We start from the raw sequence: 57,671 nt of genomic DNA on the forward strand, positions 1-57,671 counted from the left end.
CCACGATCAGAGCCCCTTCGTAGGCGTCCAACGCCGCCGTCAATCTGCGCACACTGGCCATGTCGAGATTGTTCGTCGGCTCGTCGAGCATCAACAGTTGCGGCGCCGGCTCCGCGAGCAGCAAAGCGGCCAGGGTCGCCCGGAAGCGCTCCCCGCCCGAAAGGGTCCCCGCCAGCTGATCCGCCCGCGCACCACGGAACAGGAAGCGTGCGAGCTGTGCCCGGATCCGGTTGTTGGTCGCGGTCGGTGCGAACCGAGCCACGTTCTCCACGACGCTCAGCTCATCGACGAGGACGTCGAGCCGTTGGGGGAGGAAACGCAACGGGACCTCCGTGTACGCCTGGCCCGACACCGGTTCCACCTCACCCGCGATCGTGCGCAGCAGGGTGGTCTTGCCCGAGCCGTTACGACCCACCAGGGCGATCCGTTCGGGTCCCCGCAGCTCGAACTCGCCCGGGAACGGAACTCCGTAGCGCGGTTCCAACTCCGTGAGCCGGAGCACACCCCGACCCGGATGGACCTGGGTGTGGGGGAGCTCGATGCGGATCTCGTCGTCGTCCCGGACCGCTTCCGCCGCTTCGTTGAGTCGCTCCTTGGCCTCCGCGAGCTTCTCGGCGTGCATGATCTGGTGCTTGCCGGCGCTCACCTGGGCGGCCCGTTTGCGTTCGCCCATCACGATCTTGGGCTCGCGCTTGGTGTCGTACATCTTCTGGCCGTACCGCTTGCGGCGGGCCAGTTTGATGTGTGCCGCGCTCAACTCGCGCTTCTGCCGCTGCACATCGGCCTCCGCGACCCGCACCATGCGCTCGGCGGCCTCCTGCTCCCTGGCGAGTGCCTCCTCGTAGTCCGAGAAGTTCCCTCCGTACCAGGCGACTTCGCCGTCGTGGAGGTCGGCGATCTGATCCACCCGCTCCAGGAGTTCCCGGTCGTGACTGACCACCACCATCACCCCGGACCAGGAGTCCACGGCGTCGTACAACCGCCGCCGCGCATGGAGGTCCAGATTGTTCGTGGGTTCGTCGAGCAGCAGTACGCCGGGGCGGGCGAGGGTCAGGGCCGCGAGGCGCAGGAGCACGCCTTCGCCGCCCGACACCTCGCCGAGCGTACGGTCGAGTCCGATGCGGCCGAGGCCGAGCTGGTCGAGCGTCGCACGGGCCCGCTCCTCGATGTCCCAGTCGTCTCCCACGACGGTGAAGTTCTCCTCGCTGGCGTCTCCCGCCTCGATGGCGTGCAGCGCGGTGCGCTTCGCCGCGATTCCCAGCACGTCGTCGATGCGCAGTGTCGTGTCGAGCACCACGTTCTGCGGGAGGTATCCGACCTCGCCCATGGTGCGGACGGTGCCCTCGACGGGCGTGAGCGCCGAGGCGATCAGCTTGAGCAGGGTCGACTTCCCCGAGCCGTTGACCCCGATGAGCCCGGTGCGACCCGGGCCGACCGCGAGGTGGAAGTCGTCGAAGACCACCGTTCCGTCCGGCCAGGCGAAGGAGAGGGAGGAGCAGGTGATGAAGGTGGGGGCGGTAGACATGGGGGCCTCCGGGTTGCTTGGTGTGGACAAGGCAGCAACGGGAGACACCGGGGTACGTGCGAGGCCACGCCGGACGGAAGGAAGAAGGGCCGGGCGGTCGGGACGGCTCGTGGGCCGAGGTCGCACGCGCTGCACACCGGCCGAAACGGCGGTGGCACACGGTGTCTCAGGACCTCAGACGAGCAACGTCCTTCTCCTCACGAGCGGCATTGGGGCGGTCCCACCGTAAGAAGGGCGGGGCAGTGCTGTCAACGCAATAACGCGGTCGACGACAGGGTGTGTGCAGCAGCAAGGGCAGCGAGCGAGCGGGCAGGGCGTCGCAGACCGGACAGGATGTGACGGGATGTGTCCGATGCGTCCTAGCGGCCGTTCCGTAGCAGTTCGGACAGCCCGTGGTCGAGATTGAGGTATCGGTGCTCCCGTCCCCAGGGCACCGCACCGTGCGCCCTCCGCAGGAATCGGCGGAGCTCACCCGTGCGCAGATGGACGACGGCGACCCCTTGTGGCGCGTGGAACTCCACAGCGGTCAAGTCGTAGCCGTAGGGCCGTACGCGCACGTCACCGACTCCGCTCGGTGCGCTCACCCCCGCGGCCAGCAGTTCGCGCCCGAAGGCCCAGGTGATCTCGGAGTCCTCCAGGGTGGCGGGGGCGGGAAAGTCCATGCGGACGGCGAAGGGGTCTCTGGAGTCATAACGCAGCGTCACCGGGACGGTCTCCATGCGGGGCGCTGAAGCAACCAGACGCGCCTGTAGGGACTGCTCGATGACGGTGACGGTCGACAAGAAGATGCTCCTTCGCACCCGGCTTTCCACGGGGCCGGCGTGTGTTCTACCGGCACAGGTGAAGACGAGGAAATCGGCTGTCGCGTGCATCGCGGGGCTGCGTGAGTTGTGTCACCGGCTCTTCGACCGGCGTGCCGGGCGCATCCGGGCGGGGTCCTGCCCCGCGTTCGCGGTCGCACTCCGCTGTAGCCCGGTGGTCAGTCGCCGCCGCAGCGGCCCGAATGATCGCAGTACGGTGGGTTTTCACTCGCTCCGCAGCCACAGAGAGTCACCCTGGTCTCCTCACGGTCGCCCTCCTCCGAGTGGACGACCAGATCGCCGCGAACGACCAGTTCCCCCGCGTCGGTGGGGGTCACCCGGGTGGGGCGGTCGGGTTCCTCCTCCGTTCCGTCCGCGTACCGGTAGCGCAGGGCCCCGGAAGGGCAGCGGCGCACCACCTCGGCGACCTGGTCCGCAGGCTCGTCGTCGGGGGAGATCCAGGGCCGCCGTTCGAGGTCGAAGACCCGCGGAAGGCCGCGGACGCACTCCGCCGCATGGAGACAGCGCCGGGGCGCGAACGTCACGGTGATCTCCCGGCCGGTGTACTCCTTGCGCTCGGCCATGCATCCAGCCTAGGAACGTCGGCCGGTGCCCGCACCCGGGAGCGCTCGGCTGTCCTGGGTACGTGTGCCGGGCCCGCTCTCGGGAGGGCTCAAGGTGGTGGCCGGCCGGCTGGATCGCGCCCTGGACGGGTCGGGGCGGCTGGGCTAGCTTCCAGCGCCATGACCTCCATGGGGAAGACGAGACGGACGGTGGCGGTGGGGCTGGGTGTGGCTGCCCTGGCCGCCTGTCTGCTGACGCCGGCGCAGGCGGTACCCGTCGGCAGCGACCACGAGAGCACACGCGCTAAGGACCACCGGACCGCGGGCGCGACGATCTGGAACCTCAAGGCCACCGGCACCGACGTACGGTTCCGCGGGCTCGCCGCGGTCAGTCGCACCACGGCCTGGGTCGCCGGCTCCAAGGGCACCGTACTGCGCACTGCGGACGGCGGTCGGACCTGGCGGAACGTCTCACCGCCGGAAGCCGAAGGGCTGGAGTTCCGCGACGTCGAGGCGTTCGACCGGCGCAGGGCGGTCGTCCTCGCCATCGGGGAGGGCGAGGCGTCCCGCATCCTGCACACCACCGACGGTGGAACGACCTGGACCGAATCCTTCCGCAACCCCGACCCGCGGGCCTTCTACGACTGCATGACCTTCTTCGACGCCCGCCACGGACTCGCCATGAGCGACCCGGTGGACGGCGCGTTCCGCATCCTCTCCACCCGCGACGGCGGACGCTCCTGGCACCTGCTCCCCAGCACCGGAATGCCTCCTGCGCAACAGGGCGAAGCGGGCTTCGCAGCGAGCGGCCAGTGCCTGGTCAGTTCCGGCCCCAGGGACGTGTGGCTGGCGACCGGAGGCGGGGCGACGGCGCGCGTCCTCCACTCCGCCGATCGCGGCCTGAACTGGTCGGTCGCCGAAAGCGGAATCCCCGCCGGTGATCCGGCCCGGGGAGTGTTCGCCCTCGCCTTCGACGGCCGTGGCCAGGGCCTTGCGGTCGGTGGCGACTACCGCACCGGCCAGCCGTCCCCGCAGGCTGCCGCGGTGAGCCGGGACGGCGGACGCAGCTGGCGGCCGTCGACGACCCCGCCGCCCGCCTACCGCTCCGGTGTGACCTGGCTGCCCCACAGCTCGGTCGCGGCGCTCGCCGTCGGACCGACCGGTACCGACCTGACCGTGGACGGCGGCCGGAGTTGGCACACCGTGGACACCGGCTCGTACGACACCGTCGACTGCACCGCCGACACCGGGTGCTGGGCATCGGGCGAGAAGGGCAGGGTGGCGCGGCTGGAACCGTGACGGCCAAGGACAGGGCGCGGGCGGCTGCGTTGCGATCGAGCGGCATGGCTGTCAGTGACGTGTGCTTCCATGCCGCTCATGGACGAGTCCCCCGGTATGTGGATCACTGCGGTTCCGGCCTTCGGCCCGGAGGACGTCGGTGTGCTGCTCGCGTTCGACGTGGGGTCGGAGGACCCGGGAGAATGCATGGTCGCCGTGCTGCTCAACCGGGGCCACGAAGGCGAGGAGGGAGTGTTCTACCTGCTGCCGGCCGATCTGTCCGCGCGGTACGAGCGCACCGGCGACCGACTGGCGGTCAGTCTCACGGCCTCCCGGCAGGTGCTCACGCACGATCTGGCCGATCATCCGGGCGGGTTGGGCAACCGGCTGGATGACCTTCCTCGTGACGCCGTCGACGACGATCGCGTCATCCTGGTGCGACGGGAGATCGTGACCGACTTCGTCCCGGCCGAACAGGACGGTGACAAGCAGGCGGTGCTCCTCGTCCACCACGAGGCGCTCCACCACGAGGGGCTCCAGCACGAGGGGCTCCAGCACGAGGGACAGCCCGAGCGACGGCCGGTGCTTGAAGAAGTGCTCGCCCAGTTCGACGAGGGAGAAGCCGGTATCGCCGTCCTGAACGCCGACTGATGGCAGACCCCGGGGAAGGCATCGGGAGGGTCCGCTGTGCACGCACCACTTACGCTGAGGCGCACCATGAAGATCATTGACGTGCCCGCCGAGTGGCCCGCCGACGAGAGCACCGCCCGCGCGGTCCAGGACGAACTGCGGGATCGACTCGTCCTGGACGAACCGGGACCACCGCCGGGCGTCGGACGCGTCACCGGTGTGGATGTGGCGTACGACGACGAACTCGACCTCGTTGCCGCTGCGGCCGTCGTCCTCGACGCACGCACCCTCGCCGTCGTCGAACAGAGCACCGCCGTGGGCAGGGTCGCCTTCCCCTATGTACCGGGGCTCCTGGCCTTTCGGGAGATCCCCGCCGTGCTCGGCGCGCTGGCCGCACTGACCGGCGATCCGGGACTCCTCGTGTGCGACGGCTACGGACGCGCCCACCCACGGAGGTTCGGTCTCGCGAGCCATCTGGGCGTGGTGACAGGGCTGCCCAGCATCGGCGTCGCCAAGAACCCCTTCGTCTTCACCCATCCCGAACCAGGACCCGGGCGCGGTGACACGGCGTCGCTGATCGCGGACGACGGGGAAGAGGTCGGCCGGGTCCTACGCACCCAAGATGGGGTGAAGCCCGTGTACGTATCGGTCGGACACCGGATCTCCCTGGACCATGCCTGTGCCCACACCCTCCGCTTGGCGTCCCGCTTCCGGCAGCCGGAAACCACGCGCCGAGCCGATCGGCTCTGCCGTGACGCCCTCGCAGAGGCCGCCACCGTCGTTCGTACGCAATCCCCTGGAAGCGCCTGAGCGCGGCACGCGCCCCAGCCACTCAGCAGCGGGCGGCCACCCGAAAGCGGATGCCCGCTGCCCGGAGCCGCTCCAACAACGCGTCCCCCATGGCCACCGCGGGTGTCAACTGCCCCGAGCGCCCCGGCAACGGATCGAAGGCGAGGGACAATGCGGACTCCGCGAAGATCTTCGCTGTTTCGTCGTAGCCCGGATCCCCGCCCGAGACCTCCGTATAGACCTTCCGCCCACCTCCCTCGCCCACGAAGCGCACCGAGAACCAACTCCTGGCCCGACGCTCCTCGGTGGGACCCTCACCCGGTTTGACCAGGGTGGAGAACCACCGCCGCGCCACGGGGATGTGGGCGAGCCCCAGCAGGGTGCCGGCCGCGGCCACCCCGCCCAGCGCCACCGGGAGCGAGGTCACCGACGCGTAGTGTCGGTAGCGGAAGTCCGGACCGTAGCGGGGGAGCGCCCGGGCCGAGCGCGCGATGATCTGAGGATCGATCATCGGCAGGGGCAACGCCCAGGTGCCCGTCTCCCGGCTGAACCGAAAACTTCCGATCGGTGACCGGGCCCGCCGACCCACCAGTCGCGGTTCGTGCAACCTGCGCTCCCGCGCCGCCCGGGACGACTGCCTGCCGCGCCCCAGGACGTTGAGCGCCGACGAGAGGGTGCCGCCGGAGAACGCGGCCCGGGCACGAACGAACCCGTCGACCTTCAACGGCACGCCTTCGGGAAGCTCCCGCACGGTGAAGTAGACGCCCAGGTCGTGGGGCACCGAGTCAAATCCGCACGCATGGACCAGACGGGCGCCCGTCTCCCGGGCCCGTGCGTCGTGGCGTACGAACATCCGATCCACGAACTCCGGCTCGCCGGTGAGGTCGAGGTAGTCCGTGCCGGCGTCGGCACAGGCGGCGACCAACCCTTCCCCGTGCCAGAGGTAGGGGCCCACCGTCGTGGCCACCACCCGTGCGGAAGTGGCCAGTTCGCGCATGGCCCCGGCGTCGTCGGCCGCCGCCACGACGAGGGGGAGCTCCGCAAGCTCGGGATGTCGGGCAGAGAGGGAATCACGCAGTCGTTCCAGCTTCTGGCGGTCGCGGCCGGCCAGGGCCCAGCGGCATCCCTCGGGCGCGTGCCGAGCCAGATACCGGGCGGTGAGTTCGCCGACGAAACCGGTCGCTCCGAAGAGCACGATGTCATGGGGACGCTCTGTGCCGCCGGTCCCGTTCTGGCCGTTCACTGGTTCCTCCGCCCTCGCGCCGCTGTCCACGGCAGCCGAGGCTAGCGTGTGCGGGTGCACCGGCAGAAGTCGGGTTTGCCACCGCGATCCGGGCCTGGTCGAGTCCGGCGAAGAATCGCGGTCAGCGCGCGGGCGGGAACCTTGTAACGAGTGGAACGCGTTCTTACCATCACTGGTGTCACATCAGTCATGTCATATCCACCACCTGTCATATCTACTGCTGGGAGCCCGATGCCGGCCACGCCCGAGCCGACCCGTACGGCAGCACACCACCACGGACCGCTCACGGGTGTGCGCGTCGTCGAACTCGCGGGCATCGGTCCCGGTCCGTTCGCGGCCATGCTGCTGGCCGACCTCGGAGCCGACGTCGTCCGCGTCGACCGTCCCGGCGGCTCGGGGCTCGCCATCGACCCCGAGTACGACCTCGCCAATCGCAACAAGCGCTCCGTGCTCATCGATCTGAAGACCGAGCAGGGCGTGGGGCACGTCCTCGATCTGGCCGAGCGCGCGGACGTCCTGATCGAGGGGTATCGCCCCGGGGTCGCCGAACGGCTCGGCATCGGACCCGTCGAATGCCTCGCCCGCAACCCCCGCCTGGTCTACGGCCGGATGACGGGATGGGGCCAGGAGGGACCCCTCGCCGAACGGGCCGGCCATGACCTCGCGTACATCGCCGTCACCGGCGCCCTCGGCATGATCGGCGAGCCCGACGAACCACCCGCCATCCCCGCCAACCTCCTCGGGGACTACGCGGGCGGCTCGCTCTACCTGGTGATCGGCGTGCTGGCAGCGCTCCAACACGCCCGTACGCCAACGGGCCGCGGACAAGTCGTCGACGCCGCGATCGTCGACGGCGCGAGCCACCTCTCCACCATGGTGCACGCCATGATGGCCGCCGGCGGCTGGCAGGACCGCCGCGGCAGCAATCTGCTGGACGGCGGCTGTCCCTTCTACGGCACCTACGAGACGGCCGACGGCGGGTACATGGCGGTCGCCCCGTTGGAGCAGCAGTTCTACCGCGAGTTCATCCGGCTGCTCGGCATCGAGGGCGAAGCCCCCGCCCGCAAGGACTTCGCCCGCTGGGGCGAGTTGCGCGAGGCCATCGCCGTCCAGTTCAAGACGCGCACCCGCGACCAGTGGACGCTGGTGTTCGAAGGCACCGACGCCTGCGTGGCCCCGGTCCTCTCCCTCGGGGAAGCGCCCGAGCACCCGCACCTCGCCGCCCGCGGCACGTTCGTCGACCGCTTCGGTGTCACCCAGCCGGCGCCCGCCCCCCGCTTCTCCGAGACGCCGACCGCAGTGCGCACCGCACCCGCCCTGCCCGGTGCCGATACGGAGGCGATCGCCCGGGACTGGGGCGTCCCCGGCCTCCGCACGCACGAGGCTCCGAGCTAGTCGGCCGGCGCACGCCCCGCGATCCGTACTCCCGAAAGGCTGTTGACGTGAGCACCGAAGCGTATGTGTACGACGCGATCCGCACTCCTCGCGGACGCGGGAAGGCCGACGGAGCGCTCCACGGCACCAAACCGATCGACCTCGTCGTGGGACTGATCAGAGAGGTTCGCCGCCGCCACCCCTCCCTCGACCCCGCCGCGATCGACGACATCGTGCTCGGCGTGGTCGGCCCGGTCGGTGACCAGGGCTCCGACATCGCCCGGATCGCCGCCATCGCCGCCGGGCTCCCCGACACGGTTGCCGGAGTGCAGGAGAACCGCTTCTGTGCCTCGGGTCTGGAAGCGGTCAACATGGCGGCGATGAAGGTCCGCTCCGGTTGGGAGGACCTGGTGCTCGCCGGCGGGGTGGAGTCCATGTCCCGGGTGCCGATGGCATCGGACGGCGGTGCCTGGTTCGCCGACCCGATGACCAATCACACGGTCGGGTTCGTCCCCCAGGGCATCGGAGCCGACCTCATCGCCACCATCGAGGGGTTCTCCCGCCGCGACGTCGACGAGTACGCCGCGCTCTCCCAGGAACGCGCTGCCGCCGCATGGAAGGACGGCCGCTTCGACCGGTCGGTCGTCCCCGTCCGCGACCGCAACGGACTCGTGGTGCTCGACCGCGACGAACACCTGCGCCCCGGCACCACCGCCGACTCGCTCGCCGCACTCAAACCGGCCTTCGCCGGCATCGGCGACCTCGGTGGATTCGATGCGGTGGCCCTACAGAAGTACCACTGGGTCGAACGGATCGACCATGTGCACCACGCGGGCAACTCCTCCGGCATCGTCGACGGCGCCGCCCTGGTGGCGATCGGCTCCCGCGCCGTCGGCGAACGGTACGGACTCACCCCACGGGCCCGGATCGTGTCCGCCGCGGTCTCCGGCTCCGAGCCGACCATCATGCTCACCGGCCCGGCTCCCGCGACCCGCAAGGCGCTCGCCAAAGCCGGTCTGACCATCGGGGACATGGACCTCATCGAGATCAACGAGGCGTTCGCCGGGGTCGTCCTGCGCTTCGCACGCGATCTGGACCTCCCCCTGGACCGGATCAACGTCAACGGCGGCGCCATCGCCCTGGGACATCCGCTGGGTGCGACCGGAGCGATGATCCTCGGCACCCTCGTCGACGAACTGGAACGCCAGGACAAGCGGTACGGGCTGGTCACCCTGTGCGTCGGCGGCGGCATGGGCGTCGCGACCGTGGTGGAACGCGTCCAAGGCCCTTGAGTCAGGCCAGACACGCCCCAGGTGAACCCGTCAGCCGCGGTCGGTCCATCGCACGCGCCGATGCCCACCGCCCGGCCCCGCCGCCAGTCGTCCAGCCCCCAGGATTCCAAGGACCCGCCATGACCGAAAGCGCCGAGAGCACCCAGAGCACCCAGAGCACGTTCAGCAGCACGCAGAACACTCCCGTGATCCGTTGGGAACAGGACGGCACCGGTGTCGTCACCCTCGTCCTCGACGATCCCCATCAGTCCGCCAACACGATGAACCAAGCGTTCCGGGAATCGCTCTCCGCCGTCGCCGACCGGGCCGAAGCCGAGCGCGACTCGATCCGGGGAATCATCGTCACCTCCGCCAAGAAGACCTTCTTCGCCGGCGGCGACCTGAACGACCTGCTACGAGCAGGCCCCGATGACGCACAACAGATCTTCGACGCGGGCATGGCCGTCAAACACGCACTGCGCAGGATCGAGACCCTCGGCAAACCCGTCGTGGCGGCCATCAACGGAGCAGCGCTCGGCGGCGGCTACGAAATCGCCCTCGCCTGTCACCACCGCATTGCGCTCGACGCTCCCGGCGCCCGCATCGGATTGCCCGAAGTCACCCTGGGGCTACTCCCCGGCGGTGGCGGCATCACCCGGACCGTACGCCTCTTCGGCATCGCCGACGCCCTGCTGAAACTGCTGCTCCAAGGCACCCAGTACACCCCCGCACGCGCCCTGGAGAACGGCTTGGTGCACGAGGTCGTCGCCACGCCCGACGACCTGATGGCCAGGGCCCACGCCTTCATCGACTCCCACCCCGAGTCCCAACAGCCCTGGGACGTCAAGGGCTACAAGATCCCCGGTGGCACCCCCTCCAACCCGCGCTTCGCCGCGGACCTCCCGGCGTACCCGGCGAACCTCAAGAAGCAGACCGGAGGCGCACCCTTCCCCGCCCCGCGGAACATCCTCGCTGCGGCCGTCGAAGGCTCCCAGGTCGGGTTCGAGACCGCACAGACCATCGAGGCGCGCTACTTCACCGAACTCGTCGTGGGACAGACGGCGAAGAACATGATCCAGGCCCTGTTCTTCGACCTCCAGGCGGTGAACTCCGGTGCGAGCCGGCCGCCGGGCATCGAGCCCCGCCCGGTCCGCAAGGTCGCGGTCCTCGGGGCGGGCATGATGGGGGCGGGCATCGCCTACTCCTGCGCCCGGGCCGGGATCGACGTCGTCCTCAAGGACGTGTCGCTCGACAGTGCACGCAACGGCAAGGCGTACGCGGAGCGGTTGTTGGCGAAGGCGCTCTCCCGGGGCCGCACCACGGAAGCCAAGCGGGACGCGCTACTCGCCCGCATCACCCCCACCGCCGACCCGGCCGACCTCGCGGGCTGCGACGCGGTGATCGAGGCCGTCTTCGAGGACACCGCGCTCAAGCACAAGGTGTTCCAGGAGATCCAGGGCATCGTCGCCCCCGACGCCCTGCTCTGCTCCAACACCTCGACCCTGCCCATCACCCTCCTCGCCCAAGGAGTGGAGCGTCCCGCGGACTTCACGGGCCTCCACTTCTTCTCACCCGTCGACAAGATGCCGCTCGTGGAGATCATCAGGGGGGAGCACACGGGTGATCCGGCCCTGGCACGCGCCTTCGACCTCGTACGCCAACTCGGGAAGACGCCGATCGTCGTCCAGGATTCACGGGGGTTCTTCACCTCACGGGTGATCGGCCGGTTCATCAATGAGGGCGTGGCCATGGTCGGGGAGGGCGTGGACCCCGCATCCGTGGAACAGGCGGCGGCCCAGGCCGGCTATCCGGCCAAGGTCCTCTCCCTGATGGACGAACTGACGCTGACACTGGCCCGCAGGATCCGCCAGGAGTCCCGACGGGCGGTCGAGGAGTCGGGCGGCAGATGGATCGCGCACCCCGCCGACGAGGTCATCGACCGGATGGTCGACGAGTTCGACCGCCCGGGGCGCAGCGGGGGAGCGGGCTTCTACGAGTACGAGAACGGGCAGCGCACCCGCCTCTGGCCCGGTCTGCGCACCCACTTCACCCGTGCCGGCGGAGTGGAAGTGCCCTTCGAGGACATGCAGGAGCGCATGCTCTTCGCCGAAGCGCTGGACTCGGTGCGCTGTCTGGAGGAGGGCGTCCTGACGTCCGTGGCCGACGCGAACATCGGTTCCATCATGGGAATCGGCTTCCCGGCATGGACGGGCGGCGTGCTCCAGTACATCAACGGCTACACCGGTGGCCTGCCCGGCTTCCTGGCCCGCTCCCGGGAGCTGGCGGCTCGCTACGGCACGCGCTTCGAGCCGCCCGCACTGCTGGTGACGAAGTCCGAGCGGGGCGAGACGTTCACCGACCGGCACTGATCGGCGGTCGTGTCGGGGCGGGGGCCACGGTGTTCCGCACTCGCACCCGCGCCCGGCTAGGAGCGGGGCGTGTCCGAGCGGGTCGAGGCGTCGGAGGGGGACGGCGCCCGATCCGAAGGGGCCGCCGCGGTGAACGCGGTCCGCAGTTCTTCCTGGAGGGATCGTTGGAACGCGGTGACCAGGGCCTGGACCACCATGGGCTGGAGGTGTGCGGACAGGGACCGCACGGCCGCAGCCCGGTCCGGGGCCGGTCCCTGCGCGTGGTGGTCGTCCTCGGGTCCGACCACCTCCTCGTGGAAGAGTCGGGTCAGTTCGTGGGCGGCGGACCTGGTGTGCTCGGCCAGTATCGTGCGGGCGGCCAGGATCGTCTCGCGGGCGATGGGGAGCTCCAGCAGTTGCGCTCCGAGCCGCAGTAGCCCCTTGTCGACACGGAAGGTCTCCGAATCGCCTTCCTCGCGGCGCACTGCTCCCATGGCGGTCAGCCGGTCGACGTCCTGTTCGGTGAGCGATCTGCCCACCCGGCCCGTCAACTCGGCGCGGGAGATCCGCTCGGCCGCATCGGGCGTCCAGGAGGCGACCAGCGCACGGTGGATCGCCAACTCCTGTGCATTGATGTCGTCGGGCAGCCGTTCCACATAGCGTTCGATGGCGGAGAGCGTCATCCCCTGCTGCTGGAGTTCATCGATGAGCGCGAGTCGCGAGAGGTGCTCGGAACCGTAGCGGCCGACGCGACGCGGGCCGATGTCCGGCGGCGGAAGGAGTCCGCGGGTGCTGTAGAACCGAATGGTCCGCACCGTGACCCCGGCGCGCGCGGCCAGTTCGTCGACGGTGAGCGCCGGTTCCACGACCTCCGTACCGATCGCCATCTCCCCTCCTCGCTCCCGCTTCCGCCTGATCGCCCTGCCGTGCACCTGATGTGGTGCACCTGATCACCGTGCGGTGCATCAGTATCTCTGCCCCCCTGTCGTCGGGAAACCCTTTCGATGGCGGTCCCCGGTGTCATGGTCGGTCGCCTCTGGACGGGGCGCGAACCCATCGGGGGACCATCGGTGGTGGCTGTGTTCGCCCCCGGCCGTGGCCGGGGGCGCGTGGTCCCGTGGAACCTCACTCCGGTCAGTAGACCGACACGCCGTAGACACTCAGCGCTTCGGTCACCGGCTGGTGGAGCGCGGAGCCGCTGGTGCCCCGGCAGCCGGAGCTCCCCGAGTGGATGCCGAGAGCGGTCGAGCCGGAGAAGTGCGCGCCTCCGCTGTCGCCGCCGGCGGAGCAGGCCGTCGTCCGCACCAGACCGTAGACGGGTCCGTCGCTGTAGTTCACGGTGACGTTCACCGCGGTGACGGAGCCGCTGGTCAGCTGGGTCGTCGAACCGCTCTTCTGGATGGCCTGCCCGACGATGGCGTCGGCGGCCGATGTGATGTCCTGGAAGGAGCCGTTGTACAGGTTGACGGTTCCCTCGGCCTGGGAGTTGTCGGTGTAGCGGATGATCCCGTAGTCGTTGGTCGGGTAGCTGGTGCCCTCGCGGGTGCCCACTTCCGGGCCGCCGTTGCTGGTGGACCAGCTGGCGGCGATGTTGGTGCAGTGGCCGGCGGTCAGGAAGGAGCGCACCCCGTCCTTGACCACGTTGAAGGCTGCCGAGCAGCGGTAGCCCGAGGACCAGATGGCGTCCCCGCCGGCCAGTTCCTTGCTGAAGACACCGGGTACCCGCTTGATCCGGACGGCGTCGTCCAGACCGCTCGCCACCGTGTTGAGCAGGGTGAGAGAACGCTCGGATACGGATTCGTCCGCCTCGACGGCGACCTGGTTCGTCGAGGGGTCGATGCCCCATGAGGTGCCGCTGATCTTCGCCCGCTCCTCCAGGACCGCCATGGCGGCTTCCAGTTGGGCCGTGCTGCGCTTGACGACCTGGGCGCGTGCGCCCGTCCTGCGCACCTGCTCGGCCGCTGCCTCGTCGGTGACGGTGACCACCAGTTCGCCGGTCTTCGTGTCGAGGTAGGAGCCGGCGGAGTGTTCGCCCAGGGAGCTTTCCAGCCGGGAGTCGAGGGCGTACTGACCGGTCGAAGCGGTGACTCCGGGGGACGGTTCTGGCTCTGCGGCGGACGCGGAGGCGCCGAACCCGATCGCGGGGACCGTGAGCAGGACGGACAGACAGATGCGCGCGCTGAGCGTGCGTCTCATGGAGGGGTCTCCTTGTGCTGATGTCCCATGAGGTGGGACTGACTGCCCGGCAGTCTGTCCTGAATATTCTGTTTTTGGGTGAATTTAGGTTCGTGTCCTGATCGGATGATGGGACGGTCTGGCCCTCGGGATGACTCGCCATCAGGTGGTGCGGATGGTGCTGCGCTGACCTTCGGGGCGTCTGTGCCCCTGCTGTGCGGAGGTGGTGTGGGCTGGCCGCAATCGCCACCAAGAAGGGGCCGTCGTCGAGGTGGGGTGAAGTTGGCTGGCTCGCCCCTTGATGAAGTGCGCGTTTTCTGCTGATAACCCCATGGGGGTTATGGTGGGGTTATCACTACAGGGAGGGTGTGCGATGCCAAAGATCAACGTCTATCTGCCCGACGAACTGGCCGAAGCGGTGAAGGAGGCGGGTGTGCCCGTGTCAGCCGTGTGCCAACGGGCCCTGGAGCTGGCCGTGCGACGGGTGACCGCCATCCGGGAGACGGTCCTGGCGGATCTCGACGGGGAACCGACCGGAGCGCTGACGAACTTCACCGCCAGGACCCGAGCCGTGCTCGAACTGGCCGTGGGGCGGGCGCGGGAAGCGGGCGCGCCGAGGATGGGCACCGAGCACCTGTTGGGTGCGCTGTTGGACGAGGGCACCAATCTGGCCCTCCACGTGCTGCGCGCCATGGAGATCGAGCCGGACCAGGTCGGGCGGGACCTGACCCGTCGCCAGCCCGGCAGGGGAGTGGCCCAGGAGCCGGATGGCGATCCGCGCCGGTTCGACGGGCCCGCCGCCAACGCCCTGGAGCTGGCGGTCACCGAAGCGACCTCCCTCGGCCACAACTACGTCGGATGTGAGCATCTGCTGCTCGGCCTGGCCGGGGAGCCCGAAGGAGTCGCGGGGCAGGTTCTCCGGGCCCTGGGCGCGGACCCCAAGCTCGTCCGTCGCGCCGTCACCGCAGCACTGGCGGGCTACGTCCATCTGCGGGCCGAGAGCGGGCAGGGACAACCGGCCGCTCCTGCCGGTGTACAAGAGGCGCTCGCCGAAGCGGTCCGGCGTGAGCTCGAACCGCTGAACCGGCGCATCGCACGGCTGGAAGAGCGCCTTGAGCTGAACGCCGAAGGCTGACGGCCGTGTTCGGTCGCGGGCGTGAGGTGATATCCGCCGAAGAACGCTGCTCCCGCTCGCGGCTCCTCCTGCTCTGGCGGCACGTGTGCGTGCTGGTCGTGCTGATCCTCATCGTCTCGGGCGGTCTGTGGTGAACCCTGGCCCGAAGCGGTGCAGGATCCGCATGATCGGATCACCGGGGCACGCCCGCAGGCCAGGGCAGGAGCGGCGGGCGTACTGCTTCCGGGTGAACGTGGCCCGCTGTTGGGGACACGGGCCGGGCGCTGTTCCACCATCCGGCCGTCCGGATGGGACGTTGTGGTGGAGCCGCGGGGCAGGGCGACCAACTGCCCCTGCGGCAAAGCGGTTCCCGAGCGAGTCGAACGGGTAGGCGAGGACCATGAACGAGAATCTGCTCCCGTTCGACATCGGGCCGCTCAATCCCAGTGGCTATCAGATTCTGGTCGGCCTGATCTCCTTTGCCATCGTCTATGTGCTGCTCGCCCGGTGGGTGTTGCCCCGGGCCGCGGACGTCATCAGCAGGCGGGAGCAGGCGACTAGCGGTGTGGCAGCCGTGGCGGAGCAAGTGCGCGCCGAGGCGGAGCAGGTCCGCGCGGAGCGGGACGCCATCTTGGCCGAGGCGCGCCACGAGGCCGCCCGCACGCGGCAGAAGGCGCATGAAGACGGCCTCCAGTTGATCGACGCCGCCCGTGCCGAGGGGCAGCGTGAGCGGGCCCGCATCCTGGCTGAGGGTGCCGTGGAGATCGAGGCCGCACGAGCGGTCGCCGAAGCGGAGCTGCGGGCCGATGTGAACCTCTGGGGCCTCGCCATGGCCGAGCGGATCGTGGGGGAAGCGCTGGTGATCGGCCCGGTGGACGGCGAAGGCCGACCGCCCCGCGCCAGCGCCGACTGACCCCGAAGCTGACTGACCCCGGAACCGACCGACCCCGAGAGCGCCCGGCGGGCCGGGCGCTCAGCGCGTCCGAAGGTTCACCATCAACGTGTCGTGGTGGCGTCGGACCGCTTCCAGGGCTGCCGGTGCGTCCGCGGCCTCGATCGCCGCCATGATCGGCTCGTGGAGTGCGATGAGCCGCTCGGCCTCTCCGGGCGCCAGCCAGGGCGGCATTCCCTGGGCCCTGATCCACGGCTCGTACTCGTAGCGGATCACCGCCGTGTGCACCGACTCGTAGATGGACGCCAGGAACGGGTTGCCCGAGTGCCGCACGATCGTCGCGTGGAAGACGGTGTCCGCGGCGATCCAGGCCGAGACGTTCCCCGCGCTCTCCCGGAGCCGCTCGAACGCCGTGCGCACATCGTCGAGTCCGTCGCGATCGTCCGAGTCCACCCGGGGCGAACGACTGCGCAGCGCGCTGATCGCCTCCTGGACGCCCACGGTCTCCAACCACAACCGCAGTTGGGCGAGATGGGGGATCGACTGCCGGTCGAGATCGAGCATCAGTCCCACCGTCGCGGTCATCACCCGGTCGGGCCGATGCACCACGTAGGCGCCCGAACCGGGACGGATCTCGACCAGCCCCATCAGCGAGAGGGTGCGCAGGGCCTGACTGACCGTGGGGCGACTGGTGCCGAACCGAACGGCCAACTCGCGTTCGGCGGGTAGCCGCGTGTCCTCCGCGAGGTCCTCGCTGATGATGAACTCGCGGATCTGATCGGCCACTCGATCGGACAGGGGGCGCACGGCCAGAGGGCGTACGGGCCGGAGATTCACGGCTGGATCGGCGCGCTCGGCGCGCGAGGTGCCGTCCCGCCTCCCGCTTTTCGCCCGCCCGGTGTTCTTCCCCTCGGTCGTACCGGGCGGCGTGGTGTCGCCGTGCTCCATGGACCCCTCCGACTCATCGGGCGTGTTCCACCGCCGGGTGGTTCCCGACGATGCTCCTGTGGTGCCGTCTGCCGTGGCGTCCGCGGGTCGCCGGGTGCCCCGCGGGGAGACCGGGCGTACGAGCGACGCTTGATCGTCCAAGAGGGCGACGGCGCCCGCGCTGTCCGACGGTACGCCCGCGTCCGCAGCTGCCTCCCGGTGGTCCGGCCGGGGGGCGCGGTTTTCTGACACGGTGCTGCCTCCTTCGGGGCACGGGCTCCCATGGCCCGGTGGCCAGGCCACTTTGCCACATCGCGACTTCCTCCCTCGACGTGACCGATTGGGCATGGACCCATCTGCACCTCGGGCCTATATTGGCTAATTGGCTAAGCCAAAGCCTTTTCCCCTGCTGAGGAGTCCCATGGAACTGCGCGTCGCCCTCGACCACTGCCCCACCGAACTGCTCATCGGGGGCGCCTGGCGCCCTTCGTCCGACGGGCGCCGCATCGAGGTCCACGATCCCGCCGCGGCCATGCCGATCGCCCATGTCGCATCCGGCACCGCCGATGACGCCGTTGCCGCGGTCGCCGCGGCGGAGGAGGCCCTGCCAGGATGGGCCGCCACCCCTGCCCGTCAGCGCTCGGTGGTGCTGCGTCGCGCCTATGAGCTGATGACCGAGCGGTCGGAGTTCTTCGCCACCCTGATCAGCGCCGAGAACGGCAAGGCCCTGCCCGACGCCCGGGCAGAGGTCGCCTACGCCGCGGAGTTCTTCCGCTGGTACTCCGAGGAAGCGGTGCGCCTGGCGGGCACCGTCCAGCACGCCCCGGCCGGCGGCTACCGGATCCTCGTCGACCGTGCGCCCATCGGCGTCGCCGTGCTCGTCACCCCCTGGAACTACCCGGCGGCGATGGCGACCCGCAAGATCGGTCCGGCGCTGGCCGCCGGTTGCTCGGTTGTCCTCAAGCCCGCCAGTGACACCCCGCTGACCGCGCTGGCCATCGGTGCCCTCATGGCCGAGGCCGGAGCACCCGACGGAGTCGTCAACGTGCTCCCCGCGGACCGCTCCGGAGCCGTCGTCACCGCCATGCTGGACCACCCGGCCGTACGGAAGCTCTCCTTCACCGGCTCCACCGAGGTCGGTCGACGGCTTCTGCACGGCGCGGCCGACCGGGTCCTGAGCACCTCCATGGAACTCGGTGGCAACGCCCCCTTCCTGGTCCTGGAGGACGCCGACCTCGACGCCGCGGTCCAGGGCGCCATGCTCGCCAAGATGCGCAACGGCGGCGAAGCCTGCACGGCGGCCAACCGCTTCTACGTCCATGAGTCCGTGGCCGAGGAGTTCGGCATCCGCCTCGCCGCCGCCATGGGCTCCCTGCGCATGGGACCGGGGCTGGAGAAGGACACCGAGGTCGGACCGCTGGTGAACGCCGAAGCACAGGCCAAGGTCGCCGAACTCGTCGACGACGCCGTGGCGCGCGGCGCCAGGGTGCGCACCGGCGGACGCATCCCGGACCGCATCGGCTACTACTACGAGCCCACCGTCCTCGACCAGGTGGCGCCCGGCTCCGACATCCTCGCCGAGGAGATCTTCGGCCCGGTGGCACCGCTCGTCAGGTTCAGCGACGAGGCCGAGGCCGTCCAGCTCGCCAACGCCACGGAGTACGGTCTCGTGTCCTATGTCTACACCCGTGACCTGCGCCGCGGACTGGCCGTCTCGGGCGCGCTGGAGACAGGAATGGTCGGCCTCAACCGCGGCATCGTCTCCGACCCGGCCGCCCCCTTCGGCGGCGTCAAGCAGAGCGGGCTGGGCCGCGAGGGCGGACACGAGGGAATCCTCGAATACACCGAGACCAAGTACATCGCCACTGACTGGTAGTCGCCCGCGTCGCGAGCGCACCACCGGAAGGGGCAGGCCCATCATGGGGGGTGGGCCTGCCCCTTCGGCATGTCCCCGACCCATGGATGACAGGCCCCCGCCGGACCGCTCCACGAGCCATGCGCACACCGTCACGCCGAGCGGGTGGGGAGCCGAAGCGACAGCGGTCGTGAGGGCAGCCCGAAGTGCTCCACGACGAGCCGCACGGTATGGCCGCCATCGGCGTTGAACCCGGGGTCGCCGTCGTACCTCGATCGGTCCCGGCCGACGACCCCCGCCGCCAGCAGTGGTCCGACGAGCAGATCGGGCACGGCTCCGCCACGGCATGACTCACGGCGGTCGCCCATGTTGAAGTAGGTCATCTCGAAACCGCCGCGGCTGTGGACGAACTGGAACGGGTGCTCGGAGCAGTGCGGAACCATGAGGTTCTGCCCGCGCTCGCAGGTGCACGCGGGCGTCGACGCGAGGAACACGGATTCGATCCCGCCCGCTATCTCCGTGCCGCCCGCTATCTCCGTGCCGTCCGTGCCGTCCGTGCCGTCCGTGCGCCGGTAGTCCGTGACGTTGCGCGCCACCTCGTACACCGACGCCGCACGCGGGACGGCCCGCGCGTCGTGCGTCACCCATGACCAACCGGAGGACCCGCCGCTGGCAACGGGCGGAAGTCCGGCATCGGTGAAGACGGCGGACAGGGCGGGCGAGGGCATCCCCCGGCAGAAGGTGACGAACGTGTCCGGCGACAACCCGATCACCGTGCCGCTCCCCTTCAGTGAAAGCGGCGGCGAGGGCAGCTCGAAATGGTCGACGATCACCTTCACCAGGCGTTCCTCGTCGTCGTCGAGGTGGTCGAAGCAGTCGTGCTCGTCTCGGCCCGCGTGTCCGTCGAGTACGGCGGCTCCTTCCTCCCCCTCGTCCTCTTCGTAACCGCACCCGGAGTTGGGGCCGATGAGATGCGCGGCGAGCAATTCGGGGGACAGATAGTCCGGGTCGTCCCCCACCCGCTGGTGGATGTCTTCGAAGCTGAAGAAGAGGACCGGGCGGCCGTCCTGATAGAACTCGAAGGACGGTGGGTGCGCCTTCGCGCTGCACGGCTCGGTCACGAACACGACCAACTCAGTGCTCGCGGTGCACATGCTCAGGTAGTTGACGAGGTCGGAGTTCTGAGCCTCCCAGTTGAGCATGTCGTGCACCGCCCACGCGCAGCCGTTGGCCTCCCCGGACGCAAGCGGCTCCCGTTGCTGATCGCGCAGGCATCGGGTCAGTGCATCGACGGATAACCCCCGGGCGAACACGATGTTCACCTCATGGCCCTCGAAAGGGCCCTGGAACCATGTGGTCATACGAACACCCTAGGTACGGGCACTGACATTCGATCGCGAGCGCAGTGACCGTGTGAGCGTTCCTGCCGCGAGTGCGCGGACGTTCGATGTGACCGGACCGGGTGGTGCGCCCCGGTCCGGTCACGTGGAGAGGCCGCCGCGTGCGCGCCCTCGCAGGACAGGGGAGCGCTGGTACGCACACGGCGGCCGGTTCATAGGGGGTGAGACACCCCGGTGTCGCTAGTCGGTGCTAGTCGGTGCTAGCTGGGTTAGCTGGTGTTAGTCGGTCGTCTCGTCACGCATACCGGCGGCCCGCGCCTCCACCTCGTACAGGGCGGCGTAGTCCTGCTCGGCGAAGCCGTGGCCGATCGCGGTCTGGATCAGCTGGTGGACCATGCTGCTCACCGGCAGCGGGACTTCCAGCTGACGCGCGGCGCCGAGTCCGAGGTCGAAGTCCTTGCGGAGCATCTTGTTGTTGAAGGTGGGCGTGTAGTCGCGGTCGACCAGGGCCCGGCCCTTGTGCTTGATGAAGGTGGACCCGAGCACCGAGCCGTTGATGAAGTCCACGAACGCGGCCTTGGGCACGCCGCCCTTCTCGGCGAGCGTGGTGACCTCCACCAGCGCCTGGGTGATCATGCCGAGCATCAGGTTGTGACAGATCTTCACCAACCGGCTCTGCTCGCCCGGTCCGGCGTGGACCACGGTGGGGGCGATCATCTCCAGGTAGGGCGCCACCCGGTCGTAGGTCTCCCGCGGTCCGGAGGCCACGATCGCGCCCCGGCCGTCGGCGACCATCGCCGGGTTTCCGCTGATGGGAGAGGCCAGGAAGGCGACGCCCGCGGCCTCGGCCGCGGCGCGGACCTCGGCCGACGCCTCGGCGGAGACGGTCGAGCAGTCGACGATGATCTGCGGCAGCTTCTTCGCGCGCAGCAGACCGCCCTCACCGGTGGTGACGGCGATCAGGTCCGCGCTCGCGGAGACCATGACGAAGACGATGTCCACGTCGGACAGGTCGGTGATGGAGTCGACCGCCGTGGCGCCCTTCTCCACCAGGGGGGCGGTCTTCGACGCCGTACGGTTCCATACGGAGACGTCCGAGCCGCCGTCCAGCAGCGCGCCGGCCATCACCGTCCCCATGCGTCCGGTGCCGAGCCAACCGAGCCGCTCACCGCGGGTTCCGCTCATGGTCAATACCCTTTCGATCTTTGACTGCAAGGAGTAGTGCTCCTGCAAGAAACTGTGCTCAATATGTTTCATATGTGAGCGAAATTCATGAAGCTCATGGGCAACCCAGGGCCGCGGCTGCGGTCCGGGCGATCCGCTCCCCCGAGCGGAACCGCCCCGTACCTCCGTCGCGTCCGGACTGCCGTCGAGATCAGTACTTGTTGGCGATGAAGAGCTCGTCGGCCGGGAAACGGGTGAGGACCTCCACGCCGGACGCGGTGACCACCACCTCTTCCTCGATGCGCGCCGCGGACACGCCGTCAGCCGCCGGGCAGTAGGTCTCCAAGGCGAAGACCATGCCCTCCTCGATGAGCATCGGGTTCTCCAGCGAGGTCAGCCGGCTGATGATGGGCCGCTCGTGGAGCGCCAGACCCAGACCGTGGCCGAAGAGCAGACCGAAGGCCGTCTTCTCGTCCTGGACACCGATCTCCTCCGCGGTCGGCCACAGCCGGGCCACATCGGCGGTGGACACACCGGGCTTGATCGCCTGGATGGCGATGTCCATCCACTCGCGGGCACGGGAGTAGGCGTCGTGCTGCACCTGGGTCGCCCGACCGACGTTGAACGTGCGGTAGTAGCACGTCCGGTAGCCGTTGTACGAGTGCATGATGTCGAAGAACGCCTGGTCACCCGGGCGGATGATGCGGTCCGAGAAGTTGTGCGGGTGCGGGTTGCAACGCTCTCCCGAGACCGCGTTGATGGACTCGACGTCGTCGGAACCCATCTCGTACAGCCGCTTGTTGGCGAGCGCCACAATCTCGTTCTCGCGCACACCGGGCTTCAGTGCCTCGGTGATGTCGTGGTACGCGCCGTCCACCATGGCCGCGGCCATCGACAGCAGGGTGATCTCGTCCCGGTTCTTGATCTGACGGGCGTCCAGCATCACCTGCTGGCCGTCCCGGACGTCGACGCCCTGCCGGGTGAGCTCCGAGTGCAACGGTATGTCGAGGATATCCACACCGATGGGCATCCCGCCGACACCCGCGGCGGCGAGCCGGTCCTTGATCTCGGTGATGGCCTTGGCCATCAGGCCCGCGTCCGGCGGGACCGCACCACGCATGGTCGTCCAGGACGACAGACAGTTCTCGGGCTTCATCCACGGCGCGTACATCCGGTTGTGCACCGCCGCCGAGCCGAAGTCCCACAGGATCAGCTCACCGGTACGGGTGTAGATGGCGTAGCGCGACAGCTTCTCGCGGGTCCACTCGCCGATCGAGATGCCGGTCAGGTAGCGGATGTTGTTGTTGTCGAACACCAACACCGCGCCCAACTCGCTCTCCTCCAGCGCCTGCTGGATGCGGGAGATGCGATAGGAACGCAGCCGCTCGAAGTTGACGCGCTCCTCGAAGTCGACCATGCCGTGGCCGGGTGCGGGGGCTATGGGCAGCGCCGGGATGGGGAGGGAACCGCTCATGAAAGGTCTCCGATGCTCAGAGGGGGGAACAGCGCTCGCGTGACCGAACGGACCCTTGGGTGGTGGCTTCACAGTCCTGTCTGTCGCGCGGACGACACCACTGTGAAGCCACTGCCCTAGGCGTCCGTGGCCAGCGCGCGCCGCTGGGCGGTGCGATCCGCCTGTCGGGCCGGGTTGGCCACCAGCGTCGAGGCCAGCAGCCGTTGGGTGTAGGAGTGGGAAGGGGTGCGGTAGACCTGGTCGGCCGGGCCCGACTCGACCATCTGGCCCAGGTAGAGCACTCCGATGTCATCGCTGATGTGCCGCACGACCTCCAGGTCGTGCGCGATGAACAGATAGCTGACGGACAGCTCGCGCTGGAGCTCCATCAGCAGGTTGATCACCTGGCTCTGGGTGCTGACGTCCAGTGCGCTCACCGGCTCGTCACAGACGATCAACCGGGGCCGGGGGGCCAGCGCCCGCGCGATGGCGACGCGCTGGCGCTGACCGCCCGAGAGCTCGTGGGGATAGCGATCGGCGTGGTAACCGGAGAGCCCCACTCGGTCCAGTGCGTGCTCGACCTCCCGGTCCCGTTCCAGTCCGGAGAGCGGACGGTGCCGAGTGAGGGCCTGACCGATCGTGGTGGCGATGGTCTGCCGGGGGTTGAGCGACGACATGGGGTCCTGGAAGACCACCTGGACGTCCCGGTTGAACGACAGCGGGGTGCGCCTGCCGAAGGTGGCCATGTCCTGACCGTCGAAGACGATCCGACCGCCCGAGACCGGAGCCAGCCGCAGGATCGCCCGGCCGATGCTGCTCTTGCCGGAACCGGACTCGCCCACCAGCCCGAGCGTGCGACCGCTCTCGATGGCGAAGCTGACGTCCCGCACGGCGGTGAGCGTCTTCGCCCGCCCGGTCATACCGCGCCCCAACTGGTAGCGCACGGTGAGGTTCTCCACCGACAGCAGGGGCGCCTTGCCCTCCGGGGTGGGCTGTTCCTGGATTTCGGGTTCGGGTGTGATGTCGATGCTCATCGGGCACCTGCCAGTTCGAGTTCGGTCACCCTCAGGCAGCGCACCCCGTCCGCGTCGGCCGGCACCGAGCCGGTCCGGCACTTGTCCGTGGCGTACGGACAACGCGGATGGAAGCGGCAACCCTGCGGCCAGGCCCAGGCCGGGGGAACCCGGCCGGGGATGGTGGCCAGCGGCTCACCGTCCGTGTCGCTGTGCGGCACGGCGGCGAGGAGGGCTTCCGTGTACGGATGTTTCGGCTCGGCGAACGCGTCCTCGACGGTGCGCTGTTCGACGATCTGTCCCGCGTACATCACCGCGACCCGGTCGCAGCTGTCCGCGACGACCCCGAGGTCATGGGTGATGATCAGCAGCGACATCTGGAGCCGCTCCCGCAGGGACGCCAACAGGTCGAGCACCTGGGCCTGGATGGTGACGTCCAGGGCGGTGGTCGGTTCGTCGGCGATCAGCAGTTCGGGATCGCAGGCGAGTGCACCGGCGATGACGACCCGCTGGGCCATGCCGCCCGAGAACTGGTGCGGATAGTCCTTCAACCGCTCCTGCGGGTTGGGCACGCCCACCAGGGCGAGGAGTTCCGCCGCCCGCTCGGTGGCCTCGTCCTTGCTGAGGCCGGAGTGTGCCCGGATGGCGTCGGTGAGCTGGCGGCCCACCGTGTGGACGGGGGAGAGCGCGGAGCCGGGGTCCTGGAACACCATGCCGATGCGCTTGCCGCGGACTTGGCGGAGCCGTTCGCCCGACAGCCCGGCGAGTTCGGTGTTCTCCAGCCGGATGGAGCCACCTGCGACGGTGACGCCCTTCGGCAGCAGTCCGAGGATCGTCGACGCCGTGATCGACTTGCCACAGCCGGACTCACCGACCAGACCGAAGGTCTCACCGCGCTTGATGTGGAACGAGACGTCCGACACCAACTGGGCGCCGTTGCGGTCGGTGACGGTCAGCCCGTCCACCCGCAGCAGTGCGTCGTCGGGGGCCTCGACGGGCGTCGAGACGATCGGCAGCGTCGCCTTCTTCCCCGAACCGGCACGCGGCGCGGACCGCGGCGAACCCGCGTCCCTGAGCCCGTCGCCGAGGAGGTTGAAGACGAGCACGCTCAGGGTGATCGCGGCTCCCGGCAGGATCGCCAGCAGCGGATGCTCCGACACGTGCTGTCGCGACGCGTCCAACATCGCACCCCAGCTGACCTGCGTGGCATCGATGCCGACGCCGAGGAAGCTCAGCGTCGCCTCGATCAGCAGGGCCGTACCGAGCGCGATGGACGCCTGGACGATGATGGGCGGCGACACATTGGGCAGCACCTGTCGGAGCATGATGCCCGACGACCGCAACCCGAGGACGCGCGCAGCGTCCACGTACAGCTTCTCGCGTTCCGCGAGGACCACGGCCCGGGTGATCCGCATGAAGCTCACGGCGAAGATCAGTCCGACGGCGAGCATCGCGTTGCCGAGGCCGCTGCCGAGGACGGCGACCAGGGCGAGGGCGAGCAGCAGGGCCGGGATCGACTGCATCACATCGGCGATCCGCATGCCGATCCGGTCCCACCAGCCGCCGCGGTAGCCCACGAAGACTCCGAGGCCGACGCCGAGCACCAGACCGATCGCGACGCTCTCCGCGGAGGCGAGCAGCGCGGTCCGGGTGCCGTAGATGATCCGCGACAGGGTGTCGCGGCCCAGGTCGTCGGTGCCCAGCCAGTGATCGGCGCTGGGGCCCTGCAACTTGTTCTGCACATTGGGCGCCGCCGGGTCGTACGGGGCGATCCAGGGCGCCGCGAGTGCCACGATGACCTGGAGCAGCAGCATGGCGATGCAGAACAGGGTGACGGGCTGCCGCAGCATCCGGCGCAGCGTGCGGGCCTTGACCCGGGGGGCTGCCGCCTCGCCCGCCGCGTCGCCCGCAACGGGGACGTCGGTGGGATCGGTCTGTTCGGTGAGGACGGCGGTGGACTGGAGGGTCCCCTCGCGCGGGTTGTCGGTCATTGGGGCCTCACCTTCGGGTTGATCACGCCGTACAGCAGGTCCGCGCCCAGGTTGACCAGCAGCACGATGACCGCGACCAGGACGATGGAGCCCTGGAGCACCGGGTAGTCGGCGCGTACGACGCTGTCGATGAGCATGGTTCCGAGGCCGGGGACCGCGAAGATCCGTTCGATGACGAAGCTCGCGGCGACCAGGACGGACATCTGGATGGCGATCACGGCCAGCACCGGGACCATGGCGTTCTTGATCGCGTACCGCAGGACGATCTTCCGCTTGCGGATGCCGCGGGCCAGGAGCGTGGTGACGTACGGCGACTCCAGCGCGTCGATCATGGCGCTGCGGGTCTGTCGGGCGATCACCGCGGCGGTGTGGGAGCCGAGCGCGAGCGCAGGCAGGATCATTCCGGTCGCCCAGGCCCCGGGGTCCTCGGTGATCGGTGTGTAGCCGACCACCGGCAACCAGCCGAGGTTGACCGCGAACACCAACACCAGCAGCAGTCCCAGCCAGAAGCTGGGGACGGCGAGCCCGAGGGCCACCACGGTCGTCAGCAGCCGGTCCGCGACGGTGCCCGGGCGCAGCGCGCCCAGGACCCCGAGCGGCACGCCGGCCAGCAGGGCGATCGCCATGCCGGCGATGGCGAGGGAGAGCGTGATGCCGATGCCGGTGGAGATCGACTCGGAGACCGGGACGCTGGTGTACAGCGAGTTCCCGAGGTCTCCGGTCACGGCTCCACCGAGCCAGTCGATGTACTGCTCGAAGATGGGCCTGCTCAAGCCCATCTGGTCTCTGAGGGCGTCCTTGTCGGCGGCGGGCGCGCCTTCACCCAGGATCTGCGCCACCGGGTCGGTGGGCGTCAGATGCACCAGGGTGAAGACGAAGGCCGACACCAGCAGCAGGGTGGGCAGCGCGGAGAGCAGCCGCTGGAGGACGAATTTGGTCATCCGTCCGCGCCTTGCGCTGATCGTGCGTCGGCGAAGACGCGCTCGCGCACCCGACGGACCGCCGCACCGGCCTCGCCGCGGTCCAGGTCGGTCATCCGGCCGCCGCGCTTGCGGACCGTTCCACCCACGATGACGGTGTCGACGTCGGAGGGGTTGGTCTGGAGCACGATGTGGGCGGCCGGGTCGCCGAGCGCCATGCCGTACGGCTCGGTGTTGACCAGGACGACATCGGCGAACCGCCCGGGGGCGAGGACGCCGAGCTCATCGCCGAGGCCGATGGCGCGCGCCGCGTTGACCGTGGCGAACTCCAACATCTGCCGCGGGTCGACGGTCGGGCTGCCGGAGCGGCGCTCCAGCGGCCAGCGGCCGGCCTCGCGCTCGATGGACGCGTCCACGTTGCGCATCAGCAGGAACGTGAGCCGCATCGTGGCGAAGAGGTCGATGGAGACCCGCGAGTTGGTGTCGATGCCCAGGCTCGGGGAGGCGCCCGCCCGGTAGGCGCGGTTGAGGACGGTCATCGAACGCCCGCCGCCGAACTCGCCTTCGGGGGTGAAGGAGATGCCGCCGCCGCAGGACGCGAGGAGTTCGAGCTCCCCGTCGTCCGCCGCGTTGGCGTGCGCCGGGAGGATGTCCTCGTCGAGGAGGCCGGCCTCGTGCAGGGCGCGGATCTGGCCGGGCGGGTTCTGGTGGACGCTCATCCGCATCCCCAGCTCGCGGGCGAGACCGATCTCCTTGCTGATCCGGTCCATGCTGCCGAACTCGATGGACGACAGCGCCATGCCGACCCGCAGCAACTCGTCGTCCGCGGTCTCCTCGTGGAGTTCGCGGATGTGGTTGAGGCGCCAGGCGTGGTCCTCCGGCGGGGCGCCGAAGCTGCCGAGCATTCCGTACGCCCACAGGGTGCGCTGACCCGTGGTGCGGTGGGCGCGCACTCCGGCCTCAGCTGCCTCGGGGGACATCACGTTGTGACAGAAGTCCAGGACGCCGGTGACGCCCGCGTCCAGCATCTGCACCGAGCCGGCGAGGGTCGCGTCGTAGATGTCCTCGGCGACGAAGTGCTCACGGAGGTAGAAGACCTGCGACTGGTAGTCGTCGAAGGTCCAGCCGCTGGAGTGCAGCCCCTTCAGCGGGGTCTGCCAGGCGTGCATATGGGTGTCGATGAGGCCGGGGATGGCGATCATCCCGCGGGCGTCGATCTCCTGGGCGTCCGCGTCGACCAGATCGGTGCCGATGGCGGCGATCCGGTCGCCGACGATGAGGATGTCACCGGGGGTGAGATCGCCGAGCTCCGGGTCCATCGTGAGAACGGTGGCGTTCTTGATGAGGAGTCGGGACTCAGTGGAGCGGTTGGTGTCAGGCACGGCTGACTCCCTGTGGTTCGGGGGCGGCGATGGCGATGTCGGCGAAGGGCTTGGCGGTGTGGACCACGCGCCCGCCGACGAGGGTGAGGACGGACTCGATGCGCGGGATGACCTCTTCGTCGACCGTGAAGTAGTCGTCACTGAGGACGGCGAGGTCGGCGAGCAGCCCGGGTTCGAGGCGACCGCGGTCGTTCTCCTCGAAGCTGAACCAGGCACCGGACGCGGTGTAGCCGCGGAGGGCCTCCTCACGGGTTAGCAGGTGCTGCGGGGCGAGCGTGTCGTTCCCGGTGACGGTGCGACCGTTGAGGAACCACGCGAGGGTGGCGAACGGGTTGTAGGAGGCGACGCGCATGGCGTCGGATCCGAGACCGAGCGGAATGCCGCGTTCGATCAGGGTGCGCATCGGCGGCGCCTCGGAGACGGTCTCCGCACCCCAGGCGGTGATGGCCTCGTCGCCCTGGAAGCGGAACAGGCCCTGGGCGAGGACTCCGGCGCCCAGTGCTTCGATGCGGTCCACGTCGACCGGCTTGAGCGGCTCGGCGTGGACGAGGGCCCAGCGCAGACCGCTGATGTCGTGCTCGGCGTGCACCTGCTCCCAGGCGGTGAGCACGGCGTCGATGGTCTCGTGGTGGTGTGCGTGGGTGTGCACGGTCCAACGGTTGCTGGCGAGGTCGGAGAACATGCCGCGCAGTTGCTCCCGCACCTCGTCGTCGATGACGACGGGGTGGGCGATCTTGTCGACGGTCCGGTAGAGGGCGACCTCTCCGGAGCCGATGACGCGCAACATGCCGTCGCCGACGTCCAGCGGGGTGAACCGCAGGTATCCGGCGAGGTCCTCCAGCTCGGTGCCGGCCCGCTCGGCGTGCACGGCAAGACGGGTGCGGACGGTGAGCTGTCCGCGCCGCCAGGTCTCCCGGATCGCGGGGTAGGCGGCTGGTCCGCTGTTGAAGCCGCCGCCGTCGATGGCGCCGGTGATCGCGAGTCGGTTGAGCTCGCGGGACATCTCGGCGGTGGAGGCGATCTGCTCCTCCATGGTGGGGCTCGGCATCCGCCGGTAGAACCACTCCATCAGCGGGGTGCCGTTGACCTTGCCGGTCAGTTCGCCGTCGGCGTCGGTCTCGAAGGAGGCGGTCTTGAAGCCCTCTTCGCCGAGCTGGCGCACGAGGGCGTGGTCCACGCCCAACTCATTCATGGCCGCGGTGTTCAGGACCGCCCAGTCGTACAGGAACTGCACGTAGACCGGGTTGTCGGGCGCGGCTGCGTCCAGCTCCTGGCGGCTCGGTCCCCGGTTCTCGGGGAACTGCGCCGGGTGCCAGCCGCCGATCACCCTGATCCAGCTGCCGGCAGGTCGCTCGGCGGCGCGGCGGGTGATGGCCGCGAGGCCGCTCTCCAGGGACAGCTCGTCTTCCCAGCGGACCTCGTCCCGCCAGGTGCGGCCGGCGCGGACGACGTGTACGTGGGAGTCGATCAGGCCGGGAATGACCCGGCGCCCCGCCAGGTCCACCACGGTGGTGTCGGGTCCTGCCAGGTCCTCGATCTCCCGGCTGGTGCCGAGGGCGGAGACCCGGTCGCCGGTGATGGCGACCGCGTCGACCTCGGCGTACTGCGCGTCCGTTGACATGGTCGTCACACGGCCGTTGAGAAGGACCAGATCGGGACGTGCGGTCGGGGGCTGGACAGTGCTCATGGGTGGGTTTCTCCATCCGGGACGTACGGTACGGAAGGGGCCGGGGTGGCCGGCAGGGATGAGCGGGGATCAGCCCTTGGGTTGGGCTTCCCGGTAGCGGAACACCGCGACGTCGTTGGTCGTGGACTTGATGTTGTCGACCTTCTTCGGGTTGTAGGCCCAGAAGCCGGTGTAGTCGAAGTAGCCGCAGCCCAGCGCCTCGTCATTGGCGATCTTGGACAGCTTCTGCCAGGCCGCGTCCCGCGCCTCGGGCGTGGTGGCCTTCAAGCCCTCGGCCGCCGCGGCGTCGATCTCCGGGTAGGCCACCTTCAGCGGGTTGCCCGGGGCGTCGATGGCGAACTTGCGGTTGTAGTAGTCGTACGCGCCGGAACGGGAGCCGTCGGACAGGATCGCGGCCGGGTACTTGCCGTTCTGGTACGTGCTCAGGAACTGCGGGAAGTTCGGCAGTTCGAGCTTGACGTTCACGCCGATCTTGGACATCTGGCTGCGGAACAGCTCGGCGATGGTCCGCTGGGTGTCGTAGCTGATGAGCGTGAACTCGCGGGGGCCGCCGGCCTCCTTGATGAGCTCCTTGGCCTTGTCGAGGTCGTAGGGGTAGCCCTTGAGGGTCGGGTTGTATCCCGGCTGGCCCTCGGGGAAGCGCTGGAGCGGGGTCTTGCCCTTGCCGCCGAGCGCCGCGTCCGTGTAGTCCTGCGGGTTCATCGCGTAACAGACGGCCTGGCGGAACTTCTTGTCCGCGAACACGCCCTTGGTGTCGTACATCTGGAGGTACCAGAGCACCGACGGGAACGAGGTGGACTTCAGACCCTCCTTGTCCGCGCGCTGGGCGAGCGGGGGAGTGGTCCACACGACGTCGAGCTGTCCGGCGCGCAGGGCGTTGTACAGGCTGTCGGGGTCGTTGATCTGGGTGACCTCGACGCGTGCCGGGCCGATGGACGCCTTGTCGTAGTACTTGTCGAAGGCGGTGACGACCGTGCGCAGCCCCTTGGTGGATGCCTTCGCGTCGAACTTCCAGGGACCCGTGCCCACGCCCGTGGTCTTCCAGTCCCCGGCGGCGAGCGCCTTGGGGGAGACGATGTACATCCCGAGCCGGGCGAGGTTGGTGACGAGGGAAGGATTGGGCTCCTTCAGGTCGAGGCGCACATGGGTGGCGTCCACGGCGGTGATCGACTTCACCGAGGCCAGCTGGCTGCGGTACTGGCTCGGGGTGTTCTTGATCCGCTCCAGGTTCTTCACCACGGCGTCCGCGTTGAAGGGGGTGCCGTCGTGGAAGGTGACGCCCGAGCGGAGGGTGAACTCGACCTGGAGCTGGGTCTCCTTCCACTCGGTGGCCAGCTGGGGCTTGAGGGTGAAGCCGTCGGGGGCGACGCTGAGCAGTGACTCGTAGACCAGCGAAGTGAAGGTGCTGTTCTGCTTGGTGACGGTCTCCCAGTCTTCGAACTGCTGGTTGGTGCCGACCTTGAGGGTGCCACTCGGTCCGGTGCCGGACTTCTTCTCCGGCGCGGACGACGTGTTGTCCGCATTGCTGCACGAGGCCAGGGTGACGGTGAGGGCAGTGGCGAGCAGTAGCCCGCCGGCCGTCTGGGCCGATCTGGTGCGGGGGCGGCGGACCCGCCCCGCAGGGGTGGGCAATCCGTTTTGTGTCACAGCGAGAACCTCCACAGCAGCTTCTTCTGAGCGCCGATACGCGGTGCGATGTGCGTTATGGTGCACGTGTGTGCAGTCACTCTGTCAAGGGTTCTGCACGGACTCTTCGGAAAGCCTCCGTAAAGTCCCACTCTGACCGGGCAAGCCAGACATCGCTGTCCATAGTTACTGGACATTTGTGTAGCGCTCTACCCAGGACGCGCCGAAGAGTGTTCAATATGGCGTGCATGTATGTGCACCGCTGTGCAGTCCTATACAGTTGTCTAGTGCGTGAACACGGCGAATGAGGATCGATCGGGAGGCTCGATGAAGCCTGAGGGGGAAAGCGCCGGCCTTGGCGGCAGACTCAGAAGAGTCCGTGCTGAACGTGGTCTGTCGTTGCGCGAGCTGGGCAAGTTGGCGGGCTGCTCCGCGAGTCTGATCTCGCAGGTCGAACGCGGTCAGACGGCACCGTCGGCCGGGGTGATCTACGGAATAGCGAATGCCCTGGAGATCTCTCTCGACTACCTGTTCGGGGTCGCGGATTCCGAGGAGATTCCCGCGCCGGCCTCCCGGGGGGCGCGAGCGCCGCACGTCGCAGGCCCTCCGCATATCGGCGAAGGCGAGACGCCTCGGTTCGTCACGGCCACGGCCACGATCGGCGCACCGGCCAACGGGAGCGGGCCCACCACCCGTACCGTACGGATCGGAGCACCGGAGGGGCGCGAGAAGACCGGAACCTCGGTCCTGGAAGCGGACGGCGGCGCCCCGACGGGCCCGGCACTGGAGCCACCTGCCGAGACCATCGTCCAGCGCAGGGGCCGCCGACGCACCATCGACCTGGCCAGTGGAGTCCGCTGGGAACGCCTCACACCCCAGCAGGACGCCCGGGTGGACTTCCTCGAAGTCGTCTACGCACCCTACGGGCGCTCCACGGACACGCGCTGCCCCATCCGGCACGACGGCCGCGAGTACCAGCTCGTCCTGATGGGCACGCTCCACGCCGACGTCGGCTTCGAAACGTACGTCCTGGAGGCGGGCGACTCGCTGGCCTTCGATCCGGCCACTCCCCACCAGTACCGCAACATGACCGGCGAAGAGGTGCGTGCCATCTCCGTCGTCGTCCACCACTCCGACTGACGGGGCTGGGGTGCGAGGGGCCCGGCGGCTATGCCGAGGCCCGTCGCACCAAGGTCGTCGGCGTGACCACCGAAGCCGGCACCCCGCCGGTCGCGCCGTGCTCGCCCTCGCCCTTGAGGATCTGCATCAACAGCCGAACCATCAGCCGTCCCATGCCCTCGATGTCCTGGCGCACCGTGGTGAGCGGCGGATCGGTCGCATCCGCCACGGACGGCATGTCGTCAAAACCGACCACCGCCACGTCCCCCGGCACCGTGAGCCCCCGCTCCCGCAGCACCCGCAGCGCACCCGCCGCCATCAGATCGTTGGCGGCGAACACCGCGTCCACGTCCGGCCGCCGCGCGAGCAGGTCGGCCATCGCCCGCGCCCCGCTCTCCGCGGTGAAATCCCCCTGGGACACCAGCGCCGCCCCCGGGTCGGCGAGCACATCGCCGTACCCGGCCAGCCGGTCGAGTGCCGAGGTCTGGTCCTGCGGGCCCGCGATGTGCGCGATCCGGCGCCGGCCGATCGCCACCAGATGGCGTACCGCTTCCCTGGCGCCGCCCCGGTTGTCACAGTCCACATGGGGCGCATCGCCCACGGCGACCCCCGGCCCGTCCGGACGGCCGCCGAACACCGCGGGCACCCGCGCTCCGCGGATCGCCGACGTCAGCGCCCCATCGGTGTGCAGCGAGAACGCCAGTGCACCGTCCACGTGCCCGCCGCCCAGATAGCGGGCGATCCGGTCGTGGTCACCCGGCCCCTCCGCCCACAGCAGGACCAACTGTGCGTCGTGCGCGGTCAACTCGCGATTGATGCCGCGCACCTGTCGTTCGAAGAACGGATCGGAGAAGACCCGGAACCCGGGCTCTCCGATGATCACCGCGATCGCGCCCGTGCGCCGGGTGACCAGCGTCCGGGCCGCGTGGTTCGGTATGTAACCCAGTTCCTCGACCGCTTGGCGCACCTTGTCCGCCAGAGCGCCGCGCACCCCCGTACCGCCGTTGACGACCCGGGACGCCGTGGCCCGGGAAACCCCGGCCCGGGCGGCGACGGACTCCAGCGTGGGACGGGGCCCCGTGGTCCGCTCGGTCACGGCGTGCGCTCCTTGACTCGTTCGGCGAGCCGTGTGTGCAGACCCGGCCGCGGAAGGATCGACAGCTGGGGGGGTGCTGCCATGGACGAGTCAGGATAGCGGGGGCCGCGAACCGAGCGGGCCCTTGCGACCTGCACGACAACACCCACCCGAAGAGGCCGCAACGGGGCGTGGCGGTGAGCCGACAGGGTCGCAACGGCCCTCGGCCATCACCCGAAGGCCCTCTGTCGCGCATGAGTTGACGGGGGTAGCTTCCCGCTCATGCCGATACGGACGCGGAGAACCCGCACGACGTACAGATCGCTCGTCCTGGCGGCGTCGGCCGCCCTGATGGCCGTGTCCCTGGCCCCGGCCCACGCGCAGCCCGCGCCCGGGACGGACCGTGGGGACGCGGAGCGCCAGGAGAGCAGACCGATCCACTCCTACGAGAACGCGATTCGTGAATCGGTGTGGGTGGACATCCGACTCGACGGCGACGGGGACGGGAAGAACGACCGGGTCGCCGTCGACGTGGTCCGCCCGTCGGAACCCGCGGGCCGGGGCCAGAGGATTCCCGTGATCATGGATGCCAGCCCCTATTACGCCTGCTGCGGACGAGGCAACGAGACCCAGCGCAAGACCTATGACGCCGCGGGCCGCCCGGTGCAGATCCCCCTCTACTACGACAACTACTTCGTTCCGCGCGGCTATGCCTTCGCCGCTGTCGACCTCTCCGGCACCAACCGCTCCGACGGCTGCGTCGACATCGGCGGCACCCACGACATCCAGTCCGGCAAGGCCGTCGTCGACTGGCTCAACGGTCGCGCCCGCGGCTACACGAGCCGCACCGGAACCGAGTTAGCGAGCGCCGACTGGTCCACCGGCGACACCGCGATGATCGGCAAGAGCTTCGACGGCGCCATCGCCAACGGGGTCGCCGCCACCGGTGTCGAGGGACTGAAGACCGTGGTCCCCATCGGCGCACTCTCCTCCTGGTACGACTACTACTTCGCCCGTGGCGCACCCCTCTTCGACTCCGGCCCCGACTGGCTCGCCGAGAACATCGAGAGCGCATCGGCCCGCGCCCGGTGCCAGGCGGTCAAGAAGCGCCTGATCGAGGACGCACCGCGTACCGGTGACGACACCCCCCTGTGGCACGAACGCGACTACGTGCGCTCCGCCCACCAGGTGACGGCCAGCGTCTTCGCCGTCCACGGGATGCAGGACCTCAACGTCCGCGGAAAGCACTTCGGCCAGTGGTGGGACGCCCTGGCAGCCGAAGGCGTCGAACGCAAGGTGTGGCTCTCGCAGGTCGGGCACGTTGACCCCTTCGACTTCCGGCGGGCCGAGTGGGTGAAGACCCTGCACCGCTGGTTCGACCACCACCTCCTCGGATACGACAACGGCATCGACGACGAACCCATGGCCGACATCGAGCGCGCCCCCGATCAGTGGACCACCGACCGGCACTGGCCACCGCGATCGACCAAGGCGACTGCGGTCCGACCCGCACCGGGCGCCCAGCCGGGGGTCGGAACCCTCTCGCTGCGCCCCGCGGGCCCGGGCGCCCGCGAGACCTTCACCGACGACCCGACCCAGCACGAGATCGACTGGGCCGCCGCCGTCGACCGCCCCACTCCCGCCAAGGTCGGGTTCGTCTCCCGCCCGCTCAGCCGTCCGCTGCGGCTCTCGGGCTCCGGTACGGTCACCGTCACCGCGACCCCCACCACCACGAGCGCCCATCTGTCCGCCGTGCTCGTGGACCTCGGACCCGCGGTCATCCGGGACTACGCCGCCGAAGGCGAGGGCATCACCACCCTGCCGCAGCGCAGCTGCTGGGGGGCGAGCACGGTGGGTGACAGTGCCTGCTTCAAGGAGACGGCCGCCCACACCAAGGCCGTCGAACAGACCGTCTTCAGTCGGGGCTGGGCCGATCTGGGCCATCACGCGGACTCGGGCCGGGAACTCCCGCTGGCCCCGGGGAAGCCGCACACCATCACCCTCGATCTGCACGCCACCGACCAGGTGGTGCCGGCCGGCCATCGACTCGCCCTGATCGTCGCGGGCACCGACCGCCATCTGATCGAACCGCCGGCCACCACCGGGACGCTCACCCTCGACCTCGCCCGCACGTCCGCGCGGCTGCCGGTCGTCGGCGGCTCAGCCGCCTTCGCACGGGCCACCGGCGGGCCGGTCCTGACTCCTGCACCGTCCGAGACGCTGCCCGACGCGGTCGCTGGACCGCGTGCCGTTCGCCCCGTCCCGGGAGGGAACAGCCGATGACGTTCCACGTACGCCCCTACGCTCTGGCCGCCTTGACGGTCGCCCTGGCGGCCGGGCTGATGGCCGCACCCGCACGGGCCGCGGACGAGGTGACCCCGCCGCGCACCGGATTCGAGACCAGCGGCGGCACCCGCTGGACCGGCGAGGACGAGGAACGCGCCTTCCTCGCCGCCGTCGACCGGGCCAGCGACCGGGTCGCCGTCCGGACGATCGGGACCACCGGGCAGGGCCGTGGGATCGCCCTGGTGGGCGTCGGCGCGCGCCGGGCTCCCACCGTCACCACCGTGCTCCTGATCTGTTCGCAGCACGGCAACGAGCCGTCCGGCCGAGAGGCATGTCTGACCACGGTCCGTGACCTCGCCTTCGCCCGCGACCGACAGACCCGTGCACTCCTGACCCGTACCGAGATCCTCGTCATCCCCAACGCCAACCCCGACGGCCGGGTGGCCGACACCCGGGGCAACTCCGACGGGGTGGACATCAACCGCGACCACATCGCGCTCAAGACCGCCGAGGGCCGGGCGATGGCCGCCGTCATCCGCGACCACCGACCGGACGTCATCTACGACCTGCACGAGTACGGTGCTTCGCCGCCCTACTACGACCGCGACCTCTTCGACCTGTGGCCGCGCAATCTGAACACCGACTCCCGGGTGCACCGGGAGTCGAAGACGCTCTCCGAGGGTTATGTCCGACCGGCGGCGGAGCGGAAGGGGCACACCACCGGCACCTATGGGATCTGGACCGATCCCGTCACCGGTGAACCGATCCGACAGGTGGCGGGCGACGGTCAGGAGCGCATCCTGCGCAACGCCTCGGGGGTGAAGAACGCCCTCGGGCTCCTCATCGAGAGCCGGGTCGATCCCCTGACGGACGCCGAGAAGGCCGATCCCGCGGTGAACAACCGCCGTCGGGTGCACAGCCAACTGGCCGCGTTGGACGGGCTGATGTCCTTCACCTCGCAGCGGGGGCACGCGGTTCGCGCCGCGACCGCGACGGCGCGTTGGGCCGGCTTCCTGGACCGGGGACCGGTCTATCTGGGGGGTGCCGACAACGATCCCGCCACCCCGGAGGAGACCTTGGCCGATCCGCCCTGCGGCTACCGGCTGGACGGGACCCAGTTCGCCGAGGTCGGGGACGAACTGGCCCTGCACGGAGTGGCCGCGCGCAAGGTCGGCGACGGTGCGTTCGTGCCGTTGCGCCAGTCGCAGCGCAAGCTCGTCCCGCTGCTGCTCGACGCACGGGCGACCTATCGTCTGACATCAGGTCAGCCCGTCACAGCCTGTTGATCGCGATCAAGCTTGTCACCTGTGGTAGGGGGTAGGCGGAACCGGATTTTCCGCTTACCCCTGAGAGGTGCCACCCGTGACGCACGAACAACAACCGGACGATCGGGGAGCCCGGCCGGTCACGGCCGAGCTCTCCGATCATCCCCAGGAGACCGGGCGACCCTCGACGGATCGCGTGGTCTTCGGCGTCACCGCCGTTCTCACCCTCGCCTTCGTGGTCTGGGGCTCCATCGCCACCGACGCCCTGGAGGACATCTCCAGCAGTCTGCTGAACGGGCTCATCCACAACGGCGGCTGGGCCTTCGTCCTGGCCGCATCGGGCTTCGTGGTGTTCGCCCTCTGGCTCGCCATCAGCCGGTACGGGAAGATCCCCCTCGGCCACGAGGACGAGGGGCCCGAGTTCCGCACGGTCTCCTGGGTGGCGATGATGTTCAGCGCCGGCATGGGCATCGGCCTGATGTTCTACGGGGTCAGCGAGCCGCTCGCCCACTTCATCACGCCCCCGCCCGGCACCCGGCCGGAAGACTCCGCCGAGGCGATGAGCACCGCCATGGCCACGACCCTCTTCCACTGGACGCTGCACCCCTGGGCCATCTACGCCGTCGTCGGGCTCGCCATCGCGTACAGCACCTTCCGCAGGCGCCGTCGACAGACCATCAGCGCCGTCTTCGAGCCCCTCATCGGGCAACGGCACGCCTACGGAGGCGTGGGCCGCGTCATCGACATCCTGGCGATCTTCGCCACCCTCTTCGGCTCCGCGGCCTCCCTCGGGCTCGGCGCGCTCCAGATCGGCAGCGGATTCACCGAGTTGAACTGGCTCGACACCGTCGGCACCGGACTGCTCGTCGGCATCATCGCCACGCTCACCGTCGCCTTCGTGGCCTCCGCCATCTCCGGTGTGGAGAAGGGCATCCAGTGGCTCTCCAACATCAACATGGTGTTGGCGCTGCTGCTCGCCCTCTTCGTCTTCATCGCGGGCCCCACCATCCTCATCCTCGACCTGCTGCCCACCTCGATCGCCTCCTACTTCGGCGAACTCCCGCAACTCGCCGGCCGCACCGAAGCGGGCGGCGGCGAGGGAGTGGCCGAATGGCTCGGCAACTGGACCGTCTTCTACTGGGCCTGGTGGATCTCCTGGACCCCGTTCGTCGGTATGTTCATCGCCCGCATCAGCCGGGGGCGGACGATCCGTCAGTTCGTCGGCGGGGTCATCCTGGTCCCCAGCACCGTGAGCCTGGTGTGGTTCGCGGTCTTCGGCGGCACGGCGATGCAACTCCAGAAGGAGGGCGCACTCGGCGGTGAGACCACCCCCGAGGGACAGCTCTTCGCCGTGCTCCAGCAGTACCCGATCGCCACGGCGATGAGCCTGCTCGTGATGGTCCTCGTCGGCATCTTCTTCGTCTCCGGCGCGGATGCAGCATCGGTGGTGATGGGGACGCTCTCCCAGAAGGGCGCCTTCGAGCCCTCGCGACTCGTCGTCGTCTTCTGGGGCGTGGTGACGGGCGCGGTGGCCGCGATCATGCTCCTGATCGGCAACGGGAAGGGCGACGCACTCGCCGGACTCCAGAACCTGACGATCCTGGTGGCCGCACCCTTCGTGATCGTCATGCTCGGCATGTGCGTGGCGCTGATGCGCGACCTGCGCCACGACCCCCTGATCGTCCGCGGGGAAGTGGGCGCGGAGATGGTGGAGTCCGCGGTGATCGCCGGGCACGAGAAGTACGACGGTGACTTCGAGATCCGCATCGGCCCCGGCGAGGGGGACGGAGGCGAATCGTCGCCGGGCAGGGGCGACACGGGCTGAGCGGCACGGGCGTGACAGAGTCTGTGTGACCGTCGCTGTGTGACACGGGCGGAGTGACACCGCAACGGATGAGGGCTCCCGGACCGGGATGCGGTCTGGGAGCCCTCGCCCCTGAGCGGGGGGAGATCCCCGCTCCCACGCCCCCGGCGTGGCTCTACTGGGCGCTTCCGATGTCGGCTGCCCACGGATAGGTGAGCTGGACCGAGGAGATCGGCGCCCCGGTCAGCCCCTTCTTCAGGAAGACAGGGTTGAACGGCGAGTACAGCGGCATCCAGATGCCCTGTTCCACGGCTATCTTCTGGGCCTGGGTGATCAACTTGGCGCGCTCGGAGGTGTCGGCGGCTGCCTTCGCCCCGTCGATGAGCTTGTCGAAGGTCGGGTTCGACCACTGGGCGAAGTTGAAGGTGTCGCCCGACTGGAGGTACTGGTAGAGGGCGGTCGGGTCCGGATAGTCCGCCTGCCACAGCGAGAACAGCATGTCGATGCCCTCGCGCGCCTTGGCATCGCTGTACAGGGCGTTGTAGTTGTCGGCCGGCAGGGTCTTGATGTCGACCTTGAGGCCGATCGACTCACCCGCGCGCTTGACCTCCGTACCGATGATCGGCATCTCGGACTGGGAGCCGGTGACGGCGATCGTGATGGGCTCGGCGGGTGCGCCGGCCTCCTTGACGAGCTTCTTGGCCTCGTCCACCGAACCGTTCGGATCGGGTAGGGCGTCGTAGGCGGCCTTCAACTCCTGCTGGGCGTACCCCCACGTCCCGGGAGCGGTGGGGGCCTTGAGGGGCTCCGCCGCACCGGACACGGCCGCCGAGATGATGCCCTGGCGGTCGATGGCCAGGGAGAGCGCCTTGCGGATCTTCACATCGGCGAGCGGACCCTTGAGGTCGGTCACCATGCCGACGTAACTCCCCGACGTACGACCGAAGTAGAGCGAACCCTTGTCGGTGGTCTGGAGCTTGGCGTAGCCCGATGCGGGGACGAACCAGGAGCCGTCCAGCTCTCCGGAGAGCATGGCGGTGGTGCGTGCCGCGGGGTCCCGGATGAACTCGAACTCCACCTTCGCGGCCTTGGCCGCCCGCGCCTTGTCCCAGTAGCCGTCGAACCGGTCGATGGTGATGGACTTGCCGGCCGACCAGGTGCCCAACCGGAAGGGTCCGGTGCAGTCGACGCCGCCGTCGGGGCGGCCGAGCTTCTTGCCGGCCTTCTCGGCCGCGGCCTTGCCGATGACCCGTCCGGCGGGCGTCGCCATCGCCTGGTTGAACTGGGCGTCCGGCGTCTTCAGCCGCACGGTGATCTGGGACGGGCCGGTCGCCTTGATGGACGCGACGTTCTTGTAGACGGCGTCGTGGTACGAACCGAGGGACTTGTCGAGGTTGCGGCCGAGGCTGAAGGCGACGTCCTCAGCGGTCATGGTGGCCCCGCTGTGCAGGGTCACGCCTTCGCGTAGTTGGTAGACCCACGTCAGCGGGTCAGGGGTGGTCCACGAGGTGGCCAGCGACGGCTTGAAGGTGAAGTCGGGGTCGATCCGCAGCAGGCTCTCGCAGACGTTGGCGAGCACTTCCATCGGCGGGAAGTCATTGCTGTAGATCGGGTCCAGGGACGACGGCTCTGCGTACAACGCCCATCTGAGGCCGTTCACATCGCCTTTGGCTGCGGGCAGTGCGGTGGTGAGCTCGGGCTTGCTCGACTGCTTGCCGCCCGCCTTCTCCACACCGCTACAGGCGGAGAGCGTCAGGGCCGTGCAGACGGCGAGTGCGGCGAGGACCGTGGTGCGCGTGGTGCGGGGCATGGCTTCCTCCATGAGGCAGGCGTGAGTCACTGGGTGGCGAGGAATTCGCGTCGCGCCTGCGACACAAGAGCGGGGTCCCAGCCCAGCCTAGGAACGCTGGACAACAGGAGCCGGGTGTAGGGGTGTTCGGGGTGCTCCAGTACGTCGGCCGTCGATCCGCTCTCGATCACCGAGCCGCGGAACATCACGACCACGTCGTCCGCGACCCACCGCACGACTTCGAGGTCATGACTGACGAAGATCAGTGCCACCCCGGTCTCGCGGCGGATCTCGGAGAGCAGATTGAGGATCTGTGCCTGGATCGACACATCGAGGGCCGCGACCGCCTCGTCCAACACGAGCAGTTTGGGGTTGGCGGCCAGGGCGCGGGCGATCGCCACCCGCTGCCGCTGCCCTCCGGACAGCTCCCGCGGCAGGGCGGCGGCCTCCCGGACGCCCAACCCGACCTGGTCGAGGAGTTCGGCCCGCCGGGCGTCGAAGGCGCCGCCCTGCAATGCGGTGTGCAGTCGCATCACCTCATCGATGGCGTCGCCGACCGTCTGCCGGGGGTCGAGGCTCTGGTACGGGTCCTGGAAGACGAGTTGGACGGTACGGGCCCGCTGCCGACGGACCTTGCGGGAGCTTCCGGCGCCGATCTCCTGGCCGTCGAAGAAGATGCGGCCCGAGTCGGGCGCCTCCAGACCGACGATCAGCCTGGCCGTGGTCGTCTTGCCGGAGCCGGACTCGCCGACGATCCCGAGCGATCCGCCGACGGGCACCTCGAAGGACACGTCGTTGACGGCGACGACCTTGCCGTGGTCGTAGGTCTTGCGCAGCTTCTCGACCCGGGTGACGGGGTGGGTCGTGGTCACGGCCGCTCTCCCTTCGTGAGCACGCTCGGCTGGTCGAGCGGCGGTGGCGTCGTCCGATGGCAGCTCACCAGGTGGTCGTCCACCTGCCGCGGCTCGGGCGCCGTCTCCCGACAGAGGTCGATCGCCTTGGGGCACCGGGGTGCGAAGGCGCACCCGCCCTCGACCTCGTACAGCCCCAGCGGCCGGCCCGACACGGCTTGGAGTTCGGTGCGATCGGGTGCGGGCCGGGCGGCGAAGAGGGCCGCGGTGTACGGATGCCGGGGAGCCCGGGCGAGTTCGGGCGCGGAGGCGGACTCCACGATGGAGCCCGCGTACATCACGTGGATGCGGTCACAGGCGGACACCGCCAGATCGAGGTCATGGGTGACCAGCACGATCGACAGTCCCCGTTCACGGCGCAGCCGCAGCAGGATGGATACGATCTCGGCCTGGGTGGTCACGTCGAGCGCGGTGGTCGGCTCGTCCGCGAGCAGCAGTTCCGGTTCGCTCGCCAGGGCGGCGGCGATCATCACCCGCTGGAGCATCCCGCCCGAGAGTTCGTGCGGGTACTGCCGCATGTGCCGGGCCGGATCGGGCAGTCCGACCTCCTCAAGCAGCCCCTGCGCGGTGCGGGCGGCTGCCGCCTTGGAGAGGCGCTGGTGGATGCGCAGCCCCTCGGCGAGGAAGGTGCCGATGCGCTGGAACGGATTGATGTGGGCGCGCGGGTCCTGGAAGATCATCGACGCCGTGCGCGACCGGAGCTGCGTCAACTCCTTGCCGGACGCGCCGAGCACGTCCTGCCCCGAGACCCGTACGCGACCGCTGACGTCGGCGCCCTTCGGGGTGAGGCCCACGGCCGTGCGCAGGGTCATGGACTTGCCCGAGCCGGACTCGCCGACCAGCCCCACGATCTCCCCCCGGGCACAACTGAGGGACACCGATGCCAGGATCGGCTTGCTGTCGTCAGGCGCACGGCGGACCGCGAGCGTGAGGTCCTCCACCGAGAGCATTGCGGTGGTCATCGGTCCGCCCTTCTGATGCGGTCGGCGACACCCTCGCCGATCAGGCTGAAGCACACGACGGCGACGACGATCAGAACGCCGGGGGCGAGTGCCGACAGCGGCGCGCCCTGGAGCAGGGCCACTTGACCTTCGGAGATCATGGCGCCCCAGTCGGCCTGGGGCGGTTGGACGCCGAAGCCGAGGAAGGAGAGACCGGCGAGGTCGATCATGGCGTAGCCGAAGCAGAGCGACGCCTGTGCCAGCACCATCGGTGCGATGTTGGGCAACAGGTGCCGTACGACGATGCCCACCGCGGGGAACCCCTGGATCTCCAGGGCGCGGATGTACGGGCGGTGCCGTTCGCTGAGTGCGGCGCTGCGCGTCATCCGGGCCATGTAGGGGGTGTAGGCGATGGCCAGGGCGAGCACGGTCGCCTTCAGTCCGGCGCTGAGCACCGAGACCAGCAGGATCGCCAGCAGCACCCCGGGGAAGGCGAAGATCAACTCGATGGCCCGGGAGAGCGCCGTGTCGACCCAGCCGCCGCGCCAGGCGGCCACCACACCGATGGTGACGCCGAGCAGGGTGGCGCCGACGACCACGCCGAGCGGGCCGAGCAGGGAGCTGCGGGCGCCGTAGATCAGTCGGGACAGCACATCGCGTCCGGACTGGTCGGTGCCGAGGAGGTGGTCGGCGGAGGTGCCCTGGAGGCTGTTGGCTAGGGACACCGCGTTGGGATCGTGCGGTGCGAGCCACGGGGCGAACAGTGCCGTGAGGACGAAGACCGCCAGTACCCCGATGGACAGGGCGACCGTCTTGTTGCCGCCGAGCCGTCGGCCGAAGCCCCGGCGCCGGACGAGGGCGGGTTCGGTCATGACCGCCATCAGGCACCTACCTTTCCGCGCACCCGCGGGTCCACCAGCGGATAGAGGAGATCGACCAGCAGATTGCAGAGGGCGAAGACGCCGACGATGATCAACACGATGGCCTGGGTGACCGGGAAGTCCTTGGCGTTGACCGACTGCACCAGCAGCGAGCCCATGCCGTTGAGGCCGAAGGCCGTCTCCACGAGGGTCGTGGTCACCAGCAGACCGGAGACCACCAGACCCGCGAGGGTGACGACGGGCACCATCGCGTTACGGAAGGCGTGCCGCCAGATGATCCGGCCCTCGGGGATGCCCCGGACCCGGGCGGTCTCCACGTACTCCTTGCCCATCTCGGCGAGCATCGACGACCGGGTGGCGCGGGCCACGAGCGCGGCGGATGAGAGGGCGAGCGCGACCGCCGGCAGGGTGAGGTGCCAGATCCTGTTGAAGAATCCTTCACCCGCCCCGAAGGCGGGGAACCAGCCGAGGGTGACCGCGAACAGCGAGGTCAGACCGATCGCCACCACGAACGAGGGCGTGCCCATCGCGACCGTGGTGCCGATGATCGCCGCACTGTCGACCTTGCCGCGCTTCACCGCCGCGATCACACCGATGACGATGCCGGACGCGAGGATCAGTACGGAGGCGTAGGCGACCAGGGCGCCGGTGGTGGTGATCCGGGAGGCGATCAGATCGTCCACGGGCTGGCGGAACTGGAGGGACTGGCCGAAGTCGCCGGTCACCAGTCCGCCGAGCCAGGACAGATACCGCTCGAAGAACGGGTCGTCGAGCCGGTACTGGTCCCGGATGGCCTGGAGGGTGTCCGCCGTGACCGAGTTGCCGCGGGCCAGGAACGACTCCGGCGAGCCGGGCGCCAGGTACATCGCCGAGAAGACGATGAACGAGGTGGCGAGCATCAAGAGGGCCAGGGCCGAGACCCGTTTGGCGATCATCCTGAGCGCACCGCTCAGTGCGTCGCTCATGAGGACGCTCCGAGGTGTGCCGCCCACGGGTAGTGGAGTTGGACGTAGGAGGCCGGGGTGCCGGTGAGCCGCTTGTTGAGGAAGAGCGTGTTGTACGGGGCGTACAGCGGGATCCACGCCAACTCGTCGACCACGAGCTGTTGTGCCTGGGTGACCAGGTCAGCGCGTTGCGCGGGGTCCTGCGTCTTGCCGGCCCTGACGATGAGGTCGTCGTACTTCGGGTCGGAGAAGCCGGAGAAGTTGTAGAAGTGGTCGGTTTGGAAGTACTGGTACATCTGGAGCGGGTCGGCGAAGTCGGTGCCCCAGCCGGTGAGGTAGAGGTCGATGCCCTCGCGCGCCTTCGCGTCCGTGTACACCCCGTTGTACTGGTCGGCGGGGATGGACTTGATCTGGACGTCGAGCCCGATCTTCTTGGCGGCGGACTGGATCTCCGCGCCGATCACCGGGACCTCCGCCTCGGCGCTCGTCGTCGCGACGACGATGGGCTCGGTCGGCGCTCCGGCCTCGGCCACCAGCTTCTTCGCCGCTTCGAGATCGCGCTCTGTGACCTTGAGGGCGTCCCACGCCGCCTTGTACTTCTCGGGCGCGTAGCCCCAGGAGCCGGGCACGGCGGGTGCCTTCTGCGGCTCGCCGGCGCCGCTGATCACGGCGTCGATGATGCCCTTGCGGTCGATGGCCATGGAGAGCGCCTGCCGGATGCGCACATCGCGCAGCGGCCCCTTGCTGTCCATCACGATGGCGTTGAAGCCCTGGGTGGACTTGCCGTAGTAGACCGTGCCCTTGCCACTGGACGACAGCCGCTTCAGGGCGGACGGCGGCAGGAACCAACTGCCGTCGATGGAGTCGGACAGCAGGCCGTTGACCATGGCCGCCGGGTCGCGGACGAACCGGAACACGACCTCCGCCGACTTGGCCTTGTGCCGGGGGTCGAAGTAGTTTTCGTCCCGCTTCAGGGTCATCGACTGACCCTTGTCCCACTTGCTGAGGGAGAACGGGCCGACGCAGTTCACACCGCCGTCGGGCGTTCCGTACGCCTTCCCCTTGGCGGTGACCGTCGCCTTGCTGCCGACGATGCCCGCGGGGCTGCTCATGTACGAGTTGAAGAGCGCGTCCGGCTGCTTCAGGGTGACGGCGACTTCCAGCGGGCCCGTCGCCTTCACTGAAGAAACGTTTTCGTAAGCGCCCGACCAGAAGGACCCCGCCTTGGTGTCCAGATTGCGGTTGAGGCTGAAGGCCACGTCCTCGGCGGTCAGGGCCGTTCCGTCGTGGAAGGTCACTCCCGAGCGGACCTTGTACACCCAGGTCGTCGGGGTCGGGTTGGTGAAGGACTCGGCCAGTGCGGGTTCGACCGACATGTCGGGGGCGAGTCGCATCAGCCCCTCGCAGACGTTCGCCATGATCTGGCCGGTCTCGAAGCTGGCGTTGTAGATCCAGTCGAACGAGGAGGGCTCGGCGGAGACCGCCCAGGTGACCCGGTCCAGTGGTCCGGACGACTTCGGGGTCACCTCGGTGACGGTGAGCCCCTTCTGGCCTGCGGGCTTCTTGTCCTGGCTGACGCCGGAGCAGGCGGTCAGCGCCAATGTCCCGGCAACCAGGGCGACGGTGAGACGTCTGGTCCCTGACGGGACGGGGAGGGCGTTCAAGTGGAGTACCTCCGCGAGGGATTCGGGGTCACGCAGGGCAGGGCAACAGCGAAGGGCAAGGGGAGATTCGGGCAGCGGAGGAGCCATCCCGGCGGGGGTATCACCAACGTCTCGGCTGCGCTGCGGAGCCTTCGTGCTCGGCTTGTTGTGCGGCAGTTAACACCGGCGGATTCACGGGGTCAAGACTCTGAAAGAAACGTTTCTTTCAGAAAAAGAAACGTTTCTTTTCTGTCTCTCGTGCGTCATGATGCTGAGCCATGGCGGCTGTTTGGTCTTCCGCCTGACGATCTGAGCATTCCATCCATCGGAAGATGTGTGATGACCCTGCCCTGGATTCTGGTGACCGGGAACGGCGCCTTCGGCACCCTGGCCTCCCGGACCGAGCTGCACTACGCGGCCAACCCCAGCTCCGCCGTCGCCCTCGCCCTCGACGGCGAGGAGATCGACGGCCACCGGGTGGTCGGGCGCAGTCTCCTCTGGGGCGAGCGCCCGGAAGAGGCCCTCCTCCCCCTGCTCCGCACCGACGAGCCGCCCGCCGCGGTGATCTCGTGCGGTGTCTTCTCGGGACGGACCACCGTCACCGTCGAGCGCACCGCCGTCAACGTCGAGGACTTCCAGTTCGCCGAGGACGGGCGCAGGCCCGCCGGTGAACCGCTGTACGCCGACGGGCCGGCGGCCTACCTCTCCACCCTGCCCATCAAGGCCATGGCCACGGCGATGCGCGAGGCCGGAGTGCCCGCACTGATCTCCAACTCCGCCTCCACCCACGGTTGCAACGCCGTCATGTACACCGCACTGCACCTGACCGCACGGGCTGGGCTGCCCACCCGCTGCGGCTTCGTCCATCTGCCCGACACCCCGGAGCACGTGGCCCGCATCGGACACAACGGCCCCAGCATGTCCCTCGCGCTCCAGGTCTCCGCCCTGCGGGCCGGGCTCGCGGCGGTGGTGGCCCATCCGTCCGACATCCCCGTCCCCGCCAATGAATGGGAGTGGTGACAGCGCCATGTCCTTCGCACTCGACCTGCTGATCCGAAGCGGTCGCGTCCACGGTCGCGACGAGCTGGTGGACCTGCACATCCGCGACGGCAAGGTGATCGCCGTCGTACCGAGCGGCTCGATCGCCGTCGAAGCCGCGGACGTCCTCGACGCCGGCGGCGGACTGGTCTCCCGGTCCTTCACCGAACCCCACTACCACCCCGACAAGGCGTACAGCCGCAGCCTCGCACCCCGCGAGGCCAAGGACGCCTTCGAACGCGCCCGGCTCATCAAGACCGGCTTCACCGTCGAGGACGTCACCGCACGCGCGGTGCGCGCACTGAAACTGGCGTCCGCGAACGGCGTCACCACCCTGCGGGCCAACGTCGACGTCGACTCCTACTCCGGGCTGCGCGGACTGCACGGCGTACTGGCCGCCCGTGAGCAGGTGGCCCATCTGATGGATGTGGAGATCGTGGCCTTCCCCCAGGAAGGGCTCGACCGGGACCCCGCATCGCGCGGTCTGCTGGTGGAGGCGTTGTCATCGGGAGCCGACCTCATCGGCGGCTGGCCCAACGTCGAGGACACCCTGGAAGGCCAGCGCGCCAATGTCCGGGAGATCTTCGACCTCGCGGAACGCTTCGACGTGGACGTCGACATCCACGCCGACTGCATGATCGACGCGAACGAGACCATGTTGGAGTACATCGCCGAGGAGACCGTCCGCCGCGGCTACCAGGGCCGGGTCCTGGCCAGCCACTGCTGCGGCCTTGAGGTGTACGCGGACGCCGACGCGGCCCGTGTCGTCGCCGCCGTCGCCGAGGCCGACATCAAGATCGTGGTCATTCCGCTGAACCTGCTCGACGGCGGCCCGCGCGGACTGTCCCGCCCCGAGGAGTTGATGGCGGCCGGGGTGACCGTCGCCGCGGGCAGCGACAACATGAACGACGGCTGGTATCCGCTGGGCACCCTCGACCCGCTGGACCGGGCGCAGATGACGTTCCTCGGCGCCGGATTCCACGACGAAGGTGCCGTCGACACCGCCTGGGACATGGTCTGCGGACAGTCGGCCGCCGTACTCGGCGGACGCGCCGGTGACATCGAGGTCGGCGAGGACGCCGATCTGGTGCTGCTGGACGCACCCGACCGGGCCACGGCCATCGCCAACACGCCCGCCACCCGCACCACCCTGCGACGCGGGCAGGTGGTGAGCCGCCGGGACACCGGCAGCCGCATCCTGGAACCGGTGGCCCCGTGACCTCGTACACCCCCGCCCCCCACCCGGCCGCCGAGTCCGGCCGAAGCCCTCGGGCCCATGGCACCACGGCCCCGATGACCGCAGCCGCTCGAACCGCCGGGCTGCTGCGCACGGAGGCGGGCCGCCCCGTGGCGGAGCACACCACCGCGTCCGTCGACCGCATCGACCTCGCGATCACCGGCGCCACCGTCGTGACCCCGGAAGGTGCACGCCCCGCCACCGTGCTGGTCAGCGAAGGGCGGGTGTCCGCCCTCGTGCCACCGGCCACCGCCGTCAGCGCCGCACGACGTATCGACGCCACCGGACTCCATCTGATCCCCGGGGTGATCGACCTCCACGTCCACTTCGACGTCCCCGGCATCTCCCTGACGGACGACTTCCACACCGGTACGAGGTCGGCGGCGGCCGGCGGCGTCACCTTCGTCGTCGAGCACCCTTTCTCCGACCCGCCGACCACCACCGCAGCCCGCTACGCGGCCAAGACCGAACAGGCCGCCGCCGGTGCCGTCGTCGACTTCGGCCTCTGGGGCGCCCTCACCCGGCCCTCCCTCGACGAGATGGCCGGACAGCACCGGCTCGGAGCGCCCGGTTTCAAGGCGTTCCTGCCCGACAACGACATGGACTTCCCGCCCGCCACCGAATCCGATCTGCGCACCGGAATGACCACCGCCGCCCGGCTCGGTGCCCGGGTGCTGGTCCACGCCGAGGAGCGGGAGGCCCTCGCCCACGGCGAAGCCGCCCTCCGGGCCGCCGGGCGCACCGACTACGCCGCCCTGCTGGAGGCCCGCCCACCGGCCACGGAGATCAACGCCGTGCGCGAGGTGCTGCGGCTCGCCCGGGAAACCGGCTGCGCCGTCCACCTCGTCCACCTCTCCACCCCCGAGGCCATCGACCTGGTCACCGAGGCCCGCGCCGCAGGTCTCGACGCGACCTGCGAGGTCACCGCACACCATCTGCTGCTCACCGCTGCCGAACTGCCCGAACTGGGCGGGTTCGGAGTCTGCGCACCACCGCTGCGCGACGCCCACCAGGTGGAACGCCTATGGGAGCGGGTACGGGCCGGACGGGTCCACGCAATCGTCTCCGACCACTGTCCCTACGGCCGCGCCGACAAACTCGCCGCCGACGAGGACGTCTTCGGCTGCCCCTTCGGCATCCAGAGCGTGCAGGAGTACGTCCCCCTCGTCATCAGCGAGGCCCTCGGCCGCGGCATGCAGCTCACCGAGATCGTGCCCCTGATGACGAGCGGCCCCGCCCGACTCGTGGGCGCCGACCGGGCCAAGGGCACGGTCGCCGTCGGCATGGACGCCGACTTCGCCCTGCTCGACCTGGACGCCCACTGGGTGGTCAGCGCCGAGGACCAGCAGCACGCCGAGGAGCAGTGGTCCCCGTACGACGGGCGCACCAGCACGGTCAAGGTCGTCAGGACCCTGGTGCGGGGACGGACCGTGGCCCAGGACGGCACGGTCGTCGCCGCCGGGGGTACGGGCCGCTTCCTCCCCCTGACCGGGCCCCTCGCCCCCGCCCCCGCCCCGGACGAGGAGGCACGATGAGCGAGCCGACGACCCCACGGCCGGACGTGGCCCGCGGCGCGGCCGAGTTGCTGCACACCTGCCTGGCCTGCACCGGAGCGGACCGGGTGCTGGTGCTCACCGACCGCGCGACCCGCCCGCTGGCCGAGGTCATCGCCGACCAGGCCAGGAGTGTGACCAGCGCGTCCGTCGCCGTCATCCCCGACATCGCCGCGGGCTATGAGACGGCCCGCCAGGAGATCGAGCGCGCGCTCGACACCCACCGCCCCACCGTCACCGTGTTCGCGGCGGCCGACCCCGGCGATCTGCTCGCCTGGGACCCGACGTTCTGGGACCACTTGGAACGCCTCGGCGCCCGCCACGCCCATATGCCCGCGCTCGACGACGTCTGCCTGGGCATCGGCATGGCCGTGGACTACACCGAGGTCGCCCGGTTCACCCTCGGGGTCCGCGACCTCCTCGCCGGTACGCGCTCCGCCCACATCACCAGCGCCACCGGCACCGACCTCTCCCTGACCTGCTCACCGGACCGCCCCTGGACCCCGTTCACGGGCCTCTACCAGTGCGGTGGACAGGGCGGGAGGCTCCCGCAGGGCGAGGTGTTCTGCACCCCGCTCACCGCCGAGGGGATACTCGCCGTCTCGGTCGTCGGATACCCCTTCAACGCCGAATCCGGACTGCTCGCCGAACCGCTGTTGATCGAAGTCGCCGACGGCTCGGCCGTGGCCTTCGACCACCCCGACGAGCGGTTCGCCTCCCGCCTCGGCACCTGGCTCGGCGACGCCCCCGGCGGGCTGCGCCTGGGCGAATTCGCCCTCGGCACCAATCGATCCCTGCCGGCCATCACCGGAAACCTCCTGTTCGACGAGAACGTGCCCGGGGTCCACATCGCCTTCGGCCACCCCTTTCCCGACTACACGGGCGCCGACTGGGAGTCCCCGGTCCACGTCGACATGGTCGTCGAGCGCCCCAGCGTCCACATGGACGGCCTCACCGTCCTCACCGACGGCCGGTACCGCATACCCGACCGTCTACCAAGGAGTTGACCATGACGAACCCGACCGTCCACCACGTCAGCGCCAGCCGGGGCCGTGTCCGGGCCGCGTACACCCTGATGTGCCCGGAGAACCTGGTCGAGAACGCCCTTCCGCACCTCACCGGCGTCAACGCCATGCCGCTGGCCACCCCGCGTTCCCTGCCGGCCCGCTTCGGCGAGTACCTGCTGGAGTTCGAACCCGGGGGCAGGAGCACCCGCCCCCTCGGCGCCGGCTTCGAGAACTTCCTGTACGTACTCGACGGCGAGGCGCACCTATCCGCCGACACCCACACCACCACCCTGCCGCCGGGCGGTTACGCCTTCTTCCCCGAGGGCGTCGAGTTCTCCGTCGAGGCCCCCGGAGCGACCCGGGTGCTCTGGGTCAAGCGCCGCTACGAGCGGGTCGCGGGCGTCGCCGACCCGGAGGTGGTGATCGGACACGTCGACGAGGTCACCCACCACCCGGACGACACCATCGGCGGCACGTACGCGCCGCTGCTGCCGCTCGACGAGCGCTACGACATGGCGATGAACTTCATGCGGTTCGAGGTGGGTTCCCGGTTCCAGATGGTCGAGGTCCACCACCAGGAACACGGGCTCTACATGACCGAAGGAGAAGGCGTCTACTACCTCGGCGACGACCACGTCGAGGTCTCGGCCGGCGACTTCATCTACATGGCGCCCTACTGCCCCCAGTCCTTCTACGCGACCGGAAGCACCCGCCCCTCGTACCTCCTCTACAAGGACATCAACCGTGACGGCTTCTAAGCACCCCACCGAACCGACCTCCGCCGAACTGGTCGTCGAGGGCGCGACCCTCGACGGGCGGATCGTCGACGTCGTCGTCCGGGACGGACGCATCGCCGCGCTGGGGCCCGGCGCCGCCGCGAACACCGCAGCCGTAGAAAGGATCGAGGCCCGCGGCGGACTGCTCACCCCCGCGTTCGTCGAACCCCACAGCCATCCCGACAAGGCACTCAGCCGCCGCTCGATCGCTCCGCTCGGGCTGCCCACCCGGCTCACCCACCGGCCCGCGCTGATGCAGCGGCAACGCGACCTCAAGGCCACGTTCACCCGGGACGAAGTCGCCGGCCGGGCGGGGGACTTCCTCCGACTGGCAGCCGCCCAGGGCGTTGGAACCGTCGCGGGGCAGGCCGACATCGACAGCGTGACCGGGCTGACCTCGTTCGAAGGGGTCCTGGACGCCCGCGAGAAGCACCTGGACCTGCTCGATCTGAGGGTGACCGCATTCCCCCAGGAGGGACTGGTCCAGGACCCCGGCGCCTACGACCTGGTCGCCGCAGCCCTCGCCTCCGGGGCCCACCGGGTCGGCGGCTGGCCCAACAACGAGCGGTCCTTCGAGGACCAGATCTCCCACCTCGACCAGGTCTTCGCCCTGGCCGAACGGTTCGGCGTCGCCATCGACATCAACATCGACTACTTCACCGACCCCACCGAGCGGCTGCTCGAACCGCTCGCCGAACGCACCCTCGCCCACGGGATGCAGGGCCTGGTCAACGCCAACCACGTCGGCGCCCTGGAGACCTACCCGGACGACGACGCCCGCCGCGTCATCGCCAAGGTCGCCGAGGCCGGGATCGCCGTGACCGTCTGCCCGACCAACCTCGCCGGCTCGTACCCGTACCGCGGCGTCTCACGCGCAGCCGAACTCCTCGCGGCCGGGGTCAGCGTGGCGGTCGGCACCGGAAACCTCCAGGACAACTGGGAGCCCTTCGGCAATCTCGACCCGCTCGACCTCGCCCGGCTCGCCTGGCACGCCTTCCCGCTCAGCGACGAGGACGACGAGGGCATCGAGACCGCCTGGCGCCTGGTCACCGAGAACGCCGCCCGGGCCGTCGGCGTACCCCACGAACCCCTGCGCACCGGCGGACGGGCCGACTTCGTGGTCCTCGCGGCCACGACGAAGACGGACGCACTCCGCAACGAGCCCGGACCCCGCTGGACCGTGCGCGGCGGCCGGGTGGTGGCCGGCCGCGTCGGCACGATGTGGACCGCACCCGCACCCGAGCCGGTGAGGTCGAACTGACGGCGGTACGGGAGGGGCGGCGGCCGGCGCGGGAAATCGGACCGTCGACATCCGTCCCCCTCCCGCCCCACCCGTCGTACCGTATGCATACATGCGCGGCTCCTCGCGCCCCACGACGTCCGCGTCGGCTCCGAGCGATTCGCCCTCGCCTCCAGCAGGGCTTCGAGTGAATCTGGTGGTTCCGTGGTGAAGGTGACCAAGCCCGCGGTCGGCAGGGTGACGATCCGTGATGTCGCCGCGGCGGCCGGGGTGTCGGTGACGACCGTATCCGACGCGCTCAACGGCAAGGGCAAGCTCCGCGAGGCGACCCGTGAGCGGATCAAACAGACCGCCCACTCGCTCGGCTACCGCCCCAGCCGGGTGGCGCAGGCGTTCCGGCACGGCCGTACCGGCACCATCGCCCTCGTCCTCCCGCACCGCGACGTCAGCGGCAACGAGTACGACATGATCGGCCTCGACTACTACATGACGATCGCGTCCGGTTCGGCGCGCGCCGCCTTCAGCGAGGGGTACGCCCTGATGCTGACGCCCCGCATCAGCACCGAGGACGAGTGGCGGCTCATCGGCCCGGACGGCGTGGTGCTCTGCGACCCGGCGGCGAGCGACCCGCGCATCGACATGTTGGAGGGCATGGGCATCCCGGTCGTCTCCATCGAACGCGACCCGGAGCGCCCGGACCGCCCCTTCTACGTCTCCGGCGACAACGAGCAGAACATGCGCGATCTGCTCGACCACCTGCACCAGGGCGGCGCACGCAGGATCGCCCTGCTGTCGGCACGCTCCTCCTGGGCGTGGACATTGGAAGGAGAACACGCCTACGAGTCCTGGTGCGCCGAACGGGCACTGCAACCCCTGGTCGCCCATGTCTCCGTCGACCGACTGGAGGCGGACTCCTACCGCGCCGCCTGCGCCCTGCTCGACGCCGACGAGCCACCGGACGCGCTGATCGCCTCCGCCGAGCAGTACAGCGAGGGCGTGACCCGCGCCTGCCGTGAGCGGGGCGTGCGCATTCCCGAGGACGTGATGCTGGCCATCGGCATCGACAACCGCTTCGCCCAGCAGGCCGACCCGCCCATCACCGCCATCGACCTCAGGCCCGCCGATCAGGCGGGCGCGGCCGTCGACATGCTGCTCAAACGGCTGGGCGGCCAGCAGGTCGTCCGCCCATCGGTGGTGCCGAGCCAACTGCGCGTACGGGCCAGCACCAGCCGACACTGACCCCCGTCACCGCTGTGCCCGCCGACCCCCATCGCCGCCGCAACCCGGCGAGACGGGTCGGCATGTCAACCAGCGGCGGCCGTTCCCACACCCCCTCCGTGTGTCCGGACGGCGGTCCGTCCTGGCGGCAGTCCACCCCGGGGGCACGAAGGACCCGCCCCGGACGGCGTTCCGGCCCAGCCAGGAGCGCGGCGGTTACCGGACCGCTGACCCGGCACCCATCGCCACCGCACCACCGATCATGAAGGGACCGTAGCGAATGTGTTCCGAGAAGCGGTGAACCGCGGCGCCGAGGGGATACTCAGTGCATGTCTGCCGAGTACACCACCTTCGGGTTGGCACCGGCGATGCGGGCCGGGGGAGTTCTCGCAAGCGGCGTCTTCAAGACGCATCGGGACTTCATGGACTTCATCGTCGGCGGCCAACCACTGCTGCTCCAGCTCAGCGACCTCGACGCGGTCTCCCCGCTGGCCTCCGACGTACCCCCGGCGATCTTCACCGCGGAGGTGCGCACCCTGCTCCTCGACGCACCCGCACCGCTGGAGGGCGGCCGTTGCGTGATCTACGCCTGCCCCGAGTGCGCCGACCTCGGCTGCGGCGCGGTGACGGCCGTCATCGAGCGCGACGGTGACGACGTCGTCTGGCGGGACTTCGCCTGGCAGACGTCAGAGCACGCGGACCTGGAGCGCGAGGGCTACGAGGGGCTCGGGCCGTTCCGCTTCCACGGCGCCACCTATCGGGCCGAGTTGGAGCGTCTGATCGCCGCCACGGCAGCGGACGCGACCGTGCCGCCCGCCCAGCCCCCGCGCAGACGCGTGCTGTTGATCGGCGCCCGCGCCTCCGTCCTGCGTAAACTCGCCGCAGCGCTGCGCACGATCGGGGTCGGCGCCGACATCTCCCGCGACGCCGCCCGCGTGCCCGCCGAGGAACTGCGCACCTACGGCGTGGTCGCCTTCGGCCGTGCGGTCGGCGCAGAGGAGCGCGCCGGTGTACGGGCGGCGTTCACCGCGGCCGGAGCGGACGTCACCTTCGTCGACGGGCTCGCGCCCGTCATCCCCGTCCTGGTGGCCCAGATCGAGGGCGCCTTCCCCCGTGGGCCGTGGGAGGCACCGCGACTCACGGAGCTGACCGTGGGCGACGGCGAAGCCCTGCTGACCGTGACCTCCCCCTGCGAGGTGCTGGTGATGGCGTACCGGCTCGACCGGCTGTACCGCACCCATGAGCAGGAGGTCTTCACCGGGACGCTCGATGTGGGGGAGCACCGCGTTCCGCTGCCACCGCGTGCGGTCAAGGGCTCGTCCTATCTCGTGGTCCGATCGGTCGACTCCGTCCTGGTCGCCCCTACATCCCCTTGATGTCACGGATGTCACAGATGCCGCTGATGCTGCGCTCGCCGGTGCCCGGCATCACACGACCGGCCCGGGGGGCGCCCGGCACCGGTGCCGGGCACCCACAGGAGTGCGAGCCTTAGAATCGGCGTCTGATGACTGCCACCCTCGTCGCCAAGGACCTCGCCGCAGGCCACGGCGCCCGCTCCCTGTTCTCCTCCCTCGATCTCGTCGTCGCACCCGGCGATGTGATCGGGCTGGTCGGTGTCAACGGTGCGGGCAAGTCCACCCTGCTGCGTCTGCTCGCCGGCCTGGACCAGCCCGAACACGGAGAGCTACGGCTCTCCCCGCCGACCGCCACGGTCGGCCATCTCCCACAGGAGCCGGAACGCAGACCGGGGGAGTCGGTGCGCGCATTCCTCGCCCGCCGCACCGGCGTCGCCGCCGCCCAGGAGGAGATGGACCGGGCGGCCGATGCCCTCGCCGAGGGATCACCGGGCGCCGACGACGCCTACTCCACCAGCCTGGAGCGCTGGCTCGCACTCGGCGGTGCCGACCTCGACGAACGAGCCGAAGAGATCGCCGCCTCCCTCGGGCTCTCCACCGGCCGGTGTGTCCTCGACCTCCCGATGACCGCACTCTCCGGCGGCCAGGCGGCCCGGGCGCAACTCGCCTCCCTGCTGCTCTCCCGCTACGACGTCTTCCTCCTCGACGAGCCCACCAACGACCTCGACCTGGAGGGCCTGGAACGGCTGGAGGGCTTCGTCCGCGGACTGCGCGCGGGCACGGTCGTGGTCAGCCACGACCGCGAGTTCCTCACCCGTACCGTCACCAAGGTCCTGGAACTCGACCTCGCCCAACGCCACATCACCCTGTACGGCGGCGGCTACGACTCCTACCTGGAGGAACGGGAATCCGCCCGGCGGCACGCCCGCGAGGAGTTCGACGAGTACGCCGACAAGAAGGCGGCACTCGAAGGGCGCGCCCGGATGCAGCGGTCCTGGATGGACAAGGGCGTCAAGAACGCCCGGCGCAAGGCCGGCGACAACGACAAGCTCGGACGGAAGTTCCGCAGCGAGGCCAGCGAGAAGCAGGCCGCCAAGGCCCGCCAGACACAACGCATGATCGAACGACTCGATGTGGTGGCGGAACCCCGTAAGGAGTGGGAACTGCGGATGGAGATCGCCGCCGCACCCCGTTCGGGATCGGTCGTGGCCACCCTGCAACAGGCGGAGGTCCGCCGCGGCGACTTCCACTGCGGACCGCTCACGCTCCAGATCGACTGGGCGGACCGGGTGGTCATCACCGGAGCCAACGGCTCGGGCAAGTCCACCCTTCTCGCGGCCCTCCTCGGACGGCTGCCGCTGGACGCGGGCAGTGCCGCACTCGGCCCCGGTGTCGTCGTCGGAGAGGTCGACCAGGCCAGGGCGCTCTTCCACGGTCCCGAAACCCTGCTCGACGCCTTCTGCGCCGCCGTCCCGGACACCTCACCCGCGGATGTGCGCACCCTGCTCGCCAAGTTCGGCCTCACCGCGGACCATGTGCTGCGACCCGCGACCACCCTCTCACCGGGCGAACGCACCCGGGCCGCACTTGCCCTGCTCCAGTGCCGCGGGGTCAACCTCCTCGTCCTCGACGAGCCGACCAACCATCTCGACCTGCCCGCCATCGAGCAGTTGGAAGCGGCGCTCGACCGTTACGAGGGAACGCTGCTGCTGGTGACCCACGACCGTCGAATGCTGACCGCGGTCCGCACCACCCGACGCATCGAAGTGGCCGACGGGAAGATCACCGAGAGCTGACCGTGGGGACCGGGCGACCGGTCCCCACGGCCCGAGGGATCAGCGGCGCCGATCCGGCCCGGTCAGCCCGGCCTTGCGCAGCGCATCGGCCATCGCACTGTTCGTCGGTGCCGGCACCTGGCGCTCGCCACCGCGCCCGCCCTGCTGCTGACGGCGCTGCTGGCCCCTACCACCGCGGTCGTTGCGGCCGGCGTTTCCGTTGCGTTCGCTGCGGTCGTTGCGTTCTCCGCTGGCGCCGCGGCTCCGAGGAGCGCGCCCGCCGCCCTCCCCGTTCTTCGGTGCGGCCTCGTCGTCGAGCCGCAACGTCAGAGCGATCCGCTTGCGCGGAATGTCCACGTCGATGACCTTCACCTTGACGACATCACCCGGCTTGGCCACGTCCCGCGGATCCTTGACGAAGGTCCGCGACATCGCCGACACATGGACCAGCCCG

At 69.7% G+C, this 57,671-nt stretch carries 47 protein-coding genes (2 of these 47 only partly in view); 23 read left to right on the plus strand and 24 right to left on the minus strand.

What is annotated here, in order from left to right; translation table 11 throughout:
* The 3 genes from ABZ348_RS12320 to ABZ348_RS12330 all read right to left on the minus strand — a co-directional run.
* Nucleotides 1-1,525, minus strand: partial view of an ATP-binding cassette domain-containing protein gene (locus tag ABZ348_RS12320; RefSeq protein WP_358932019.1) — the 5' portion only. 122 nt of this gene lie to the left of the window's left edge; 1,525 of the gene's 1,647 nt are visible here — the first part of the coding sequence; it begins with the start codon at nucleotides 1,523-1,525; its stop codon lies beyond the left edge, outside the window.
* Between the two features lie 359 nt (nucleotides 1,526-1,884).
* On the minus strand, nucleotides 1,885-2,244 hold the full coding sequence (locus ABZ348_RS12325; protein WP_358932229.1) for an SsgA family sporulation/cell division regulator: 360 nt from the start codon (nucleotides 2,242-2,244) through the stop codon (nucleotides 1,885-1,887).
* A gap of 260 nt (nucleotides 2,245-2,504) precedes the next feature.
* Complete coding sequence (locus ABZ348_RS12330; RefSeq protein ID WP_358932021.1) at nucleotides 2,505-2,909, minus strand: (4Fe-4S)-binding protein; 405 nt, start codon at nucleotides 2,907-2,909, stop codon at nucleotides 2,505-2,507.
* Between the two features lie 159 nt (nucleotides 2,910-3,068).
* Here ABZ348_RS12330 and ABZ348_RS12335 point away from each other — a divergent pair, with 159 nt between their 5' ends.
* The 3 genes from ABZ348_RS12335 (at nucleotide 3,069) to ABZ348_RS12345 (ending at nucleotide 5,606) form a co-directional block, all read left to right on the plus strand.
* Nucleotides 3,069-4,187 (plus strand): YCF48-related protein, encoded by a 1,119-nt coding sequence (locus ABZ348_RS12335; protein ID WP_358932023.1) that lies wholly within the window; start codon nucleotides 3,069-3,071, stop codon nucleotides 4,185-4,187.
* A 78-nt stretch (nucleotides 4,188-4,265) separates the two neighbouring features.
* Nucleotides 4,266-4,817: a hypothetical protein gene (locus ABZ348_RS12340; RefSeq protein WP_358932025.1), complete on the plus strand. Its 552-nt coding sequence runs from the start codon at nucleotides 4,266-4,268 to the stop codon at nucleotides 4,815-4,817.
* Between the two features lie 66 nt (nucleotides 4,818-4,883).
* Nucleotides 4,884-5,606, plus strand: a complete 723-nt coding sequence (locus ABZ348_RS12345; RefSeq protein ID WP_358932026.1) for an endonuclease V — start codon at nucleotides 4,884-4,886, stop codon at nucleotides 5,604-5,606.
* 22 nt (nucleotides 5,607-5,628) lie between these two features.
* On the opposite strand, the gene ABZ348_RS12350 is transcribed toward ABZ348_RS12345, so the two are convergent.
* Nucleotides 5,629-6,828 carry a saccharopine dehydrogenase NADP-binding domain-containing protein gene (locus tag ABZ348_RS12350; protein ID WP_358932028.1) on the minus strand — a complete coding sequence of 400 codons (1,200 nt, stop codon included), beginning with the start codon at nucleotides 6,826-6,828 and terminating at the stop codon, nucleotides 5,629-5,631.
* Nucleotides 6,829-7,059: 231 nt separating this feature from the next.
* On the opposite strand from ABZ348_RS12350, the gene ABZ348_RS12355 reads away from it, so the two are divergent.
* The 3 genes from ABZ348_RS12355 to ABZ348_RS12365 all read left to right on the plus strand — a co-directional run bounded on the left by ABZ348_RS12355 (nucleotide 7,060) and on the right by ABZ348_RS12365 (nucleotide 11,842).
* Nucleotides 7,060-8,223 (plus strand): CaiB/BaiF CoA-transferase family protein, encoded by a 1,164-nt coding sequence (locus ABZ348_RS12355; protein ID WP_358932030.1) that lies wholly within the window; start codon nucleotides 7,060-7,062, stop codon nucleotides 8,221-8,223.
* Between the two features lie 47 nt (nucleotides 8,224-8,270).
* Nucleotides 8,271-9,494, plus strand: a complete 1,224-nt coding sequence (locus ABZ348_RS12360; protein ID WP_358932032.1) for an acetyl-CoA C-acetyltransferase — start codon at nucleotides 8,271-8,273, stop codon at nucleotides 9,492-9,494.
* Nucleotides 9,495-9,613: 119 nt separating this feature from the next.
* Nucleotides 9,614-11,842: a 3-hydroxyacyl-CoA dehydrogenase NAD-binding domain-containing protein gene (locus tag ABZ348_RS12365; RefSeq protein ID WP_358932033.1), complete on the plus strand. Its 2,229-nt coding sequence runs from the start codon at nucleotides 9,614-9,616 to the stop codon at nucleotides 11,840-11,842.
* 56 nt (nucleotides 11,843-11,898) lie between these two features.
* Here ABZ348_RS12365 and ABZ348_RS12370 read toward each other — a convergent pair whose 3' ends face one another.
* Together ABZ348_RS12370 and ABZ348_RS12375 are read right to left on the minus strand one after the other, a co-directional pair.
* Nucleotides 11,899-12,708 carry a MerR family transcriptional regulator gene (locus ABZ348_RS12370; RefSeq protein ID WP_358932035.1) on the minus strand — a complete coding sequence of 270 codons (810 nt, stop codon included), beginning with the start codon at nucleotides 12,706-12,708 and terminating at the stop codon, nucleotides 11,899-11,901.
* A gap of 247 nt (nucleotides 12,709-12,955) precedes the next feature.
* Nucleotides 12,956-14,017, minus strand: a complete 1,062-nt coding sequence (locus ABZ348_RS12375; RefSeq protein ID WP_358932037.1) for a S1 family peptidase — start codon at nucleotides 14,015-14,017, stop codon at nucleotides 12,956-12,958.
* Between the two features lie 352 nt (nucleotides 14,018-14,369).
* Between ABZ348_RS12375 and ABZ348_RS12380 the strand changes: the two genes are divergently transcribed.
* The 3 genes from ABZ348_RS12380 (at nucleotide 14,370) to ABZ348_RS12390 (ending at nucleotide 16,023) form a co-directional block, all read left to right on the plus strand.
* Entirely contained in the window at nucleotides 14,370-15,131 is a 762-nt protein-coding gene (locus ABZ348_RS12380) for a Clp protease N-terminal domain-containing protein (RefSeq protein ID WP_358932039.1), read from the plus strand.
* Nucleotides 15,132-15,136: 5 nt separating this feature from the next.
* Complete coding sequence (locus ABZ348_RS12385; protein WP_358932040.1) at nucleotides 15,137-15,265, plus strand: hypothetical protein; 129 nt, start codon at nucleotides 15,137-15,139, stop codon at nucleotides 15,263-15,265.
* Between the two features lie 245 nt (nucleotides 15,266-15,510).
* The gene (locus tag ABZ348_RS12390; protein WP_358932042.1) at nucleotides 15,511-16,023 is read left to right on the plus strand and encodes a hypothetical protein; all 513 of its coding nucleotides are present in this window, start codon (nucleotides 15,511-15,513) and stop codon (nucleotides 16,021-16,023) included.
* A gap of 60 nt (nucleotides 16,024-16,083) precedes the next feature.
* Here the strand turns inward: ABZ348_RS12390 and ABZ348_RS12395 are convergent, their stop codons facing one another.
* Nucleotides 16,084-17,181 (minus strand): FCD domain-containing protein, encoded by a 1,098-nt coding sequence (locus ABZ348_RS12395; RefSeq protein ID WP_358932044.1) that lies wholly within the window; start codon nucleotides 17,179-17,181, stop codon nucleotides 16,084-16,086.
* A gap of 169 nt (nucleotides 17,182-17,350) precedes the next feature.
* Here ABZ348_RS12395 and ABZ348_RS12400 point away from each other — a divergent pair, with 169 nt between their 5' ends.
* Nucleotides 17,351-18,805, plus strand: a complete 1,455-nt coding sequence (locus ABZ348_RS12400; protein ID WP_358932046.1) for an NAD-dependent succinate-semialdehyde dehydrogenase — start codon at nucleotides 17,351-17,353, stop codon at nucleotides 18,803-18,805.
* Between the two features lie 131 nt (nucleotides 18,806-18,936).
* Here the strand turns inward: ABZ348_RS12400 and ABZ348_RS12405 are convergent, their stop codons facing one another.
* From ABZ348_RS12405 to ABZ348_RS12445, 9 genes are all read right to left on the minus strand, one after another.
* Nucleotides 18,937-20,145: a hypothetical protein gene (locus ABZ348_RS12405; protein ID WP_358932048.1), complete on the minus strand. Its 1,209-nt coding sequence runs from the start codon at nucleotides 20,143-20,145 to the stop codon at nucleotides 18,937-18,939.
* A 258-nt stretch (nucleotides 20,146-20,403) separates the two neighbouring features.
* A complete protein-coding gene (locus ABZ348_RS12410; RefSeq protein WP_358932049.1) occupies nucleotides 20,404-21,309 on the minus strand; it encodes an NAD(P)-dependent oxidoreductase in 906 nt (301 codons plus the stop codon).
* Nucleotides 21,310-21,499: 190 nt separating this feature from the next.
* Nucleotides 21,500-22,762: a Xaa-Pro peptidase family protein gene (locus ABZ348_RS12415; protein WP_358932051.1), complete on the minus strand. Its 1,263-nt coding sequence runs from the start codon at nucleotides 22,760-22,762 to the stop codon at nucleotides 21,500-21,502.
* A gap of 116 nt (nucleotides 22,763-22,878) precedes the next feature.
* Entirely contained in the window at nucleotides 22,879-23,775 is an 897-nt protein-coding gene (locus tag ABZ348_RS12420; protein ID WP_358932053.1) for an ATP-binding cassette domain-containing protein, read from the minus strand.
* Nucleotides 23,772-25,745 carry a dipeptide/oligopeptide/nickel ABC transporter permease/ATP-binding protein gene (locus ABZ348_RS12425; protein WP_358932055.1) on the minus strand — a complete coding sequence of 658 codons (1,974 nt, stop codon included), beginning with the start codon at nucleotides 25,743-25,745 and terminating at the stop codon, nucleotides 23,772-23,774. The genes ABZ348_RS12420 and ABZ348_RS12425 overlap by 4 nt, the downstream gene beginning before the upstream one ends.
* On the minus strand, nucleotides 25,742-26,686 hold the full coding sequence (locus tag ABZ348_RS12430; protein WP_358932057.1) for an ABC transporter permease: 945 nt from the start codon (nucleotides 26,684-26,686) through the stop codon (nucleotides 25,742-25,744). Before ABZ348_RS12430 ends, ABZ348_RS12425 begins: the two co-directional genes overlap by 4 nt.
* Nucleotides 26,683-28,047: an amidohydrolase family protein gene (locus tag ABZ348_RS12435; RefSeq protein WP_358932059.1), complete on the minus strand. Its 1,365-nt coding sequence runs from the start codon at nucleotides 28,045-28,047 to the stop codon at nucleotides 26,683-26,685. Before ABZ348_RS12435 ends, ABZ348_RS12430 begins: the two co-directional genes overlap by 4 nt.
* Nucleotides 28,040-29,734 carry an amidohydrolase gene (locus ABZ348_RS12440; protein WP_358932061.1) on the minus strand — a complete coding sequence of 565 codons (1,695 nt, stop codon included), beginning with the start codon at nucleotides 29,732-29,734 and terminating at the stop codon, nucleotides 28,040-28,042. The genes ABZ348_RS12435 and ABZ348_RS12440 overlap by 8 nt, the downstream gene beginning before the upstream one ends.
* A 69-nt stretch (nucleotides 29,735-29,803) precedes the next feature.
* Nucleotides 29,804-31,381, minus strand: a complete 1,578-nt coding sequence (locus tag ABZ348_RS12445; protein ID WP_358932063.1) for an ABC transporter substrate-binding protein — start codon at nucleotides 31,379-31,381, stop codon at nucleotides 29,804-29,806.
* A gap of 306 nt (nucleotides 31,382-31,687) precedes the next feature.
* On the opposite strand from ABZ348_RS12445, the gene ABZ348_RS12450 reads away from it, so the two are divergent.
* Complete coding sequence (locus ABZ348_RS12450) at nucleotides 31,688-32,500, plus strand: XRE family transcriptional regulator (protein ID WP_358932065.1); 813 nt, start codon at nucleotides 31,688-31,690, stop codon at nucleotides 32,498-32,500.
* Between the two features lie 28 nt (nucleotides 32,501-32,528).
* On the opposite strand, the gene ABZ348_RS12455 is transcribed toward ABZ348_RS12450, so the two are convergent.
* Nucleotides 32,529-33,575, minus strand: coding sequence for a LacI family DNA-binding transcriptional regulator (locus ABZ348_RS12455; RefSeq protein ID WP_358932067.1), 1,047 nt, complete (start codon nucleotides 33,573-33,575; stop codon nucleotides 32,529-32,531).
* A gap of 261 nt (nucleotides 33,576-33,836) precedes the next feature.
* Between ABZ348_RS12455 and ABZ348_RS12460 the strand changes: the two genes are divergently transcribed.
* From ABZ348_RS12460 to ABZ348_RS12470, 3 genes are all read left to right on the plus strand, one after another.
* A complete protein-coding gene (locus tag ABZ348_RS12460) occupies nucleotides 33,837-35,837 on the plus strand; it encodes a Xaa-Pro dipeptidyl-peptidase (protein ID WP_358932069.1) in 2,001 nt (666 codons plus the stop codon).
* Nucleotides 35,834-37,126 carry a M14 family metallocarboxypeptidase gene (locus ABZ348_RS12465; protein WP_358932071.1) on the plus strand — a complete coding sequence of 431 codons (1,293 nt, stop codon included), beginning with the start codon at nucleotides 35,834-35,836 and terminating at the stop codon, nucleotides 37,124-37,126. The genes ABZ348_RS12460 and ABZ348_RS12465 overlap by 4 nt, the downstream gene beginning before the upstream one ends.
* A 76-nt stretch (nucleotides 37,127-37,202) precedes the next feature.
* Entirely contained in the window at nucleotides 37,203-38,930 is a 1,728-nt protein-coding gene (locus tag ABZ348_RS12470) for a BCCT family transporter (protein ID WP_358932073.1), read from the plus strand.
* A gap of 154 nt (nucleotides 38,931-39,084) precedes the next feature.
* Here the strand turns inward: ABZ348_RS12470 and ABZ348_RS12475 are convergent, their stop codons facing one another.
* The 6 genes from ABZ348_RS12475 to ABZ348_RS12500 are packed head-to-tail and all read right to left on the minus strand — an operon-like array spanning nucleotide 39,085 to nucleotide 46,039.
* Nucleotides 39,085-40,719: an ABC transporter substrate-binding protein gene (locus tag ABZ348_RS12475; protein WP_358932075.1), complete on the minus strand. Its 1,635-nt coding sequence runs from the start codon at nucleotides 40,717-40,719 to the stop codon at nucleotides 39,085-39,087.
* Nucleotides 40,720-40,745: 26 nt separating this feature from the next.
* Complete coding sequence (locus ABZ348_RS12480) at nucleotides 40,746-41,570, minus strand: ATP-binding cassette domain-containing protein (RefSeq protein WP_358932077.1); 825 nt, start codon at nucleotides 41,568-41,570, stop codon at nucleotides 40,746-40,748.
* A complete protein-coding gene (locus tag ABZ348_RS12485; RefSeq protein ID WP_358932079.1) occupies nucleotides 41,567-42,571 on the minus strand; it encodes an ABC transporter ATP-binding protein in 1,005 nt (334 codons plus the stop codon). The genes ABZ348_RS12480 and ABZ348_RS12485 overlap by 4 nt, the downstream gene beginning before the upstream one ends.
* Nucleotides 42,568-43,431: an ABC transporter permease gene (locus ABZ348_RS12490; RefSeq protein WP_358932081.1), complete on the minus strand. Its 864-nt coding sequence runs from the start codon at nucleotides 43,429-43,431 to the stop codon at nucleotides 42,568-42,570. Before ABZ348_RS12490 ends, ABZ348_RS12485 begins: the two co-directional genes overlap by 4 nt.
* On the minus strand, nucleotides 43,431-44,396 hold the full coding sequence (locus tag ABZ348_RS12495; RefSeq protein ID WP_358932083.1) for an ABC transporter permease: 966 nt from the start codon (nucleotides 44,394-44,396) through the stop codon (nucleotides 43,431-43,433). Before ABZ348_RS12495 ends, ABZ348_RS12490 begins: the two co-directional genes overlap by 1 nt.
* A complete protein-coding gene (locus ABZ348_RS12500; protein WP_358932085.1) occupies nucleotides 44,393-46,039 on the minus strand; it encodes an ABC transporter substrate-binding protein in 1,647 nt (548 codons plus the stop codon). Before ABZ348_RS12500 ends, ABZ348_RS12495 begins: the two co-directional genes overlap by 4 nt.
* A gap of 318 nt (nucleotides 46,040-46,357) precedes the next feature.
* Between ABZ348_RS12500 and ABZ348_RS12505 the strand changes: the two genes are divergently transcribed.
* The 9 genes from ABZ348_RS12505 (at nucleotide 46,358) to ABZ348_RS12545 (ending at nucleotide 57,238) form a co-directional block, all read left to right on the plus strand.
* Complete coding sequence (locus ABZ348_RS12505; RefSeq protein WP_358932087.1) at nucleotides 46,358-47,038, plus strand: pyroglutamyl-peptidase I; 681 nt, start codon at nucleotides 46,358-46,360, stop codon at nucleotides 47,036-47,038.
* A 7-nt stretch (nucleotides 47,039-47,045) separates the two neighbouring features.
* Nucleotides 47,046-48,275 (plus strand): amidohydrolase family protein, encoded by a 1,230-nt coding sequence (locus ABZ348_RS12510; protein WP_358932089.1) that lies wholly within the window; start codon nucleotides 47,046-47,048, stop codon nucleotides 48,273-48,275.
* Nucleotides 48,276-48,349: 74 nt separating this feature from the next.
* Nucleotides 48,350-49,828, plus strand: a complete 1,479-nt coding sequence (gene allB, locus ABZ348_RS12515; protein WP_358932091.1) for an allantoinase AllB — start codon at nucleotides 48,350-48,352, stop codon at nucleotides 49,826-49,828.
* Nucleotides 49,825-50,853 (plus strand): aminopeptidase, encoded by a 1,029-nt coding sequence (locus ABZ348_RS12520; RefSeq protein WP_358932093.1) that lies wholly within the window; start codon nucleotides 49,825-49,827, stop codon nucleotides 50,851-50,853. Before allB ends, ABZ348_RS12520 begins: the two co-directional genes overlap by 4 nt.
* Before the next feature lie 2 nt (nucleotides 50,854-50,855).
* Entirely contained in the window at nucleotides 50,856-51,611 is a 756-nt protein-coding gene (gene allE, locus ABZ348_RS12525) for a (S)-ureidoglycine aminohydrolase (RefSeq protein WP_358932095.1), read from the plus strand.
* Entirely contained in the window at nucleotides 51,598-52,890 is a 1,293-nt protein-coding gene (locus ABZ348_RS12530; protein WP_358932097.1) for an amidohydrolase family protein, read from the plus strand. Before allE ends, ABZ348_RS12530 begins: the two co-directional genes overlap by 14 nt.
* Nucleotides 52,891-53,082: 192 nt before the next feature.
* Nucleotides 53,083-54,108, plus strand: coding sequence for a LacI family DNA-binding transcriptional regulator (locus ABZ348_RS12535; RefSeq protein WP_358932099.1), 1,026 nt, complete (start codon nucleotides 53,083-53,085; stop codon nucleotides 54,106-54,108).
* A gap of 308 nt (nucleotides 54,109-54,416) precedes the next feature.
* Complete coding sequence (locus tag ABZ348_RS12540) at nucleotides 54,417-55,463, plus strand: oxidoreductase (RefSeq protein WP_358932101.1); 1,047 nt, start codon at nucleotides 54,417-54,419, stop codon at nucleotides 55,461-55,463.
* A 128-nt stretch (nucleotides 55,464-55,591) separates the two neighbouring features.
* On the plus strand, nucleotides 55,592-57,238 hold the full coding sequence (locus ABZ348_RS12545) for an ABC-F family ATP-binding cassette domain-containing protein (protein ID WP_358932103.1): 1,647 nt from the start codon (nucleotides 55,592-55,594) through the stop codon (nucleotides 57,236-57,238).
* A gap of 39 nt (nucleotides 57,239-57,277) precedes the next feature.
* Here the strand turns inward: ABZ348_RS12545 and ABZ348_RS12550 are convergent, their stop codons facing one another.
* A protein-coding gene (locus tag ABZ348_RS12550) for a Tex family protein (RefSeq protein ID WP_358932105.1) crosses the window boundary here: on the minus strand, nucleotides 57,278-57,671 show its 3' portion. Its footprint extends 2,024 nt past the window's final position; only the last 394 of its 2,418 coding nucleotides appear in the window; the start codon falls outside the window, past its right edge — the gene reads right to left on this strand; its stop codon occupies nucleotides 57,278-57,280.

The organism is Streptomyces sp. NPDC005963 (assembly GCF_040638655.1).
Lineage (GTDB): Bacteria > Actinomycetota > Actinomycetes > Streptomycetales > Streptomycetaceae > Streptomyces.

Coding starts and splice junctions, on each gene's coding strand:
- ABZ348_RS12345 (WP_358932026.1), top strand. CDS start 4,884: ATGAAGATCATTGACGTGCCCGCCGAGTGGCCCGCCGACGAGAGCACC.
- ABZ348_RS12420 (WP_358932053.1), bottom strand. CDS start 23,775: ATGAGCATCGACATCACACCCGAACCCGAAATCCAGGAACAGCCCACC.
- ABZ348_RS12330 (WP_358932021.1), bottom strand. CDS start 2,909: ATGGCCGAGCGCAAGGAGTACACCGGCCGGGAGATCACCGTGACGTTC.
- ABZ348_RS12365 (WP_358932033.1), top strand. CDS start 9,614: ATGACCGAAAGCGCCGAGAGCACCCAGAGCACCCAGAGCACGTTCAGC.
- ABZ348_RS12440 (WP_358932061.1), bottom strand. CDS start 29,734: ATGAGCACTGTCCAGCCCCCGACCGCACGTCCCGATCTGGTCCTTCTC.
- ABZ348_RS12375 (WP_358932037.1), bottom strand. CDS start 14,017: ATGAGACGCACGCTCAGCGCGCGCATCTGTCTGTCCGTCCTGCTCACG.
- allE (WP_358932095.1), top strand. CDS start 50,856: ATGACGAACCCGACCGTCCACCACGTCAGCGCCAGCCGGGGCCGTGTC.
- ABZ348_RS12370 (WP_358932035.1), bottom strand. CDS start 12,708: ATGGCGATCGGTACGGAGGTCGTGGAACCGGCGCTCACCGTCGACGAA.
- ABZ348_RS12380 (WP_358932039.1), top strand. CDS start 14,370: ATGCCAAAGATCAACGTCTATCTGCCCGACGAACTGGCCGAAGCGGTG.
- ABZ348_RS12425 (WP_358932055.1), bottom strand. CDS start 25,745: ATGACCGACAACCCGCGCGAGGGGACCCTCCAGTCCACCGCCGTCCTC.
- ABZ348_RS12400 (WP_358932046.1), top strand. CDS start 17,351: ATGGAACTGCGCGTCGCCCTCGACCACTGCCCCACCGAACTGCTCATC.
- ABZ348_RS12495 (WP_358932083.1), bottom strand. CDS start 44,396: ATGAGCGACGCACTGAGCGGTGCGCTCAGGATGATCGCCAAACGGGTC.
- ABZ348_RS12335 (WP_358932023.1), top strand. CDS start 3,069: ATGACCTCCATGGGGAAGACGAGACGGACGGTGGCGGTGGGGCTGGGT.
- ABZ348_RS12505 (WP_358932087.1), top strand. CDS start 46,358: ATGACCCTGCCCTGGATTCTGGTGACCGGGAACGGCGCCTTCGGCACC.
- ABZ348_RS12410 (WP_358932049.1), bottom strand. CDS start 21,309: ATGAGCGGAACCCGCGGTGAGCGGCTCGGTTGGCTCGGCACCGGACGC.
- ABZ348_RS12485 (WP_358932079.1), bottom strand. CDS start 42,571: ATGACCACCGCAATGCTCTCGGTGGAGGACCTCACGCTCGCGGTCCGC.
- ABZ348_RS12405 (WP_358932048.1), bottom strand. CDS start 20,145: ATGACCACATGGTTCCAGGGCCCTTTCGAGGGCCATGAGGTGAACATC.
- ABZ348_RS12465 (WP_358932071.1), top strand. CDS start 35,834: ATGACGTTCCACGTACGCCCCTACGCTCTGGCCGCCTTGACGGTCGCC.
- ABZ348_RS12430 (WP_358932057.1), bottom strand. CDS start 26,686: ATGACCAAATTCGTCCTCCAGCGGCTGCTCTCCGCGCTGCCCACCCTG.
- ABZ348_RS12510 (WP_358932089.1), top strand. CDS start 47,046: ATGTCCTTCGCACTCGACCTGCTGATCCGAAGCGGTCGCGTCCACGGT.
- ABZ348_RS12545 (WP_358932103.1), top strand. CDS start 55,592: ATGACTGCCACCCTCGTCGCCAAGGACCTCGCCGCAGGCCACGGCGCC.
- ABZ348_RS12490 (WP_358932081.1), bottom strand. CDS start 43,431: ATGGCGGTCATGACCGAACCCGCCCTCGTCCGGCGCCGGGGCTTCGGC.
- ABZ348_RS12520 (WP_358932093.1), top strand. CDS start 49,825: ATGAGCGAGCCGACGACCCCACGGCCGGACGTGGCCCGCGGCGCGGCC.
- ABZ348_RS12450 (WP_358932065.1), top strand. CDS start 31,688: ATGAAGCCTGAGGGGGAAAGCGCCGGCCTTGGCGGCAGACTCAGAAGA.
- ABZ348_RS12390 (WP_358932042.1), top strand. CDS start 15,511: ATGAACGAGAATCTGCTCCCGTTCGACATCGGGCCGCTCAATCCCAGT.
- ABZ348_RS12415 (WP_358932051.1), bottom strand. CDS start 22,762: ATGAGCGGTTCCCTCCCCATCCCGGCGCTGCCCATAGCCCCCGCACCC.
- ABZ348_RS12325 (WP_358932229.1), bottom strand. CDS start 2,244: ATGGAGACCGTCCCGGTGACGCTGCGTTATGACTCCAGAGACCCCTTC.
- ABZ348_RS12340 (WP_358932025.1), top strand. CDS start 4,266: ATGGACGAGTCCCCCGGTATGTGGATCACTGCGGTTCCGGCCTTCGGC.
- ABZ348_RS12355 (WP_358932030.1), top strand. CDS start 7,060: ATGCCGGCCACGCCCGAGCCGACCCGTACGGCAGCACACCACCACGGA.
- ABZ348_RS12540 (WP_358932101.1), top strand. CDS start 54,417: ATGTCTGCCGAGTACACCACCTTCGGGTTGGCACCGGCGATGCGGGCC.
- ABZ348_RS12475 (WP_358932075.1), bottom strand. CDS start 40,719: ATGCCCCGCACCACGCGCACCACGGTCCTCGCCGCACTCGCCGTCTGC.
- allB (WP_358932091.1), top strand. CDS start 48,350: ATGACCGCAGCCGCTCGAACCGCCGGGCTGCTGCGCACGGAGGCGGGC.
- ABZ348_RS12460 (WP_358932069.1), top strand. CDS start 33,837: ATGCCGATACGGACGCGGAGAACCCGCACGACGTACAGATCGCTCGTC.